The following is a 57,671-nucleotide window of genomic DNA, read 5'->3' as shown; positions in this document are numbered from 1 at the left end:
TCAAATCGAGGTGCAGCCAGGGGGTCTGGGCAGGCACGAAGCGGTTGAGAAAACGGGCGGCATCTATGTGATCCGGCGATGCGCCCGGCGCACACTGTAACAGATCGGCCCACTCGCTATCGAGGTTGTCGTCATAGTCCTCATCCAGCGGGAAGGGCCAGACTCGCTCACCGCTGCGCTGGCCCAGGCTTATCAGCTCGCCGAACCACTGGGGCCGGTTGGTAAAGGCGCCGCTGTAACGGCTGCCCAGTGCCCGCTTGCAGGCCCCCGTCAGGGTAGCGTAATCGATCAGCAGATCCGGATTATCCTGCACCGCCATGCAGAGGGTATCCGCCAGCACCATGCGCCCCTCGGCATCGGTATCCACCACCTCTATGGTGGTGCCGTTGAGCGCCGTTACCACCTCCCCCGGCCGGTAAGCGAGCGGGCCTATGTGGTTCTCGGCGATGGCGAGCCAGCAGTGCACCTCGTAGGGCAGGCGGGCCCGGCTGATCGCATAGAGGGCGCCCAGTGCCACTGCGCTGCCACCCATGTCCAGATGCATGCCATACATGCTGCCGGCGACCTTGAGGTTGTAACCGCCCGAGTCGTGACAGATCCCCTTGCCCACCAGGGCGACCCGGCGCACCGGATTGGGCGGGCAGTAACTGAGCTTGACCATGGCGGCCTGGTTGTCTTCCGAGCCTCTCGCCACCGCGATGAAGGCGCCGGCTCCCCGTTCGGCCAGTTGGGCCTGATCGTACTCGTGCCACTGCCAGCCTTCAACCTGGGCCAGCTGACGTGCCCACTCCCGATAGCTGCGGGCGGTGAGATCGGAGGCCGGCGATACCGCCAGATGCCGCGCCATGCCATTGCCTTCGGCCTCGGCGTAGATCCGCGCCAGATCCAGCACGCAGCGCGGCGATACCACAATCTGCTGATAGCGCCACTCATCCTCGGCGCTATGCTTGTGGCTCGGCAGCGGCACATTGGCCGCCAACAGGCAGGCCAGCGTCAGCTCGGCCAGCTGCGCCCTGTCCCCCTCGTCAAACCCTTCCAGGTGCAGCCCCATCCGCTCGATCTTGAGTCCGGCCAACGGGGCTATCCAGGATCTGGCCTGCTTGTAGAGGGCGTGATCCCGGGCGGGACGGGCTCCGATGAAGATCACCAGTTGCAGGCTGTTGTGCTGCACCAGGCTGTAGGGCGCCTTCTGCCCCAGCGCTATCTGGGTTGCCACGGCGGCAAACTCAGGTCTGGCCAGAATAGAGTCGCGCAGATCTTCGGCGACAAGCAGCAGGTTGGCCGAAAGCCCGTTGCCCATGGCCTGGCTCAGGGTGGCATCATGAATGTCGATCTGGGGGGGGAGATAAGTGAACTGTTGCATCATTGGGCAGAGGCCTCGTCCATGAAGAGATATCACTGATGATACCCAACAAAGCGCGGTGGCGGCCAGATTTGCACTTGAAAATCAATATCAAGCGTGATTATGCGTACATATGATGAGCAACCGGAAACGGCGCGAAACATAACGAGGGGAAAACAAGAGGAAAAACGAAATGGAGAAACAGAAGAAAGTTGGTTGCGGGGGCCGGATTTGAACCGACGACCTTCGGGTTATGAGCCCGACGAGCTACCGAGCTGCTCCACCCCGCGTCCGAATTGTACTGCCTTTATCACCACACACTACCGAGCAGAAGTAGTGTGCTGTCTTTACGTTCACCGCTTGGCATCAGCCTCGCCATGAGCACAAATAGTTGGTTGCGGGGGCCAGATTTGAACTGACGACCTTCGGGTTATGAGCCCGACGAGCTACCGAGCTGCTCCACCCCGCGTCCGAATTGTACTGCCTTTATCACCACACACTACCGAGCAGAAGTAGTGTGCTGTCTTTACGTTCACCGCTTGGCATCAGCCTCGCCATGAGCACAAATAGTTGGTTGCGGGGGCCAGATTTGAACTGACGACCTTCGGGTTATGAGCCCGACGAGCTACCGAGCTGCTCCACCCCGCGTCCGAATTGTACTGCCTTTATCACCACACACTACCGAGCAGAAGTAGCGTGCTGTCTTTACGTTCACCGCTTGGCATCAGCCTCGCCATGAGCACAAATAGTTGGTTGCGGGGGCCAGATTTGAACTGACGACCTTCGGGTTATGAGCCCGACGAGCTACCGAGCTGCTCCACCCCGCGTCCGAATTGTACTGCCTTTATCACCACACACTACCGAGCAGAAGTAGCGTGCTGTCTTTACGTTCACCGCTTGGCATCAGCCTCGCCATGAGCACAAATAGTTGGTTGCGGGGGCCAGATTTGAACTGACGACCTTCGGGTTATGAGCCCGACGAGCTACCGAGCTGCTCCACCCCGCGTCCGAATTGCACTGCCTTTATCACCACACACTACCGAGCAGAAGTAGCGTGCTGTCTTTACGTTCACCGCTTGGCATCAGCCTAGCCATGATCACAAATAGTTGGTTGCGGGGGCCAGATTTGAACTGACGACCTTCGGGTTATGAGCCCGACGAGCTACCGAGCTGCTCCACCCCGCGTCCGTATTTTTTCCGAAGTGGCCGAGCAGTAGCCAGTTCGAATTCTCTTTATCTTCAATGCCTTAATTGGCGTTGTCGACTCGGAAACTCAGATGGTTGCGGGGGCCGGATTTGAACCGACGACCTTCGGGTTATGAGCCCGACGAGCTACCGAGCTGCTCCACCCCGCGTCTGAGGTCGCCAATAATAGGCGCCAGCGCTCAGATTGCAAGTAAATATCCTAAAAAAACTTCATTCGTAGGTTAAAGCGGCACAAATTGAAGGAATTTGCAACAGGGCGCTGTTTTTTCAGACAAGCAGGTTTGGGGCCAGCTTGGCGCACTACACTGAATTGGATTATCACTCCTCGTTTTGGGTAGGTTTATCATGCGCATATCCGCCGGTCATTGCCGTCAATTGGGGGCCACACCCGAGCACGACGGCGTCAACTTTGCCATCTGGGCCCGCCTGGCCAGTCGGGTCGAACTGCTGCTGTTCGCCAGTGCCGACGATACCACCCCTGAGGTGATCCCTTTGTCACCCCGTCTCAACCGCACCGCTTACTACTGGCACATCCATATAGAAGGCCTGCCACTGGGTCAGCGCTACGCCTATCGCATTCAGGGCCCCTGGCGCCCCTACTACGGCACCCGCTTCGATGCGGACAAGGTGCTGCTGGATCCCTATGGTCGCAGCATTGAGCTGGGGCCGACTTACGACCGCTGGGCCGCGGCCCGCCCCGGCAGCAACCTGGCTGTGTGTGCCAAGAACCGGGTGGTGGATACCCGCGACTACGACTGGGAAGGGGACAAGCTGCCCGCCCACTCCCTCTCCCGCTCGGTGATCTACGAGCTGCATCTGGGGGGATTTACCAAGTCGCCGAGCTCAGGGGTGGATCCCGCCCTGCGCGGCACCTATCTTGGCCTCATCGACAAGATCCCCTACCTGCAATCCCTCGGCGTCACCGCCGTCGAGCTGCTGCCGGTGTTCCAGTTCGATCCCCAGGATGCCCCCAAGGGGCTCTCCAACTACTGGGGTTACAGCCCCATGTCGTTTTTTGCCCCCCACGCCCAATATGCCAGCGGTCCCGATCCGCTCACCGAATTTCGCGACATGGTCAAGGCGCTGCACAGAGCCAACATCGAGGTGATCCTGGACGTGGTCTACAACCACACCGCCGAGGGGGGCGATGATGGCCCCACCTTCTCGTTTCGCGGCATAGACAACGAGGCCTACTACATACTCGACAGCAACCAGAAGGACACCAACTACTCGGGCTGCGGCAACACCTTCAACGGCGCCCATCCGGTGGTGCTGCGCATGATCATGGACAGCCTCCACTTCTGGCGCCAGGAGATGCACGTGGACGGCTTTCGATTCGATCTGGCCGCCATACTGTCGCGGGACGAGTCCGGCATGCCCCAGGCCAATGCACCTACCCTGCGCACCATAGACACGGATCCCCGCATCGCCGACATCAAGCTCATCGCCGAGGCCTGGGATGCCGGGGGCCTCTATCAGGTGGGCAGCCTGGCCGGCGCGCGCTGGCGTGAATGGAACGGCCAGTTCAGGGACGATGTGCGCCACTTCTTGCGCGGGGATGACAACGCCGTCGCCACCTTCGTGGAGCGACTGTGCGGCAGCCCGGACATCTACCACTATCACCACGCCGATCCGGAGAAGAGCATCAACTTCGTCACCTGCCACGACGGCTTCACCCTGTGGGACTGGGCCAGCCATGATCACAAGCACAACGAGGCCAACGGTGAAGAGAACCGGGACGGCTGCGATCACAACTTCAGCTGGAACCATGGCCAGGAGGGGCCGACCGAGGATCCCCAGATCAATGCCCTGCGGGTGCGTCAGGCCAAGAACATGATGGTGGCGACCCTGCTGTCGGTGGGATCTCCTATGCTGCTGATGGGGGACGAGGTGCTGCGTACCCAGCACGGCAACAACAACGGCTACTGCCAGGACAACGAGACCTGCTGGATGAACTGGCAACCCAGCGTCATGGGGCAGGAGATGTTCCGCTTCATGAAGGAGCTGATCCAGTATCGCAAGCACCTGTTCCAGCGACCCGAGCAGGAGAGCATGCCGCTGTCGCTGACCGAGATCCTGCGTCACAGCGAGATCTGCTGGCACGGGGTCAATGCCGCCCAGCCGGACTTCAGCCCCCACTCCCACGCCATCGCCATGTCGGCCCTCTCCAGCGAAACCAAACTGGCGCTCTATGTGCTGTTCAACGCCTACTGGGAGCCACTCACCTTCAACCTGCCGAGCCCGCCCAAGGGGGTCGGTGGCTACTGGCGCCGGATCCTGGATACCGCCCTGCCCTCACCCCATGACATCTGCACCTTCGGCATGCCGCTGGAGGGGCTGACCCGGGAATACCTGGCCCAGCCACGCAGCAGTTGCCTCTTTATCTGCGGGGCCGACGACTTCTACTAGGCCCGGGTTGCGGCCAGCAAAAAGCCCCCCTGAACGACTCAGGGGGGCTTTTTTCATTCATGCGAGGAGCGATCAGGCCAGCTGGTGCAGCACGCTGGTCGCCGCTATCTGGGCGATGATGAGGCCGCACAGGGCGGTGGAGACCACCACGGGCGCCGTCTCCCGCTGTTGATAGATGGGGCTGAACCAGAGCAGCAGGGCCGCAATCAGCAAGCTGGCCTGGGTCAGCACGCCGGGGATCAGGGCATCCAGCGCAGCGCCACTGCCCTGCCAGCCCACCAGCACCGCCAGCCAGAGCAGGCTCAGGATGGCAGCCACCAGCCCGGCCACCGGCAGCAACAGGTTGAAGGCCTGCAGGCGGTGACGCGCCCGCAGCAGCATCAGGTGCGCGAAGGCCGCCCCCAGCAAGGTCATCTGCAGCAGGCCGCTCAGCCAGCCCTGGATTTGCAGCAAGCCGACGCCATAGACCAGCAGCGGCATGGCAGGCAGCCAGAGCAGGGTGGACGGGATGGCGCGCTTGCCCTCCAGCCGGGACTGGGCCAGCGACAGCACTATCCCCAGGATCAGGGCGGCCCCCCCGCTCCAGATCAACCAGCTCGCCACCCTGGCCTCCACCGCCAGCATCAGGGAGAGGCCGGTGATCACCCAGATGGAGAAGAGCTGGGCCGTGATCCGCGAGCGCTGGCCCGGGCAGATGTCACCGCGCCACAGCACTATGCCGAGGGCGATGAGCGCCCCCAGCGCCATCAATCCGGTCAGGGGAAAGAGCCAAAAAGGGAGTTGGACGAACATGACGCCTCCAGCAGCAAGGATTCGGGATGCGCCTATGGGGCGCCAAGAAGGGGCCGAGTATACCCAAACCGACTCCCAACCCCAATCCCTGCCTCCGGCGAGGGAGTGGGTGGCCGGCGCCCCGTCAGCCTGCCGGGACAACAGGGGCGATTCCCCTGGCCTGCATTCTCCTGCGCCAGGGGACAGACGGGCGGATCAGCCCTGACCGCGCGCCAGCGCCACCACCTTGGCAAACATCTGGCGGATCACCGGCGGAATGTGCTCGCCGCCGAGGCGCTCCGCCTCCTCCACCACCGCCAGCGCCATGCCCGGCTTGCTGCGGTGATGAATCGCCTTGTTGATGATGCGCCCGGCATTGAGGGTCGAGCGGCCACCGACGCCGGCCTCGCGCCTGAACACCGCCTCGAAGCCATTGTGATAGAGGTAGTGCTCTATGTCCGCCGCCGGCAGCTGGGTCAACCGATCCCGCTCCCGCTCCCCCTTGAGCAACGCCCGGGCCGAGGTGGCGTATTTGATCCCCGCCTCGTCGCCATCGGTGAGCAGATGCCACTCTATGCCAAAGTCGCGCGCCACCTTGATGAGGGGCGACTGGCCGCACTGGGCGAACTCTATGATACGCACCCCTTCCGCCCGCAGGCTGTAACCGCAGATCTGGGCCAGCTCGGAGAGCAGCCAGATCTCTGTCTCCCCCTCCACCAGCAACCAGCAGCGGGCAAACATCGACATGGGGCGGTTGATGCGCACGTGAAAGGCAATCTTGCGCAAGTCATCGCTGCTGTAACGCTCGCCACCGAGCTGATGGCAGACGATGTCCTGCTGGCGACGCACCAGACGGCGCACCTGATTCAGGGGCAGGGAGGAGAGCAAGTCTCCCGAGTTGGTGGTGAGCAATTTCTGGCCAGGCAATTGTTCGAGCAGGCCCCAGGCCAGAGCCAGCATGGTGGGGTGCAGACGACTCTCGGGATCTTCCAGGATCATGATGGGGCGCGCGCCCTGCTCCAGCTCGCGGTTGCCACGGGCGTTGAGCAGGGTGGCTGCCATGCCCGCCATCGCCAGCTGCAGCGCCCGGTTGTCGGCATTGCGCAGCAGTGCCTGCAGATTGCCGGGGTTGCGCAGCGTCATGGGGCGATTGACTATGTCCCGCTGGCTGCGGGGCTTATTCTTGATGGGGGCAAGGGCATTGAAGTAGTGATCCATCAGCTGGCGCACCGCCTGCAATGCCTCTTTGAGCTCGGGCTCGCCGATGCGCTGGGGCTCGTCGATCAGCTTGTTGGCCAGCTGGCTCAGCCGGTTCTGCGACAGATCGCTCCACTTAAGCACCTCCACCCCGCTGCGGGCGGTGCGGGCATCCCGCAGCCGGAATACCGGGTTCATGGTGATCAGCAGGCAGACCAGTTCATGGGCATTGTCGATGGGCAGGCTCTTGCCGATGCCGTCGAGAAAGTCATGGGTGGTGGTCACGGAGCCGTCGGCCTCCAGCTCGGCGCTGGCGCGATAGTGGATGCGGTGGAATTTGTCTTTGTGCTTGACCCAGGAGGCGCCCAGCCGGGCCAGACGATGGGAGTGCAGGCACATCTGGGGTCTGTGCTCACTGAAGGTGAGCACCAGTTGCAGATTGCGGGCGGGTGCGAGTTCGGGGTCTTCCGGCTGGTGAAAATCGTCGGCCTCGAACTGATAGGGTTCGGCATCCTGCCCCAACAGGCACCAGAGGGCGCGCAGCAGACTGGACTTGCCCCAGGCGTTCTCACCGATGAGAACCGTGGTGTTATCCAGCCCGAGCGAGAGGCGATTTATCCCGCGAAAACCTTTGACTTCAATGCGTTCCAGAAACATGCGGCCATATCCAGTCCATCCTGATGGCGCAATAGTGGCAAAGTTGCCGGAAAAATCCTATCGGGTCGTGTCGATTTTCAGCGGGAACTGTGAGGCACTACGGGTTCGGGAGGGGTGGGAATACAGGTGCGATCTTGGGGGGCATTCCAGTGGCTGAACCACAGGTGGCGGGTACGGGTCTGACGTTTGCGATAATTCAATGGGCATTCCTTTCAATGGGTAAGTGGTAGATGGTACACCTGTTTTACCCAGAGTCTCAGCGTTATCTGTGACGATAGGATGACAATTGCGCGCGCCACTGGCCCGGCGTGAGGCCAAATGCCTCGCGAAAACGGTTGCCAAAGTGGGCCTGGGAAGAGAATCCGCACAAGATGGCGATGCTGGCCAGGGGCTCGGGGCCCGCCAGCAGCTGCTTGGCCCGTTTGAGGCGCAGCCCCTGCAGGTAGCGATGGGGCGGACACCCCAGACTCTGGCCGAACATGCGGGCGAAGTGGTATTCGCTCAGACCCGCCTCCTGCGCCAGCTGGGCCAGGGTGACGGGCTCGGCCAGATGGGCCAGCAGGTACTCCTGCACCCGCCGGATCACCCCGGGTGCCAGGCCGCCACGCACCTCGGGCAGACTCGGCGCCTCCCGGGTGTGGTGGCGGTAGGCGTGCAGCATCAGCATCCAGGCGCCGTGGGAGAGCGCCATGCGATCGACGCCGTGCTGCCACTCCAGCTTCATCAGCTGGGCCTGCACCAGTGCCGCCGCCTGCGGGTCATCGATGAAGGTCTTGTCTTCCAGCAGCAGATGGCGCCCCTCCTTGTCGCAGGCCTGTTCGGCGATGCGGGTGAGGTGGGCCGGAGTAAAATAGAGGTGGAAGAAGCGAAACTCTTCGCGCACCAGCCACTCGGATCTGTGGTGATCCGGCATGATGCACACCTTGCCGGTACCGCCATGACCGCCGGGGCCATCGAGGCGCTCGGTCTGCTCGCCCCCCTGCAGATAGACGCTCAGGGTATGGTGGCCCGGCTTGTGGTAGCGGGTCTGATCGTAGCGGTTGCGCCAGCTGGCCACCCCAAGGCCGGGCTCCAGCCAGCAGGAGTCTTCCAGCCGCGCCCCCGTGCTGACCAGTGCATCGAATACCCCTGCCCCTCTCATCTGCTGCACCCTTTATGCCCCGCCCTTCATGCTTGGTGGCCATCTTACCGCGCCGCTGGACCAAACGCTGCGGCCCTGCGGAAAAAACCGCAAGATGGTGCAAGCCAGTCGCTCCGGCCCGCGCCATGCTGATCCTCATGCCCTCTTCACGCCACCGGATCCCTCATGAACCTACTGCTCTACCTTGCCACCGTCCTTATCTGGGGCAGCACCTGGATCGCCATCGCCTGGCAGCTCGGCCCCATTCCCATCGAGGTCTCAGTGCTCTATCGCTTCCTGCTGGCGGCGCTGGCGCTGTTTGCCCTGCTCACCGTCAGCGGCCGTTTCCCGCGTCTGCCCTGGGCGGGCCAGCGCTACGCGGCCCTGCTCGGTGCCCTGCTCTTTTCCACCAACTTCCTCTGCTTCTATCACGCCACCCTCTATATTCCGAGTGGCCTGTCGGCGGTGATCTTCGCCAGTGCCAGCATCTTCAACGGTCTCAATCTCTGGCTGTTCGAGGGCAAACGCCCCAACCTGCGCTGGCTGCAAGGATCCTTGCTGGGGCTGCTTGGCACCCTGTTGCTGTTCTGGCCCGTGCTGGCGGATGCGCAACTGGGTGCAAACGGCTGGAAGGGGTTGCTGCTGGCCTGTGGCGGAACCCTTTGCTTCTCGCTCGGCAATCTGGTCTCTGCCCGTGGCCAGCGCCACGGCTATCACGTGCTGCAACTGGTGCCCTGGGGCATGGTGTACGGGGTCGTGCTGTTGCTGGGCTGGGTCACCCTGCTAGGCCAGTCCCTCACCATACCGACCGACGGTCACTATCTGGCGGCCATGGTCTATCTCGCCCTGTTCGGCTCTGTCATCGCCTTCACCGCCTACCTCACACTGGTGGGCCGGATTGGTGCCAGCAAGGCCTCCTACGCCACTGTGCTGTTTCCCCTGGTGGCCCTCAGCCTCTCCACCCTGTATGAGGGATTCGTCTGGCAGACTGTCTCTGTGGTGGGGGTGGTGATCAGCCTGCTCGGCAACCTGGTGATCTTCGCCCCGCCCGTGCGGGATTGGCGCTGGTGGCCAGCCAAGGCAGCGAACGACACTTGCTCCTGAGGCCGTCAGCCCCTAAGGTAGCGCCATTCGATCTGCGTGATGGCAACACTAGGGGGCAGGATGTTACTGGAAGGGCTGGAGACACTCAGTCTGCTGGCAAGCGAAGGCACCATGGCCAAGGTGGCCAGTCGCCTCTACATCAGCCAGTCGGCGGTGAGCAAGCGCATTGCCCAGCTGGAGCAGCGCCTCGGCAAGAAGTTGATCGAGCCGGATGGCCGCCAGATCCGGCTCACCCCGCAGGCGCAGGAGCTGCTCGACCGGGTGGCCCCGAGCCTCGCCGAGATGAAGGGGGTGCTGGCCGACAGCCAGACCCTCACCGATCTGACTCCCCTGCCCGTCGCCTGCTCCGAAACCCTGTTGGCGGGCTACCTCGCCCGCTTCATGCACGACTACCTCGGCCGCGATCCTCATATTGCCCTCTCTACCCATCACACCCCGGTGATCCTGGCGCGGGTGCGCAGTGGCGACGCCCTGCTCGGCATCTGTGCCGGACGCCTGCCTCCCGGCCATGGCCTGGGAGCCGAGCTGCTGCTGGAGGAGCCTTTCTATCTGGTGGGAAACGATCAGGATGAGGGGGTGCCGGCAGATCAGCGGCCGTTCGAGCAGGGGCACAGGCGCAAGATCCTGACCATGGATCTGGATAACCCCTCCAACCGCTACCTGCGTGAACCCCTGGCGCAATTGGGCATGGTGCCCGCCATGGAGCTGGACTCCTATCTGGCATTGATCGAACTGGCCAAGGCGGGCATAGGGCCGGTGCTGCTGCCGGCCGGTCTGCTGGCACTGGTGGGGGAACAGGGAGAGAAGGCGCGTCCCTTGCCCGGGCTCGCCCGCCCGCTGCACCTGGTCTACCGGCCAAACAGCCTCAAGCGCGCACGGATTGCCCATCTGGTGCAGGCCCTGCAGGCCCATTTCCGCCCGCTGACCGTGTGAGCGCCACAAAGCAACAGGGCCCGATCCAGCGGATCGGGCCCTGTTGGCTGACTCATGCCACGAAGCGGCCGTTACACCAGCCAGGCAAACAGCTCGGGATACTGGCTCCAGGCCAGAATGCTGCAACAGACATCAGCAGGTGACATCACCTAGCCGACCCAGGCAAACAGCTCGGGATACTGGCTCCACACCAGCTTGGCCGACATCAGCAGGGAGACGGTCACCAGCAGCGGCTTGATGAGCTTGACCCCTTTCTTCAACACCAGCTTGGAGCCGACACGGGCGCCGATAAACTGGCCCAGCGCCATGCAGAAACCGACGCTCCACACCACCTTGCCACCGAGGGCGAAGAACAGCAGGGAAGCGATGTTGGAGGTCAAGTTGAGCAACTTGGTGTGGGCCGTGGCCCGCGCCATGCCAAAGCCCGCCAGGGCCACGAAGCCGATGGCAAAGAACGACCCCGTGCCCGGCCCGAAGAAACCGTCATAAAAACCCACACCGCCGCCCACCAGCAAGGCGAACAGCATGGGGGTGAGACGGCGCTGGCTCTCGGCATCGCTCACCCGGGGGGAGAAGTAGAAGTAGCAGGCAAAGGCGACCAGCAGGAAGGGCAGCAGTCGCTCCAGGATGGCGGCGTCTATGGTCTGCACCGCCAGGGTGCCGATGGCGGCGCCGATGAAGGTGCAGATCACCGCGGGCCAGATCATGGCCCACTCCAGCAGCCCCTTGCGGGCATAGAACCAGGTGGCGGAGAAGGAGCCGAAACTGCTCTGCAGCTTGTTGGTGCCGAGCACCAGGGCCGGCGGCATGCCGGTAGCCAGCAGGGCCGGCACCGTCAGGAGGCCGCCGCCGCCGGCGATGGCGTCGATAAAGCCGGCGATGAGCGCCACCCCGAACAGGGCGACAAGCGTGTACAGTTCCAATTCCATCCCTAGACCTCGTGTGATTGTGGTGCCCGCCGCACCCGCGCCGGGAACCTGAATGAGTCAAGCTGGTCGCTATCCTAGCGGGCTCTCGCTCATGAGGCTAACGAAACGATGGCAGCCAATTGATTCCTGATTTTCATCAGTATTGTTGGTCTCTTCTCGTCAGTCCCTTTCCTCCATTAGGCGGCGCTATCGGCCAACGCCTCAGCGAGTATGTCTTCCTTTATCGCCGCCAGCGCCTGTTGCAGTTGCACTTCATCCTCACCGGGCGCCCGGCTTACACGACCGGCCATGTAGCGGCGGCTGAACAGATTGAACCAGAGCTGCAACGCCTGGCCTGCCTGCAGCTCGCCGGCCACCTCCAGCACGCAGGCCGCCACTTCGGCGGTACAGAGGTGCTCGTCGCAGTTGGCGACCCGCATGCCATAGGTGGAGAGCGCATCCGGCTTGACCGCCAGCACGGGGAAGCCATCCAGATAGGGGCTCATGTTGAACATCTTGCGCGCCTCGGGCCAGGTGCCGTCCAGCAGAATGAAGAGCGGCTTCTTGCCGGGGGCGAGCGTGACCCGTTCGGTCACCCGCGCCGGGTTTTTCTCGCAGGCGGGAAACACCACATAGGGCTGCCAGGCGGGATCGGCCAGCAGTGCCAACAACTCGGGGTGGGGCTGGGTGCGCTTCCAGAGGAAGGCCCAGGTGGTATCCGGCAAGACGTCAGCGATCAGTCGACCCGTGTTGGAGGGTTTCATGGGTTCGCTGTCATACATCAGCAGGCAGAAGCCGGCCTCGGCCTTGAGCTCGGGGCGCCATTCGCAGGCGCACCAGTCGCGGCGCAGCTGGCACGCCTCGCAGCGTGGCACTGTGCCACCACGGGCGAGAAAAGGACGGGTGGAGATGCTCTTGCGCCATACGCGCAGGCGATTGACGGCGTGATCTGGGATTGGCTTCATGGGGCGCGGCTCTGGCGGTGCACGTTGCGGGAAAAAAGGGGGCAGATTGTAACGAGCCGTCCGCCGCGCAGCAAGGCCCCCCATCCGGGGCAAGCCGGGGCACCACGCCTCTCTATACTTGGTCGTCAACCCATGCACCCACGCATGGGACACAGGAGGACGACGATGGCAGAACAAGACATTGCCCGCGAGCACGCCCTGGCCGAAGGCACTACCTTCACCTGGCACGAGCTCTATCTCCCCGACGCCGAGGCCGGGATCCGTTTCTACACTGAGGTGCTCGGCTGGGAGAGCCAGACCATGGCGATGGAAGGCGGCAACTACCCCATGCTGGTTGCCAATGGCAGGCCAATCGCCGGCGTGCAGGCCACCCGGGGCAATCCCGAGATGGCCGGCGTACCGCCCCACTGGGCAACCTATATCGCAGTGGATGACGTGGATGCCAGGGTGCTCAGGGTCAATCAGCACGGTGGCACCCTGGTGGTGCCCGCCATGAATATCCCGGGGGTCGGGCGCATGGCCCTGATTGCGGATCCACAAGGGGCGCACATCTGGCTGTTCACCCCTGAATCCATGTGACATCGCCAACCACAACAACGACAGAGGGGCCCGCGGGCCCCTCTGTTGTTTTCGGCAAACCGTCAGGCGGGCTTGCGCAGGATCTGCTCGAGGTAGCGGGCAAAGCTGTGGCCGTGATGCTCCAGCAGTTTCGGGAACATGGAGATGGAGGTCATGCCGGGGAAGGTATTGATCTCGTTCAGCAGGATATCGCCCTCTTCGGTCAGGAAGAAGTCAATGCGCGACAGGTGGGTCAGTTTGAGCTGACGGAACGCCTTGAGGGCATACTCGTGGATCGCATCGGCCTGCGCCTGGGTCAGGCCTTCGGCCTTGAGGCTGGTCGCCGTGTGGCTGGCGCTGCTGTACTTCTCTTCATAGGTGTAGAACTTGTCCTGCGGCACGCAGATCTCGCCAGGATAGGTGGCAATCAGCTCGTCACCGTACTGGTAGACAGCCACTTCCAGCTCGCGGGGCTTGACCGCTTTTTCGATCAACACCTGCTCAGAGTAACCGAAGGCATCCTTGATCCCCTGCACCAGGTCGGCTTCGTTGCTGGCGGAGTAGCAGCCCACGGAGGAGCCCTGGGAGGCGGCCTTGATGAAGACCTTGCCCCACTTGGCCAGGGCGGCTTTTGCCTCGGTCAGGGCGGCGTCGTTCTGTTCGGTCAGGAACAGATAGGGGGTGTTGGGAATGCCGATGGCGGAGAGCCACAGCTTGGTGCTGATCTTGTTGAAGCAGATCTTGCTCGCCTCGGCATCGCAACCGAGATAAGGCAGGCCCGCCAGCTCGAGGAAGGATTGCAGATCGCCGGTCTCACCCGGGTAGCCGTGGATGCAGGGCACCACGTAGTCCACCGGACGGGCCACGCTGTCAAACGAGAGCAGCTTGTCCAGCCCCAGCTTGCACTCGCGGCCGTCGGCAGAGAGCCAGCGATCGGCGAACATCTCGACCCGGGTCACTTCGACGCCGGGCAGGAAACCGAGTTGTTGCTCGAGGAAATTGGCGCTGCGCAGAGAGACTTCGTGTTCTGAGCCACCGCCGCCGCACAGCAGCAAGACATGCATGTTCTTCATTAGATGTGATCCCTTGGGAAAAGCGGCCTCGTCATGACCATCTGATAATCCAACCGTACTGAAAAACCGGACGAAGCCAAGTGCGGGCCAGTGTAGCAAGGGAAATCAAGCCTTGTCAGCCGATGGGAGCCCCATCCGCCGACAACAGCCTGAAAAATTCCTGCCTGTGTCAGAAATTGGACGAAAAGGCGTCAGCGGGGCGGATCCAGCCGTCCCACGCCGTTGCCATTGACCCTAAACCAGCCGGCTATGCTGTAACGCTCCCGATTGGCGGGCAGCACCTCGTGGGGAAACTCCTCCGACAGGAACAATACCAGCCGTCCCCCCTTGGGAGAGACATCCATCAGCAACTGCTCGTCGTTGTCGTAGACCCTGAGCACACCGCCCGCCTCCGGTTGCCAGTCGTTGTTGAGATAGAAGACAGAGGTGAGACGGCGGTTGGAACGACCGGCGAAGGCATCGCGGTGGGTGGCATAGAAGTCCCCGCTGCGATAGCGGGCAAAATGCGCCTCGTAGTCGAACAGCCCCAGCATCAGCAGGCGGTTGGCGACGAGGCGCAGGGATTCCATGCGGGCCAGATAGGCGGCCACAGGCGCGCCAAGATCGGGCTCCAGCCAGTGGATCTGATCACGGCGAATGTCGGGGTTGCCCTGATGCAGCGCGGCGCGTCCGATCCCGGCCGGTTGCCACTCCCCTGGCAGACAGGCTTTCAGCTCATCCACCTCGGCGGCAGTTAAAAAATCATCCACTATCACCCATCCCCGGGTGTAAATGGCATCCATGACGGCTTGATAGTCCAAGAGTGACTCACAATAAGTGGAGAGAGGGCGCTTTTTAGCGACTTCCCGGCCTGGGCACAAACCAGATTGCTTCTCCTGAGAAGTCCCACCATCAATACGCTATTCCGCCACAGAAGGCGCCCTTTATCGTACCGGCCTGGTCACCCTGTGATCCGGCTCCCCAAAAGGTGGGGCATGTCGCACGAGAGCCATGGCGCAAACGGGGCACATGCCCCTTGCCCCCGACGCCCTGGCCCGTTAACGTGCATGATAACCGCCCTGAATGGGCCCCATCCTCCCAGGAGTGCACCATGCCTTTGCCCGACCTCACCCTGCAACACCTAGATGGTTCCGAACTCTCGCTCACCGCCCTGCAAGGCCAGGTCATCCTGGTGGTCAACGTGGCCAGCCGCTGCGGTTTTACCCCCCAATACACGGGGCTGGAGGCGCTCTACCAGCAACTGGGGCCCAAAGGGCTGGTGATCCTCGGCTTTCCCTGCGATCAATTCGGCCATCAGGAGCCGGGGGATGCGGACGAGATAGCCCGCTTCTGCTCGCTGGATTACCCTGTGAGCTTCCCCATCATGGCCAAGTGCGAGGTCAACGGCGAGCACGCCCACCCCTTCTATCGCTGGCTGAAACAGCAAAAACCCGGGCTGCTGGGGCTGGAAAACGTCAAATGGAACTTCACCAAGTTCCTCATCAACCGCGACGGCGAGGTGGTGGATCGTTTCGCCCCCCAGACCAAGCCAGAGAGCCTGATGGACGAGATAAGCGCCCTGCTCTGAGCCTCGCCAGGGAACCAGACTCGCACCGCGGCCCGGGCAAGCGACACGGCTGCTGCGTGCAGGTCGCACATCTGCTATATTACGCCCCCATTATCTTTTCTATGTTGTGGCTGGCTGCCAAGGTGGCCCGCCGCACCTTATGTTGTGACAGAGCAGGCGTCAGCGCATGTCTGTCACGCGTTGAGCCCAAGGCTCACCTCAGGAGTCTCTCTCGAACATGTCATTTAACGAACTGGGTCTGTCACCGCATATTCTGCGGGCCGTCAAGGAATTGGGTTACGAACAGCCAACCCCCATCCAGCAGCAAGCCATTCCGGCCGTGCTGGCAGGTCAGGATGTGCTGGGCGGCGCCCAGACAGGCACAGGCAAAACGGCCGGTTTCACCCTGCCCATGTTGCACCGTCTGCTGGCCAACCATGGCCGTGGTGGCCGTCGTCAGGTACGCGCCCTGGTATTGACCCCGACCCGTGAGCTGGCCGCCCAGGTGGGCGAAAGCATCATCAAGTACGCCCATCACTTGCCGTTTCGCACCCTGATCGCCTACGGCGGCGTCAGCATCAAGCCCAACCTGGACGCCATCAAGCTCGGCGTCGACATCCTGGTCGCGACCCCGGGCCGGCTGCTGGATCTGCTGACCCAGCGCGCCCTCACCCTGACCGAGCTGGAAGTGCTGGTGCTGGATGAGGCGGATCGCATGCTGGACATGGGCTTCATCACCGACATTCGCCGCATCATGAAGGCGCTGCCGGAAGAGCGGCAGACCCTGCTGTTCTCTGCCACCTTCTCCAACGAGATCAAGGAGCTGGCCGACGATCTGCTGAAGAGCCCGACCCTGATCGAGGTAAGCCCGAGCAACAGCACGGCCGAGCAGGTCAATCAGCGCATCATCAAGGTCGACCGCGAGCGCAAGCGCGAGCTGCTCTCCCACATGATCGGCCGCAATAACTGGCAACGGGTGCTGGTGTTCGTGCGCACCAAGCAGATCGCCGACCGCCTCGCCCACCAGATGGAAAAAGACGGCCTCAATACCGTCGCCATCCACGGTGACAAGAGCCAGGGTGCCCGCAACCGGGCGCTGGCGGATTTTCGGGAAGGCAAGGTACGGGTGCTGGTCGCCACCGACATCGCCGCCCGTGGTCTCGATATCGATCAGCTGCCCCATGTGATCAACTTCGAGCTGCCCCAGGTGGCCGAGGATTATATCCACCGCATCGGCCGTACCGGCCGTGCCGGTCGTGGCGGCGAAGCCATCTCCCTGGTGAGCCAGGATGAACAGGATCAGCTCAAGGCCATCGAGGCCCTGATCGGCCTCAGCATACCGAGCGAGATCCTGGCAGGCTACGAGCCGAGCGGCAAACCGACTCGCCAGACCCTGCCGGGCAGCAAGCCGGTACAAAACCCGCCGCGGGATCGCGGCCATGCCAACGCCAAGCACAATGCCAAGGCGCCTGCCAAGGGCAAAGGCAAGCCGGGAGCCGGCAAGCCCAAAGCCGATGGCAGCAAGCAACCGGCGCCGGCGCGCCAGAAGGATCGCGGTGGCGTGGACGCAGGGCTCACCCCGATGCGCCGCCTGCCCCGGGCCCAGCGCGACAGCTATCAGGACAACTCCAACGAGGAGTAAGGCCAGCCATGAGCTGCCCGCACTGAAAAACAAAAAACCGCCTTTCGGCGGTTTTTTTATTGGCGGGATAGATCACACCGTTTCGACACGCGCCAACACCATATGCAGCAGTGGATAGGGTTTGCCCTGGCGATCCAGCGGCGAGCGCCCCGTCACGACGAAGCCCATGCGCTGGTAGAAGCCAAGCGCCTGCCCATTCTGCTCGTTGACGTCCACCCGGGTCGCGCCTTGGCGGCTGATGGCATGGGCCACCAGCTGGCGGCCAACACCGCAGCCTCTCGCCTCGGGGGCGATAAACAGCATCTCGATATTGCCATCGAGCACGCCGCAAAAACCGACGATGCCAGCGGCCTCATCCCTGGCACAGACCAGATCGACGGCGGCGAAATAGTGCTCCAGGATCAGCGGCTTGAGGGCATCTATCTCCGCCTCTGGCAGAAAATGATGAGTGGCACGCACCGAGGCTTCCCAGAGGGCGATCAGGCTTGGATAATCCTGCGTCTTTGCTTGTTCAATCTTCATGCTCTGACTCTTGTTGGCTGGGGTGGATAGTCTCATCAAAGAGGCTCGGCTGTGCCTTTGGCATCCGCTTGCTTGATGACGAATCCCTTCTCGATGCCGGCCTTGAAACCCAGCTTCTCATACAGGCAGTGGGCCGCCTCGCGCCCTTCCCCCGACAACAGCATCACCTTGTAGCAATCCTGCTGCCAGGCGAGGGCCAGCGCCTGCTCGAGCACTTGCTGGCTCAGCCCCTGGCGCCGAAAGCGGGCCGCCGTGATCACATGCTCTATGATGCCAAAGGGCCGGCCACCATTGGTGAGCGTGGGGATCACCCCCAGCTGGCAGGTGGCGGCAAGCTGACCCTCCACCTCGGCGACGATAAGCCGCACATGGGATTGGGCCAGCAAGGCGGCAAGAGCCGCCTCGGCTTCAACCAGCGGCGGATCATGGCGCCTCAGCTCCCGATAAAGGGTCAGCAAACCGGCTATGTCTTGTTCATTGCACGCTCTGATCACCACCATGGCACTCCTCCTGATCTGATTGCCGACACGGCTTCACCCACGGACCCTAAGCGGGCCTTGGCGCAAACATGATGATGGCCATGCCGAGCAGGGCCACCAGCGAACCCACCAGATCCCACAGCGTGGGCCTGATACCGTCCACCAGCCAGAGCCAGAGGATGGCCACGAAGATATAGACGCCACCATAGGCGGCATAGACGCGGCCAGCGGCGGTCGGATGCAGTGAAAGCAGCCAGGCAAACAGCACCAGACTCAAGCCCGCGGGCAGCAGCAACCAGATGCTCCGGCCCTGTGTCAGCCAGAGATAGGGCAGATAACAACCGACGATTTCGGCCACCGCCGTGATCAGAAACAGTCCTATCGTTTTGAGTTCCACCATGATACGCCTCTATCCCCCCGTTAAACGGGCTGAATGTTAAAGCAAATCATCGCGTTATGTAAGCGCAGCAGGAGGGCGCCGAGTGGCGGGAGGACCCGGCTTCCCCCGCGGGTACAGGGGAAGCCTGGGTGGCATCAGCGGGTCTTGACCGCCTGCAGCAGGACAGACAGATCCGGCCTGAACTGGCGGGTGCGAATGGCTTCACGGATGTCACTGTCGCTATAACGGCTGGCCGGATAGACCAGCACGCAGGACGTATCACCGGGCTTGAGGAAGTGGGTCTCGCCAAAATGGGTATAACGGGTGGCCCCTATGCTGATGAGCGCATGGGACGGGTAGCCAGCCTGGGCCAGCAGCCCCTGGATATGCTCCGCCGGGCCCTCGTCCTGCTGATGGTTGAACTTGTCGATGGCCCAGTCCAGCAGTTGTCGATGAAAATAGCTGTAATCGACGGCGGCGCTGTCTACCCCGTAAGCATGCAGCTCGCCGTCACGCTCCAGGTAACAAGCGATGCGATAGTCATCGAGCTCACAGCCGGCTGCAAAATGGGACAGTGGCAGCAGAGTGGCCGCCAGCCCCTTGCTCTCTTCCCCCCAGTTCTTCTTCTCGCTGATCTTCTTGGCATTGGGACGACGGATGGAACAGTCGTTGTAGGCCCCAAAGGCGCGGGGATGGATGGCCACCACCTGGGTGCCTGCGTATTCCAGCTCGCACCAGAGCGCCACTTCCGGCTCGATCTGCACCTTCTCGTCACCGCTGACCGCCGCCTCTGGCAGGAAGATCGCCTTCTCGCTCAGGGGGAAGACACCGAGCTGTCCCGGATGACTCGGCACATAGAAGGGGAACAGCGCCTTGGGGGCGCTGGTGTCACGCACCACCACAGCCACGAAATCCGAGGCCTCTCCCGCCTGCTCCAGATGACCGGCGAAGTTGCCCGCCACCCCGAGTCCGATAAATTTGCTCTCTGCTGTCACTTGCATCTGATCACCTGCATCTTGCCAAAGCGGGGGCAGCCGACCCACCAGACGGGATCCGCTACCGCGAAAGTGGCAAGGATTAAACCACAGGGACCCGCCCCCGCCCAGCCCGGGCGCCCCATCCTGTGCGCCAGCCCGAACTTTTCGGCATCCGCCGGCGCGTCTGTGGGCAGAGGCTCACGGCCAGTTAACGGCCCCCTTGCCTCACGCAAACAAGGTCATGGATCAAGAATAAATGCACCCAGCTGATCAAGCTGAGCGCAGGGAGAGGATCCACTGAGAGCAAATGCAGCGAGAAACAGATCGTTTCCACAGAGTGCACGGCTGCCCCTTGGGCCTGCCGGTCAACTTTGCTAGGCTGCCTGCCATGCAAAACAGCACACTCAAGGATGCCTGCCGATGTCATCACAACACTTTCAGGGCCGCTTCGAGGTCGAGTTCAAGTACCGGCTGAGCGATGTCGATGCCTTCACCATCGCCCTCGCCGCCCTCAACCCCGAGGTGATGCTGGAAGACAACCAGGAACAGGACAGCTACTTCGACACGCCAGAACATAACCTGGCCGCAGAGGGCAAGAGCCTGGTGATCCGCACCATGCAGCCTTCCGGCATCCAGCTCTGGATAGTGAAGGGACCCGAAGCCGATCGCTGCGAGGCCGTCAACATCACGGACACCGACAAGGCGGCCAGCATGTTGCGCACCCTGGGCTACCGGCAGGTACTGGCCATCAGCAAGCGGCGCAGCATCTACTTTGTCGGCCCCTTCCATGTCACCCGGGATCATCTCGAGGGGATCGGCGATTTTGCCGAGCTGGCCATCATGACCGACGATGAAGCCCTGTTGCCCGGTTATCGCCAGCAGTTGCAGGATTTGGCCACACGGCTCGGCCTCTCCTCAGCGCAACTCGAAACCCGCTCCTATCGCACCCTGTGCGAGCAAAACCTCACCCTCAACTCAGAGATAGTGCCTTCATGATCGACAAACTCGCCTGGCTGACCTTCAAGGATCGGCAACTGCTCTGCGCCCGCTCCCACGGCAAGGCCATCTACTACATTCCCGGCGGCAAACGCGAGGCGGGAGAAAGCGATGAAGCGGCCTTGGTTCGGGAAATTGAGGAGGAGCTGAGCGTGCCCCTGCAAGCCGACACCTTGCGCCTTGCCTGCGAATTCAGCGCCCAGGCCGATGGCAAACCCGAAGGCGTGCAGGTCCGCTTGCGCTGTTACACCGGCGAGGCCAACGGTACGCCTGTCGCCTCGGCCGAGATCGCCGAGCTGCGCTGGCTGGACAGCCGCCATCTGGCCGAGATCTCCCCCGTCTCCCGCCTGCTGTTTGCCTGGCTGGCAGAGCAGCGTCTCATCCGCTGAGGCATAGCGCAGCGGTGCAAGCGTGATCCGGCGCAACCAACGGGAGCCTTCGGCTTGAAATCGGCGTCAGAAACGGCGAGTCTAACCCGTCATGCGGCAAAACACGGATTCCTTATCTCTGTTTGCCGCACAGCGGCGCAGCCCGCTGTCGTGACCACGTTTGACAAGGACTCTCGATGGACATAGTTGAGGTTGATACCACCCTGGGCATCAAGCCTGCGCTCATCACCCTGCTGCAAGACAGCGTGGCCAGCGGCGCCTCCGTGGGATTTTTGCCGCCGCTGACGGAAGAGCAGGGGCTGGGATACTGGCAAGGGATAGAGACGGAGTTGGCGGCAGGCAACCGCCGGCTCTGGGTCGCCTTCGAGCAGCATCAGCTGGTCGGCGCCCTGCAACTGGCGCTCTGTACCAAGGCCAACGGCCGCCACCGGGCCGAGGTGGAGAAACTGATGGTACACAGTCACGCCCGTGGCAAGGGGGTCGGCCGCGCTCTGATGGCGGCCATGGAGCAGGGGGCCAGTGACGCCGGGCGTACCCTGCTGGTGCTCGATACCCGGGTCGGCGACGTGGCATCCAGCCTCTATCGCCAGCTGGGCTATCAGGAGGCAGGCCAGATCCCGGGCTTTGCCCGCAGTGCCGACGGCACCCTGGCGGCTACCCTCTTCTTCTACAAGCAGCTCTGAGTTTCCCCTGCAAAGATGACCTTGCGCCCGGCTTCCAGAGCGGGCGCATGCCGGCCATCGGCACCTCGCAGCCCGCATCTCTTGACCCCAGATAAACCATCCAACAGGCTATTTGATTAATTTAATCGAGGGATGAACCCCACTCTCCCTTCACCTGATGGCGGACCAGGCGTATGGTGTGGCAGGAAGACCCGTTTGCATACCAACCGGGTGCCACTCACTGCCTTGAGGAATCCTGCATGCCTATCCTGCCTCGTACCGTCACCTCCCCCAAAAAGTTCATCATCGGCCACGACCTTCTGCCCCAACTCCATGATCATGTGAAAGATTTTGGCGACAACGCCCTGCTCGTCAGCGACGAGTTCATCCTGGAGCGGGTGCGTGAAGAGGCGCTGGCCGGCCTGCTGCAAGCGGGCCTGAAGGGGGCGGTCGAGAAGTTCAACTACGAGTGTACCGACATCGAGATCCGCCGCCTTCTGGATATCGCCGAACAGCAGGGCGCCAACGTGATCGTCGGGATCGGCGGCGGCAAGACCCTGGACGTGGCCAAGGCGGTTGCCTTCTACCTGCGCCGCCCCGTGGTGCTGTTCCCCACCATAGCCTCCACCGATGCCCCCTGTACCGCGCTGGCGGTCATTTACAACCAGGCGGGCGAGTTCGAGCGTTATCTGTTCCTGCCCCAGAACCCGGACGTGGTGATCGCCGACACCGCCATCATAGCCGCAGCCCCCGCCCGCTTCTTCGCCGCCGGCGTGGGGGATGCGCTGGCCACCTATTTCGAGGCCCGCGCCTGCTATCGGGCCGATGGCATCAATCTGGTGGGCAAGCGCCCCTCCCGCACCGGGCTTGGTCTGGCCCGGCTCTGCTATGAGCTGCTGGGGGAGAACATCGACATGGCGATGGACGCGGTGCGCCATCACGTCACCACACCGGCGCTGGAGCAGATCATCGAGGCCACCATCTACCTGAGCGGGGTCGGCGCCGAGGCCGGTGGTCTGGCGGCGGCCCATGCGGTCAACAACGGCATGTCTGTGGTGCCCGACCTGCACAGGGCCCAGCACGGAGAGAAGGTGGTGTTCGGCCTGCTGACCCAGCTGGTGCTGGAGCGCGCCCCCCAGGCCGAGCTCGACGAGGTGATGCGCATCATCCATGTCGCCGGTCTGCCCATGACGCTGCAGGAGATGGGGCTGACCCGCTTTGTCGAGAGCGAGTGGCGCAAGGTGGCAGCGCTTGCCTGCGATCCCCTCGATACCATGGGCAACATGCCCATGGCCGTGAACGAGCAGGATGTCTACGGCGCTATGATCGCGGCCAACGCCATGGCAGAGCGCTATCGGGCCCGCCATCCCCACCATTGATCAAGGATAAAACGCACCCTTGATCAACAACGACAAGGCCAGCCGTACGGCTGGCCTTGTCTATTGCGTCCCGAACTGCTGGAATGCCCCTTTCCCTCTCAGGACAAGGAGTCACCATGATATTGGAAGTCGCTCATCTGCAGGTCATCCCGGGCCAGGCTGCCGCCTTCGAGCAGGCCTTTGGCCAAGCCCAGGCCATCATCAGCGCCATGCCGGGTTACGCCGGGCACCAGTTGCAGCACTCGCTGACCAATCCCCACAGCTATCTGCTGCTGGTCAGCTGGCAGCGGCTCGAAGATCACACCCAGGGCTTTCGCGGCTCGGTCCAGTACCAGCAGTGGAAGGCGCTGCTGCATCACTTCTACGACCCTTTCCCCACGGTGGAACACTATCAGGCGGTGGCACAGTGCCAGGGGACCGGACCAAGACAGGGCGTCGGGATCTCGTAGCAAACAGCCAGGGCCGGCGGGTCACCATCCATCCCCCGCAGCGCCTGGCACTGACATGACCAGCTGGCCCAGGCGTGATCACTGGCTGGAACATTATGATGATCACGTAGCCCTGTTCACACAGAAAGTCCGCATCAGGCCAGCCGTTCGGCGCGCGCGCTGATCACGGGCTCGGCAAATGCCCCCTGCGCCGTGATCAGCTGCAACTCGTAAGCCTGCGCCTGCCAGGTGTGCAGCAGCACAGTGTCCACAGCCGCATTGGTGCGCTCAAACGCCGTCACGGCATCAAAGCCCGCCTGCAGGTTGGCCAGCATCAGGGCACTGATGAGATCCCCCACCCCCACCGGCTGACGGGCAAATTCGTAGAGCGGACGGGCGATCAGGTAATCCCCATCCGGGGTAGCCAAGAGCATCTCGAAGCGACCCGGCTCGCGAGCGGCGCGACCCAGATGCTTGACCAGCACCATCTTCACTCCCCGGGCCAGCAACTGATGCGCCGCGGCGCGGGTCTGGGCCAGATCCGCCAGGTGGGTATCACACAGTGTTTCCAGCTCCAGCAGGTTGGGGGCCATGATGTCGGCCGCCGGCAACGCCTGCTCGGTGAGAAAACGGGTCACCCCGGGGGCAACTATGCACCCCTTCTCCGGGTGGCCCATGACGGGATCACAGAAATAGATGGCGTCAGGATTGGCCGCCTTGACCGCAGCCACCACGGTCAGGATCTCGTCCCCCTGCTCGGCCGAGCCCAGATAGCCGCTCAGCACGGCATCGCACCGGCCCAGTACTTCTATATCCCCCAACCCCTTGCACAGGGCGCTGATGTGACCGGCGGGCATCGCCATCCCCTGCCAGCCTGCCGCGTACTGGGTGTGGTTGGAGAACTGCACCGTGTTGACGGGCCACACCTCCATGCCGAGACGGCGCATGGGAAACACGGCGGCGCTGTTACCGGCACAGCCAAACACCACGTGGGACTGGATAGAGAGAATGCGTTTCATCGACATCACCGCAGAGAAGAGTCAGGGGAAAGGCGCAATATATCGGATGAAGATATTGAACTTCCACTTTTGTGCAGCACAAACCCGTATTTGGTCTTAAAAACTGCCGATCTAAGCTCCATTTGCCAGACCTGCCTCTTTAGCCACCATCGCCCCTACTTTCCTGCCTTGCCAGATGTTGATTGGATGAGGGGTCGCGACTCCTGCTTCATGAGGTGGTTTCAGCTTCTTGTTTGATGGCATATGAGCACAATAAGGCAGCACATGGTGAGGCAAATGCTGAAGGTGAAGAAAATGGGAGCCCGCTGGGCAATCAGTCGATATCAGCGCCCGCCAGCAAGGCATGGCGGGCGCAAAATGGGAAGAGGGCGAGATCCGCTGGAACCATCAGATCCGCCTTCTGCTCAAGGGCGCGCGAAGTGGTAGACCCAACCCTCGTCCAAAGCCATCTCGGCGGGTGGCGGCACCAGTGCCGGCAGCAGAGAGACACCCCCTTTGGCAGCGTATTGCAATGCCATCAGGGCGCAGATGGCGGCATCGTAGCGATCCGTACCCGCCGTCACATCGGCCGGCAGATGGGGGTGCAGCTCGGCCCTGACCGCAGACGCCTTGCCACCCACCTTGGCCAGGGCGGGATAGACCTCCAGCACGGCGCGATCGGCCTCTGGCTGCAGCCTGGGTACCAGTTGCAAGTCCGCCAGCCGGGGCAGCATGGCGAGCGCCAGGGTGGCGTTGTTGCCGAGCCGGTCGAAGGTGGCCGAGAGCGGCTTCTTGCCATATTGCCGGTGCAGCCAGCGCTCGCAGTCGCGATAGGCATAAGGGTTGTCTATCTCCCGCTGGGGCACGACGCACTCGGTTCCCCTCCCCGCCAGCAGATCGCCCAGGGCGCGTGGAAACGCCAGCGGCGCATCGATGCCCAGCGCCAGTTGCGGGCAAGCCAGCACCTGCATCAGGTTCATCTCGTCCTGCAACGCCGGGCGCAGCAGGGCATCCAGATCCGGCGCCACCCGCGAACTCAGCCGGAACAGGGGCGACACCCCAAACCAGTGCAGGCGCTGCTCGCGCGCCTGCCAGCCCACCACGGCCACCGCCTGGGCATTGCCCTGCCAGCCTCTCACATCCCAGCCGATACCGATGGCATCCATGTGTTCCATTGTCATGCCCGTGTCACCTCTGCGCGCTATCAATGGAGCACAGGGTAATGGCTGCGTCCCCTAAAGCAAGGCCGGGAGCGCGCCTTAGAAGGATTTCTTGAAATTGATCAGCGGCAGTATGGGGAAAATGCCGTTCTCGGCGTAGTTGGCAAGGCCTATCTGCAACCCGTCCAGATGCTTGGTGGCGTTGATGAAACCCAGCTGGAAGGTGGTGCGCTCGGCATAGTTGACGAAGCCGACGTTGGCCAGGGCATTGCCCTTGGCGATGTTGACGGCACCCCAGTTCAGGCCCTGCACATTGTTGGTCAGGTTGACGAAGCCAAGGTTGATCCCCTTGTCCTGTCCCTCATGCCAGTTGACGGCGTTGATGGCCACCCCGTTGAACTGGTGGCGCACCCGTCCGGCGCCGAGGAAGACGCCAAGCTGCAGGCCGCTGAACTGATCCACGTCGGAGAGGGCCAGAATGGGCAGATCTATTCCCTTCACCTGACCGGTACGGCCATAGAGAAAGGAGGCTCTGGCGCCTTCGACCTGATGGGAAGCGGGCAGATTGACGCCGGGCAGCGAGACCTGAATGGGTGTGCTGGCATGGGCGACACCACCCAAGGCAAGGGATCCGCAGGCAAGCAGCAGGTGGGCAGGTTTCATCGGGGTTTTCCTTAACAATCAGGGAGGGAGGCCAGCCTATCAGCACTCGCGTGCGGGAACGAGGCCGGGCAGGCGCTGCTGCGTCATCCCCCGTCTGAATTCATTCGCACAAACTGGACAGACCAGAATCAAACTTTAAGCAAAAATTAACATTTATATTATTTACATCAAGCCTCATTTGGTAACACAATGCCTAAACGTGCGTTTGAACAGAGCAAACGACACGTAACGACTTAAGGATGTAGTCGAACGGATGTAACCGAAGAATGGGCCCATCGGCCTTTTGCAATACCCTTCTGCCAACCACGGAGACACGCGATGAATATGGACGTAATCAAGACCTTTACCGAGCAGATGCAAGGCTTTGCTGCCCCCCTCACCCGTTATAACCAGCTGCTGGCCAGCAACATCGAACAGCTGACCCGGTTGCAGCTGGCCTCCGCCAATGCCTATGCCGAACTGGGACTGAACCAGCTGCAGGCCGTGGGCAAGGTGCAGGATGCCCAGAGCCTGGCCGCCCTCGGTACAGTGCAACTGGAAACCGCCAGCCAGCTCTCCCGCCAGATGCTGGATGACATCCAGAAACTCAATGCCCTGGGTCTGCAGTTCAAGGAAGAGCTGGATGTCCTGACCGCGGATGGCATCAAAAAGAGCACGGGCAAGGCCTGATAACCCCTGGCTGCCCACTCGGGCAGCCACATCTCCCCACGACTCGACAGTACGGGCTTGTTCCCGGCACGGGCGTGGGTGAAGGAGAGAACATGAGCCAATCATCTTACGGCCCGCTGTTCGAGGCCCTGGCCCACTATAACGACAAGCTGATGGGCATGGCCAAGGCCCAGACCGAGCGCACCGCACAGGCTTTGTTGCAGACCAATCTGGACGATCTCGGCCAGGTGCTGGAGCAGAGCAGCCAACAACCCTGGCAGTTGATCCAGGCGCAGATGAACTGGTGGCAGGATCAGCTCAAGCTGATGCAGCACACCCTGCTCAAGAGCGCAGGCCAGGAGAGCGCCCCGGTGATCACCCCGGAGCGCGGCGATCGCCGCTTCAAGGCCGAGGCCTGGAGCGAGCAACCCATCTTTGACTATCTCAAGCAATCCTATCTGCTCACCGCCAAGCACCTGCTGGCCTCGGTGGACGCGCTCGAAGGCGTGCCCGAGAAGAGCCGGGATCGGCTGCGGTTCTTCACCCGCCAGTACATCAACGCCATGGCCCCCAGCAACTTCCTGGCCACCAACCCGGAGCTGCTCAAGCTGACCCTGGATTCCGACGGCCAGAATCTGGTGCGCGGCCTCGCGCTCCTTGCCGAGGATCTGGAGCGCAGCGCCGATCAGCTCAACATCCGGCTGACCGACGAGTCCGCCTTCGAACTGGGGCGGGATCTGGCGACGACCCCGGGCCGGGTGGTGCAACGCACCGAGCTCTACGAGCTGATCCAGTACAGCCCGACTACCGAGACGGTGGGCAAGACGCCGGTGCTGATCGTGCCCCCCTTCATCAACAAGTACTACATCATGGACATGCGGCCCCAGAACTCGCTGGTCGCCTGGCTGGTTGCCCAGGGGCAGACGGTGTTCATGATCTCCTGGCGCAACCCGGGAGTGGAGCAGGCCCAGATCGATCTCGACGACTACGTGGTGGATGGGGTCATCGCCGCCCTGGACGGCGTGGAGGCGGCCACCGGCGAGCGGGAGGTGCACGGCATCGGCTACTGCATCGGCGGCACCGCGCTCTCCTTGGCCATGGGGTGGTTGGCGGCCCGCCGTCAGAAGCAGCGGGTGCGCTCCGCCACCCTGTTCACCACCCTGCTGGACTTCTCCCAGGCCGGCGAGCTCGGGATCTTCATCCACGAGCCCATTATCGCCGCGCTGGAGGCCCAAAATGAGGCCAAGGGCATCATGGACGGGCGCCAGCTGGCCGTCTCCTTCAGCCTGCTGCGGGAAAACAGCCTCTACTGGAACTACTACATCGACAGCTACCTCAAGGGGCAGAGCCCGGTGGCCTTCGATCTGCTGCACTGGAACAGCGACAGCACCAACGTGGCGGGCAAGACCCACAACAGCCTGCTGCGCCGTCTTTATCTGGAGAATCAGCTGGTGAAGGGGGAACTCAAGATCCGCCACACCCGCATCGATCTTTCCAAGGTGAAGACCCCTGTGCTGCTGGTCTCGGCCATGGACGATCACATCGCCCTCTGGCAGGGCACCTGGCAGGGCATGAAGCTGTTCGGTGGCGAGCAGCGCTTCATTCTGGCCGAATCGGGTCACATCGCCGGCATCATCAACCCGCCAGCGGCCAACAAGTACGGCTTCTGGCACAGTGATGCGAGCAGTGACACGCCAGCGGCCTGGCTCGAGCAGGCCACCCATCAGAGCGGCTCCTGGTGGCCCGAGATGGCAGCCTTCATCCAGGCGCGAGAGGAAGAGGCCACGCCCGTGCCCGCCCGCATCCCGAGCGAGGGACTGGAGGCAGCCCCCGGCGGCTACGTCAAGGTGCGGCTCAACCCTGTCTTTGCCAAGACCCCGGAGGAGGAGCCCGCATGAGCACACTCCCCTTTGAGATTGGGCAAAAAGCCAGTCTGACCAAGCGGTTCGGCGCGGCCGAGGTCGAGGCTTTCGCCGGCTTGTCGGAGGATTTCAATCCCCTGCACCTGGATCCGGCCTTTGCCGCCACCACGCCGTTCGAGCGACCCATAGTGCACGGCATGTTGCTGGCCAGCCTCTTCTCGGGGCTGCTGGGCCAGCAGTTGCCCGGCAAGGGCGCCGTCTACCTGGGGCAGAGCCTCTCCTTCAAGCAGCCGGTGTTTGTGGGGGATGAGGTGACGGCAGAGGTGGAGATCATCGCCCTGCGCAGCGACAAGCCCATCATCACCCTGGCCACCCGCATAGTGACGGCGGCCGGGGCCCTCACCGTGACTGGCGAGGCTGTGGTGAAGGTTGGCTAAGCGCTGATCACCGACCCTCCTTCAGCCCGGCCCCGCCGGGCTGACTTTTATGGTGTAGCCTCATGTTCCACCGAGATGGCGGCTACGGTTGCTGGCCTTGAGCCCTGCCTGCACATCCAGAAAGAGGTCCAGACGCTCAGTTGCGACCACAATTGCCCGCAGACAGGCTTCCTTGCCCTTTCATTGACGGCCCGAACTGCCTAGAATAACCGCCCTGCTGTTTCAGCCATTCATCCATCTAGAGGATTTCCCATGGAGACGTTTCTGCTCGAAGGCCACCCCTTCGTTGCCTTGTGTGACCTTATCAAGCATCAGGGTTGGGCCGATTGTGGCGGCGCGGCCAAGGCGCTCGTCGCCGACGGTCTGGTGGAAGTGGACGGTCAGGTCGAGACCCGCAAGCGCTGCAAGATAGTGGCCGAGCAAGTGGTCAACTTCAACGGCATGAAGGTGGTGGTGAAAGAAGGCATCAGCCCCGAGATCCTCTGATCCCGACGCTCTAGCACGCAAGCGCTACCCAGCACAGTGGCCGAGCAAGTGGTCAACTTCAATGGCATGAAAGTCGTGGTGAAAGCGGGCGTGAGCCCGGAGATCCTCTGATCCCTGCTTGAATAAGGGCGCCGACGCGCCCTCTCGCATTCAGCTGGCCTTGATCGACAAGGTCAGCACGAAGCGCGCCATCGCCTCATCCCCGTTCAATGACGGGCAGGTGGCCACCACCTGGATGGGGCGATTGATGCGCTGACCGCTCGCCAGCGACTCGTCTATCATGGCGTCGATCTCCTCCCCCGCCGCGCAGTCAAATTGCACGTCCCCCTCGGGCCGCTTCAGAAATTCCCCTTGCACATCCTTGAAGGCGAAGTGCACCTTCTTGCCCCTCGTCCGTCCCTTTTCCATCACCAGCAGGCCGCCCACCAGATCGGCGCCGGTCGCCAATGCGCCAAAATACATGCTGCCCAGGTGGTTGCGGGTACGCCAGCCAAGGGGAATGCGAATGCGCAGCGCCTTGGCGTCCATCCGTTCGATGACGGGGGCACAAAAGCCGATGACGGGAATATAACGCCAGGCAAACAGCCGCAGCGCCAGATTGGCTTTGAAACGTTGCAAGTCCATATGCGAACTGATCCGATGAGTTGATGTAAACAGTATGTTGCCAGCATGGCCGCCATTCGACAAGGACGCTGATCACGCTTCTGCTGCTTGTCGGCCAACACAAAAAAGAGAGGGAACCCCAAGGCTCCCTCTTTCTTTTGTACAACGGCCCTCGCGATCAGGCCCGCTTCTCTTCCAGCCAGGCCCCCTGGCTCTGCATCTCGAACAGCTGGGCGTAGTGCCCTCCCTGCGCCATCAGCTCGCCATGAGTGCCCCGCTCATTCACCTGGCCACGGGAGAGCAGCAGGATCTCATCGGCATCGACTATGGTCGAGAGCCGGTGGGCAATGGCGATGGTGGTGCGACCACGACGGGCAGCCGAGAGCGCCTGGGAGAGCGCCAACTCGGTCTGGGAGTCCACGCTGGCGGTGGCCTCGTCCAGAATGAGGATGCGCGGATCCCCTACCAGAGCGCGGGCAAAGGAGAGCAGCTGGCGCTGACCGGCGGAGAGGTTCTTGCCCCCCTCCTCCATCAGGGTGTTCAGGCCATCCGGCAGGCTCAGCACGAAATCGGCCAGCTGTACCTCGGTCAGCGCCTGCCAGAGGCGCGCCTCGTCGATGCCGTCACGGCCGAGCCGCAGGTTTTCCGCCAAAGTCCCAACGAAGATAAAGGGATCCTGCTGCACCAGGCCTATGCTGCGCCGCACCGCCGAGAGCGACAGGCCCTCCATGGGGTGATCATCGAAACGAATGGTGCCCTGATCTAGCGGGTAGAAGCCCATCAGCAGGCTGATGATGGTGGACTTGCCACTGCCGGTGTGGCCCACCAGCGCCAGCATCTGGCCGGGGTGCACGGCAAAGCTCACCTCGCGCAGCACCTGTTGCTGGCCATCGTAGGAGAAGCTCACCTTGTCAAAGCTGACCCGCCCCTGCAAGGACTGGCTCTCGCCCTCCGTGCTCTCGCGGGGCTCGTCGAGCAGGGCAAATACCCGCTCCCCGGCCACCATGGCCTGTTGCAACTGGTTGAGCTGGTTGGTCATCTCGATCAGCGGCTCTATCATGCGCCCCAGATAGCTGATGAAGGCGTAGAGCACCCCCACCTGGATGGCACCACTCGCACTCAAGCCCTCGCGGGCAAACAGGGCGAGCAGGCCTATCAGCACCATCATGTAGAACAAGTCAATGAGGGGGCGCAGCAGAATGCCGTTGATCTTGAGGCTCTTGAGCCGCGCCGACCAGTGCTGCTGGTTCACCTCGGCAAAGGCGTTGGCGAAGTGGCGCTCCTGCACCATGGCCTGGATCACCGGCATCCCCTGCAGCGACTCGTTGAGACGGCTGTTGATCTCGGACAGCAGGCTGCGGGTCGCCCGCACCACGGGCACGCTCAGTTTCTGGTAGAGCCACATCACAGCCGCCACTGCCGGCAACAGGCAGGCGCACACCAGCATCAGCCGCAGATCCAGCAGCGCCATGGAGATGAGGATGCCGCACAGCAGCACCACCTTTTGCACCAGCAGGCCTATCACCTGCACGTAGAGGTTCATGATCGCCTCGGTGTCATTGGTGATGCGGGAGATGAGCGAGCCCGAGCGATGCTGGTCAAAGTAACGGGCCGGCAACCGGATGGCGGTGGCAAACACCTGCTCGCGCAAGCGCTGCACCACCGCCTGGGCAATGCGGTTGAAGCGCAGGGATTGCAGGTAGAAACCCGCCGCCGAGAGCACCTGCAGGCCGAGATACCCGGCCGCGATGGCGGCGATGGCGGGCCACACCAGCTGGCGCGGCGCCAGGTAGTCATCGATGAAGAGCTTGATGAGCAGGGGGCCCGCCACTTCGGCACCGGTCGCCAGCAGCAGGCAGATCCCGGCCTGGATCAGCCAGCGGGGGTAACGGGCACAATAAGCGAGCAGGCGTTTAATCGTTGGATTCACAGACTTGCCTCCAGTGCAGCGCTTTTGCTCCCTTCTCCCCTTGCGGGAGAAGGGTTGGGGATGAGGGGAACCACTCTTCTAATCATCACGCTCACAGGCTCTCCTCCACGTCTTGTTCCAGCCGCTGATAGCGAACCATGTCTGCGTACCAGCCGTTGTGAGCCATCAGGGCGCCGTGACGGCCCCGCTCGCTGACGCGACCCTGCTCCAGCACCAGGATCTCGTCGGCCTGCTCCACCGCCGTCATGCGGTGGCTGACCAGAATAAGCGTCCGTCTATGGGTCTTGAGGGCCTGCAGTATCTGCTGCTCGGTATGGGCATCCACCGCCGACAGGGCATCGTCCAGCACCAGGATAGGTCCCTCCAGCAGCAGGGCGCGGGCAATGGCGAGCCGCTGCTTCTGGCCGCCGGAGAGGGTCACCCCCTTCTCCCCCACTTCGGTCTCATAGCCCTTGGGGAAGCGGCTGATATCGTCATGCACACAGGCAATGCGCGCCACCTGCTCTATCTCCTCCGAACTGGCGTCTGGCCGGCCGAGGGCTATGTTGGCGGCTATGGTGGTGGAGAACAAAAACGGCTCCTGCGGCACATAGGCAAACTGGCCACGCAGCTCGCCAAGGGCCAGCTGCGCTATGGGCACGGCGCCCATGGTGAGCTCGCCGGCCGTGGGATTGGCGAGGCGCATCAGCAACTTGAGCAAGGAACTTTTGCCCGCCCCCGTGCGGCCCACTACCCCCAGCATGCCGCCGCTGTGCAGGGTGAAATCGATATTGCGCAGCAAGGTACGCTGCTCCAGCTGGTAGCTCACCCCCTTGGCCTGGAGCGGGAAGGCGGAGACAAACACCGCCGGCTCAGCCGGTTCTTCGATGTCGCTGCGCTCGGCCAGCAGGCTCTCGATGCGCGAGTAGGCGGCGCTGCCCCGCTCTATGATGTTGAACAGCCAGGCGATGGCAAACATGGGCCAGATGAGCTGGCCCAGATACATGGTGAAACTGGTGAGCTCCCCCAGGGTCAGCTCGCCACGCACCACCAGCACGCTGCCACCGGCAACGGCGAGAAAGTAGGAACAACCGATACAGAGATAGATGACGGGGTCGAACTTGGCATCGATGCGGGCCACCGCCATGTTGCACGCCCCCGCCTGCCGGGTCAGCTCGGCAAAGCCCTTGTCCTCCAGGGATTCAACCGCATAGGACTTGAGCACCCGCACGCCGGAGAGCGCCTCCTGGGTCTTGTTGTTGAGACGGGAGAAAGCCCCCTGCGCCGCCTTGAACTCCTTGTAGATCTGGGTGCCAAAACGGTTCATGAAGAACGCCATCACCGGCAGGGGCAGCAGGGAGAGCAGCGTCAGCTGCCAGGAGTACTGGCTGCACATGATGGAGAGCACCAGCACCCCGACTATGATGGAGTCCACCAGGGTCAACACCCCTTCCCCGGCCGTCATCTCCACCGCCTGGATGTCGTTGGTGGCGTGGGCCATCAGATCGCCGGTACGGTGACGCTGGTAAAAATCGGGGCTCATGCGGGTGAAGTGGCTGAACAGGCGATTGCGCAGCACATAGGCCAGCCGGTAAGAGGCGCCAAACAGCATGACCCGCCACACGTAGCGCAACAGATAGATGAGCAGACCCAGCACAAACAACCCCGCCAGATAGCCCATCAGGGTGTCGTTGTCGAGAGAGCCTTTGGCAATGCCATCCACCACCCAGCCCACCACCTTGGGCGGGATCACGGTCAACAGGGCCACCATCATCAGCAGCGAGATGGCGACCAGATAACGCCGCCACTGCTCCTTGAAAAACCAGCCCAGCCTTGAGAATACGCTCACGTAGATATCCTTTGTCGCGATCAGCCAGAAGCTGCCGCCCGTCACGGGGAAACGCAATGCAATCGCCCCCAGAAGGGGGCGATACGAGAGGGTCATGATAGCCTGAAGTGGCTGGCTTGAGAATAATTGCTATTTATCCCGTCACAATAAGCGATCATCTCGCTGTGCAAAGGGGCTGTATGGCGTTTCCTGCTGCTCGCCGGTCAGCAAGAAGTGGGACACCTCATCCCGAGTCAGACTGAATACACGCTGCAATTGCTCCAGATCCGGCTCGGTCAGCTCTTCATTCTGGCGCAGGCGCCACTCCAGATCACCCGCCATGATCTGCAGGCGGGAGGCTGAAATATTGGCCGACACCCCCTTCAGGGTATGCAGCAACCGGCAGGCGATGTCGGGCTGCTGGCGGCGCAGGGCGGAGCGGATCTCCCACAAGTCATCCTTGTGCTCGGACATGAACAGCTTGAACAGGATCTGCAGCGCCTCCTTGTCCTGCTCCAGCCGTTTGAGGGCATCCTCCAGATCCAGCACCCCCATCAGATCCGGCGGTTTCACCTCCAGCGGTACCCGGCATTCGCCGCTGGCACTCTTCACCCACTGCAGCAGGTTGTTGTAGAGATCCAGCTTGCTGACCGGCTTGGTGACATAGCCATTCATGCCGACCCCGAGACAACGCTCACGATCACCGGGCATGGCGCTGGCGGTGAGCGCTATGATGGGGACGTCGTGCTTGTCCACCATCTTGCGGATCTGGCGGGTCGCATCCAGGCCGTCGAGCACCGGCATCTGCAAGTCCATCAGGATCACGTCGAATGGCTGCTCGGAGACCCGCTCGACCGCCTCGCGGCCGTTGCCGACCACGGTCACCACGGCATCCACCCGGCGCAGGTATTCGATAATGAGCTGCTGATTGACCCGGTTGTCCTCCGCCAGCAAGACCCTGACGCCTTGCAACAGCTCACGGAAGTGTTGCTGATCCCCCTGGGCTTCGGCCTGGCGGATCTGCTGATCGTGGGAGCTGCCATTGAGCAGCTCGTCCACCTTGGCCAGCAGGGCATTCTCCGTCATGGGTTTGGCCAGGAAGTGGGTCAGCCCCATGCTCTCCATGCGCCCGTGCAGCCCCTCCTTGGCCCAGGCGCTGGTCATCAGTATGGGCAGGCGCCGCCACTGGCTGTGCTGGTACATCTCGAGGGCCAGATCCAGGCCATCCTCCTGCCCCATACGCCAGTCCAGAATGGCCAGCCGTATGCTCTGGCCCTCCTCGCGCAGCACCTGACGAGCCCGGGAGAGGCTGTTGACCGCCACCACCCGGACACCGGCACGACCGAGAATGTCCTTGGCCAGATCCAGCACAAGTTCATTGTCATCCATCACCAGAATGAGCGGTTGATGCTCGAAGAAGACCCGACGACCGGACACCCCATAGACGGCCTTGGTCATGGGGATCTCGAACTGGAACACTGAGCCTGTGCCCGGTTTGCTCTGCACAGTGATCCGCCCCCCCATCAGCTCGACCAGACGCTGGGAGATGTTGAGACCAAGGCCGGACCCCCCGTATTTTCGGGTGTTGCCCGCCTCCAGCTGGGTGAAGGGCTGGAACAGCTGGGCCTGTTTCTCCTCGGCGATGCCGATCCCGGTATCCCGCACGCTGAAACGCACCCGCATGGGGTGCTGGTTGACCAGGGTGATGGCCACCTCCACCTCGCCCCGCTCGGTAAACTTGATGGCGTTGTTGACCAGATTGACCAGCACCTGACCGAGTCGCAGCGGATCGCCGCGCAGGAAGTCGGGCACGGCCGGCGACTTGTTGATGATGACCTCGACCTGCTTGCGCTCGGCCAGATCGGCAAACATGCCGGCGAGCGAATCAATTTGCTCGCTCAGATCAAAGTCGATCTCTTCCAGGGTCAGCTTGCCGGATTCGACCTTGGTCAGATCCAGAATGTCGTTGATAAGCAGCAGCAAGGTGTCTGACGAAGACTTGATCTTGCTGAGGTAATCCCGCTGCTGCTGGTCCAGTTCGGTCTGCAGCGCCAGCGAACTGAAGCCTATGATGGCGTTCATGGGGGTGCGGATCTCGTGGCTCATGTTGGCCAGAAAATCGCTTTTCGCCTGGGCCAGCAAGCCGGTCTGACGCGACAGCTCGCTCAGCTTCTGGTTGCGACGCCACAGGGTGACGGCCACCAGTGCGAAACAGAGCATGGCGCCTCCCAGCACGATCAGATAGAAACGGCTCTTGAGGGAGGAGGCCTGGTCCATCTTGCTCTGCTTCCAGACCGACAAGCCATCGAGCTCATGCATGTCGATGACCTGGTTGCGCAGCACGTGGTAGTCCACCACCTGGTGGCTGACGTCTTCGCTCAACTGGGCGAGACCGGCCACCTCGGGGTGTGACGGATAGGCCGTCTTGAGCCGTTGTTGCAGTTTTTGCAGCTGCTTCTGCTCGCCCTTGTCCCAACTGCGCTTGAGGTAGTGGCTGAGTTGCGCCAGCTCGGTCAGGTCGATGGCCAGGGGGGCATCGGCCGGCAGGGTCGCCAGCAAGGCATTGAGCTGTTTTTGAAACGGCTGCTCTATGTACTCGATGGCCATCTCCATGGAGTAGAGTTTGGCCAAGTCCAGCAGGTAGCTGTCGATGTCGTGCAGCAGGGATTGGGAGTGGGGATTCTCAGCGGCGTCGGGGTCATTGCGCACCTGGCGCACGAAGCTGTCGAGGTTGCTCGACAGCTGGTTGAGACGCTGCTGAACATTGCCATCATTGGCCTTCTCCCGCCCCAGCAGATAGACGGTATCCGTGTTGACCCGGTTGAGGATCAACTCCGCCGCCACGCTGAGTTCGGAGGCCTTCTGCTGCTGACTGAGCAGTTGCCAGCAATAACCGGAGAATGCCAGCAGCGATACGATGATCAGGCTCAGGACAACACGATTGACCCGTGTCACATTATTCATCCCGTCTCGATTCTCATGTCATGGCCGTGTATCCGCCGACAGAATGCCGAAACCGGATCACTGGCTGTGAAAGATAACTGACTGCTATGTTACCGTTACTCGGCCCTGTCAGTGCAATAAAGATGTTGCAGGGCTTATGCATACAGGAATCAATTATGTCATTTATCACTACCTATTGTAGTCATTGCTTCACCAGGAACCGCCTGCCTGACGAAAAATTGGATTCAAACGCGAAGTGTGGTCGCTGCAAGGCACCGCTGTTTGGCATCACGCCCGTCACGGGTCGCGAGCAACAGTTCGATACCCTGATCCAATCCGACCTTCCGGTCGTGGTCGACTTCTGGGCCAGCTGGTGCGGACCATGCATACAATTTTCACCCATTTTTCAACAAGTTGCCAGTGAGCTTGAACCAAATATTCGCTTTGTCAAAGTCGATACCGAGCAGCAGCAAGCCATCGCGGCCCGCTACGCCATCCGCAGCATCCCCACCCTGATGGTGTTCAAGCAGGGCAAAATGGTGGCGCAGCGCAGCGGCTCCCTGCCCAAGAGCCTGTTCAAGGAGTGGCTGGCCTCCTTCATTCCCCCCGTCAAATGATGCCTAGATGTTTAATTTGTGTTTATTTAATGTTTTTATTTGCCTTGACTCTGTGAGTCCCGGCATGCTTTGACGACTTCCCCCTGTTTCAAACAGGGGGATAAATGTAATCTCGGCAACACAACAACAACCATAAATTAACCGAGAGAACATTATGCACACATCTGCTGTACCCTCCGCTCCCTCATCTCGCTGGCTCGACATCAAATCCGGGATCGTCATCCTGGATGTACTGCTGCTCTGCGCCATGCTGGCCTGGCTGCCGTTTGATCCCATGGTCAACAAGGGGCTGGGCATTCTGGTCTTCATCGCCATTCTCTGGCTGACCGAAGCCCTGCACGTGACCATCACGGCCCTGCTGGTGCCCCTGCTGGCAACCGTGCTCGGGGTGTTTGACATGAGCAAGTCCCTCACCGACTTTGCCAACCCCATCCTGTTCCTGTTCTTCGGGGGCTTCGCCCTCGCGGCGGCCCTCTCCAAACAGGGGCTGGACACCCTGATGGCGGGCAAGGTGATGCACCTGGCCAACGGCCATCTGGGCTGGGGCGTCATACTGCTGTTCACCATCACGGCCGCCATGTCCATGTGGATCAGCAACACCGCCACCACCGCCATGATGCTGCCACTGGCCATCGGCATGCTGACGCGGCTCGACAGCCAGAAAGATCGCGCCACTTTCGTCTTCGTGCTGCTGGGGATTGCCTACAGCGCCAGCATTGGCGGCATAGGCACCCTGGTCGGCAGCCCGCCCAACGCCATCGCTGCCGCCCAGATGGGCATTGGCTTCACCGACTGGATGAAATTCGGCATCCCTGTGGTGCTGATCCTGATGCCCTGCGGCATTGCCCTCCTCTATCTGGTCACCCGCCCGCAGCTCAACCACAGGGTCGAGATCCAGGATGTCACCATCAACTGGACTCGTGAACGCAAGGTCACGCTGGCCATCTTCCTGACCACAGTGGTGCTCTGGATTGGCTCGCAGCCCATCTCCAACGCCTTCGGCGGCATACCTCAACTCGATACACTGATTGCCATGGGTGCCATCATCGCCATCGTGGTCAGCCGCGTCGCCAGTTGGGATGACGTCAACCAGAACACCGACTGGGGCGTGCTGATGCTGTTTGGCGGCGGCCTGACCCTGAGTGCCATCCTCAAGGCCACCGGTACCAGCGCCTTCCTGGCCAGCCACCTGTCGGCCGTGCTCTCCCATGCCGACATTTTCATCGTGTTGCTGATGCTGGCGGCCTTCGTGGTATTCCTGACCGAGCTGGTCTCCAATACCGCCACCGCCGCCCTGCTGATCCCGCTGTTTGCCGGGGTGGCCGAGGCGCTGGGCGTCTCCCCCATCGTCATGGCGGTGCTGATCGCCATCGGTGCCTCCTGCGCCTTCATGCTGCCGGTGGCCACCCCACCCAACGCCATCGTCTTCGCCAGCGGCCATATCCGTCAGCGTGAGATGATGCGGGCCGGGATGGCACTGAACGTCGTGTTCACCGTGCTGCTGGCCGGGCTTGCCTACTTTGTCGGCGACATTCTCTGATCCGCTGACTCGCCCCCAGCAAAAAGCCCTCGCAATGCGAGGGCTTTTTCATATCCAGAGGGGGATCAACCTGCGATGTTGCAGCTCTTGAGGTTCCAGATCCGATCCACGTAGTCCTGGATGGAGCGGTCGGAGTTGAACTTGCCCATGGTGGCCGAGTTGATGATGGCCTTCTTGGCCCAGAGCGCCGGATCCCGATACCAGGTATCGATCAGCTTGTGCGCTTCGGAGTAGGAGGCAAAATCGGCCAGGGTCAGGTAGGGATCGCCCCCTTCCAGCAAGGAGCGCTTGATGGAGGAGAGTTCGCCCGGACGACCCGGCGTGAAGTAGTCGGTATCGAACCAGTCCAGCACGGCCTTGAGCTCGGAGTTGGCATAGTAGAAGTCATACGGGTTGTAGCCGCGTCCCTTCAATGCCTTAACCTCGTCCACGTTCAGACCGAAGATGGCGCAGTTTTCGGCACCCGCCTCTTCCGCTATCTCTATGTTGGCCCCATCCAGCGTGCCTATGGTGATGGCGCCGTTCAGTGCCATCTTCATGTTGCCGGTACCGGAGGCTTCATAGCCGGCGGTGGAGATCTGCTCGGAGACATCGGCGGCCGGGATCAACTTCTCGGCCAGGCTGACGCGGTAGTTCGGCATGAACACCACCTTCAGCTTGCCCTGGATGCGGGCATCGTTGTTGACTCGCTCCGCCAGCTTGTTGATGGCGTAGATGATGTCTTTGGCCAGCTTGTAACCGGGCGCCGCCTTGGAGCCGAAGATGAACACGCGCGGGTGCATGTCATAGTCAGGGTTCGCCAGCAGGCGACGGTAGAGCGCCATGATGTGGATGAGGTTCAGCTGTTGGCGCTTGTACTCGTGCAGACGCTTGATCTGGACGTCAAAGATCGCCTCGGCGCTCACATCGATGCCGGTTTCGGCCTTGATGACCTTGACCAGTTTCTCCTTGTTATGACGCTTGATGGTCATGAACTGCTGCTGGAACGCCTTGTCATCGGCAAACTTGGTGACGGCGCGCAGCTTGTCTAGCTGCAGCGGCCACTCCTTGCCCACCACTTCGTTGTACAGCTCGGCCAGCTCGGGGTTGCAGGCCAGCAGCCAGCGACGGGGGGTCACGCCGTTGGTGACGTTGCACATCTTCTCTGGCCACAGCTCGGCATACTCGGGGAAGAGATCCTCTTTCACCAGCTTGGAGTGGATCTCGGCCACGCCGTTCACCTTGGAAGAGCCGACCACGCACAGGTTGCCCATGCGCACCTTGCGCACGTCCCCTTCTTCTATGATGGAGAGCTTGGCCTTGATGGCATCGTTGCCTGGCCACTTGGGTTCGACCAGCTCGCTCAGGAAGCGGGCGTTGATCTCGTAGATCACCTCGAGGTGACGAGGCAGCACCTTCTCGAACAGGCTGACGGACCACTTCTCCAGCGCTTCCGGCAGCAGGGTGTGGTTGGTGTAGGAGAAGACCCGATAGCAGATGGCCCAGGCGGCATCCCAGTTCAAGTCTTCTTCATCTACCAGCACCCGCATCAGCTCGGGGATGGCCACGGTCGGGTGGGTATCGTTGAGCTGAATGGCGATCTGGGCGGCAAAGTTGCTGAAATCCGAGCCATGCACCCGCTTGTAGCGACGCATGATGTCCTTGATGGAGCAGGCACAGAAGAAGTACTGCTGGATCAGGCGCAGCTCTTTACCTGCATCTGTCTCATCGTTCGGATAGAGCACCTTGGAGATGGTCTCGGCCTGGGCTTTCTCGGCCTGGGAGTCGATGTAACCACCGGCGTTGAACACGTCCCAGTCAAAAAACTCGGAGGCGCGGGATTCCCACAGGCGCAGTATGTTGACGGTATGGCCGCCAAAGCCGACAACCGGGATATCCCAAGGCACCCCTTTGATCTTGCGACCGGCGTGCCATACCTTCTTCAGGCCGCCATTGTCACCAAACACGGTTTCCACATAACCGTAGAGCGGTATCTCCTGCACGGATTCCGGACGGCAGATTTCCCAGGGGTTGCCATATTCGCGCCAGGAGTCCGGACGCTCTATCTGACGACCATCCTGGATCTCCTGACGGAACAGGCCGTGCTCGTAATGGATGCCGTAACCGACGGCCGGGTAGTTCAGGGTCGCCAGCGAATCGATGAAGCAGGCAGCCAGGCGGCCAAGGCCACCGTTGCCGAGCGCCATGTCCGGCTCTTGTTCACACAGGTCGGTCAGTTCCAGACCGAGTTCACCCAACGCCTCTTCACACACTTTGTACAAGGAGAGGTTGTGCAGGTTGTTGGAGGTCAAACGCCCCATCAGGAATTCAGCAGAGAGATAGTGAATCGCACGAGTATCTTTCTTGAAATGAGTCTGCTGAGTGCGGGTCAGGCGCTCGTACACCTGTTCGTTGACGGCGGCTGCGGTCGCTTTCCACCACGCTTCTGGCGAGGCTTTCTGTTCGCTTGTACCCAAGGTAGAACGCAGGTGACGCACGATACTCGCCTTGAGCTGATCTTTATCCAGTTGGAGATCCTGGTCTGTCTTCTTCTTGGTAGCCATAAACCATTTCCTTCGTTACAGAATAATAAAATTGTTATCCCATCAGGGACCGGTGCTGTTGTTATCTCAGAATATGTTCCGGCGTGGGCATACTAGCTAAAGCCGATGGTTGAAAAGTTAACGCAAGTCACACTTTAACGCATAAAAATGACAGTTCAAGCTTGAAAACCCTTTCCTGAAACTTATTAAGCAAGAACGCTCATTCCATTTAAAATCAGCAACTTAACAAACTCATGCAAATATAAATCCGTGAATAGGTTTTCAATCATTGCCAAGTACTGAAAATCCATGAAAATAACTGAAAATACAGCGCACATTGAAATCGTTTTCAATGTGCGCTGTTCATGGGACCAGACTGACGATGCCCTGTGATGGCTATATCCCCTTTAACCATGCGCCTTGAACTGATTGCTCATGGGGTCGTAGTGATAGCCTATCTGCAATAAACGGGTCGCGAGCTGATCCTCCGTCATGTCGTAATAGGCCAATAACTCCTCCAGACCATCGCACTCCAGCCGCAGCTTCTCATTGATGATCCCGAGCAGGATATTGGCATCCAGTCGTTGCAAGGTGCTGACGTCCATCCTCATCTCTCCTCTTCACAAACCGACTGTATAACCATGAGCGCCTGCTCCCGCTTTGTCCATAGCCTAAAAAACACGCACACCCAGATGAAAGTAAATATTAATTAAAATCAATAACATGAACATAAACCCTGCCGATTAGATCACATTTTTGACCATAAATGGCTTGTCACTGGTGTGAGTTACAACTACTGTATACGCATACAGCATGGTTATTCATACAGGACAAACATATGAGCCAGCCCATGAGTCATCCCCCTTTCGCCGCCTCTGTCAGCATGAGCAATCCCTGGCCCACCCGGCATCAGGGCAAGGTGGAAGATGAACGCCTCATCGCATCTGCCAGCCAGGAACCGCCGCTGCTCGACGAGTTGGTGAGACTGAGCCACGGCGACACGGGCTGGATCCTGCTGATTGCCCCGCCGGGCCTGCCGGTAGCCAAACAGCTGCAGGCACAGGGGATCAATCCCGATCGAGTGCTGGTGGTACACAGCCCCAAGATCAAGAACTGGCAACGCATGCTGGAGCAGAGTCTGGGCAATGGCCACTGTGCGGCCGTCCTGACCTGGCTGCCTGAGCAGATCTCGCTGGATCGCGCCAAGCTGAGCAAGCTGGGGCAACGCTTCGGGGTGCTGACTCGCTTCTTCGAACCGGCAGGGACTGCCCTCCCCGTTCACAACTGCGCACTGGCCTATGGCGGACAGGATATCTACCTCAACCATTGATGCCGGCGAGAGGATGAAACCGTGCAGAGGCTGGGTCGTATGAAGAGTCGTAGGCACAGACCAAGACACCAACAGAGGTGGCAGGACGGAAAATGTTCAAGTAAACAAGGTTCAGCAGGACAACCCAGCCAGTGAACCGGTCGCCAATCCGGCCTGCCACTCATAGAAAAAGGCGACCCTGAGGTCGCCTTTTTGCGCAGTGCCTATTGTTGAACTCGATCTGCGAGTTGGCCGCTTCACCTTATGGCAGTAAAGCGGCTACCGGCAGTTGGCAACTCAGGAGAGCTTGCCATCGAGCTCGGCAATCTTGGCCGACCAGTAGGCCGGGCCTGTCTCGTGTATGTTGTTGCCCTGAGAGTCCACCGCCACAGTCACCGGCATGTCTTCCACCTCGAACTCATAGATGGCTTCCATGCCCAGATCGGCAAAGGCCACCACACGCGCCTTCTTGATCGCCTTGGCCACCAGATAGGCGGCGCCACCGACGGCCATCAGATAGACGGCCTGGTGCTGCTTGATGCTCTCGACCGTCTTGGGGCCACGCTCGGATTTGCCTATCATGCCGATGAGGCCGGTTTCACCCAGCATCATGTCGGTGAACTTGTCCATCCGGGTGGAGGTGGTGGGACCGGCCGGGCCGACCACTTCGTCACGCACCGCATCGACCGGGCCGACGTAATAGATGAAGCGGTTGGTGAAATCGACCCCTTCCGGCAGGCCTTCCCCCTTCTTGAGCATGTCGGCGATGCGCTTGTGGGCGGCGTCGCGACCGGTGAGGATCTTGCCGGAGAGCAGTACAGTATCGCCGCTCTTCCAGCTGGCAAGCTCTGCCTTGGTGATGCCGTCGACATTGACGCGGCGCACGTTGGCCCCCGCTTCGCGGGTGATCTCCGGCCAATCAGCCAGTGTTGGCGGGGTCAGCTCTGCCGGGCCCGAGCCATCCAGTTCGAAGTGGACATGGCGGGTGGCGGCGCAGTTGGGGATCATCACCACCGGCTTGGAGGCGGCATGGGTCGGGGCGCTCTTGACCTTCACGTCCAGCACGGTAGTGAGGCCGCCCAGGCCCTGAGCGCCAATCCCGAGCTTGTTGACCTTGTCATAGAGCTCGACCCGCAGCTTCTCTTCGGTGGTCTCGGGACCGCGAGCAATCAGCTCCTGAATGTCGATATGCTCCATCAAGGCTTCCTTGGCCAGCACGGCCGCCTTCTCGGCGGTGCCGCCGATGCCGATCCCCAGCATGCCAGGCGGGCACCAGCCGGCGCCCATGGTCGGCACGGTTTTCAGCACCCACTCGACCACATCATCGGAGGGGTTGAGCATCACCATCTTGGATTTGTTCTCGGAACCGCCGCCCTTGGCCGCTATGCTCACTTCTACCTTGTTGCCGGGGATCATGTCGATGTGCACGACAGCAGGGGCGTTATCCTTGGTGTTCTTGCGGCTGCCGGCCGGGTCGGCCAGTACCGAGGCGCGCAGCGGGTTGTCCGGATTGGTGTAAGCACGGCGGGTGCCCTCGTCCACCATCTCCTGCACCGTCATGTCGCTGTCCCACTGAACCTGCATGCCGATCTTGACGAAACAGGTGACGATACCCGTATCCTGACACAGGGGGCGATGGCCTTCGGCGGACATGCGGGAGTTGATCAGGATCTGGGCCAGGGCATCCTTGGCGGCCGGGTTGATCTCGCGGTCATAGGCAGCCTTGGCGGCATGGACGAAATCGAGGGGGTGATAGTAGGAGATGTACTGCAGGGCGTCGGCGACGGAATCGATAAAATCCTGTTTTTTAATGATGCTCATATCATCCTCACTGGTCCTTGTCTTCGCCGTGACGGCAGAGCAAGGGCTTCCATATGAGCCGTGCTTCGGTGTTGTGATGCCAGGCGAGGTGCCTGCCGATCCGATAGACAACGGCGTGTTTTTTCTAAAAATTCCGGCGCCTATGATACGCTTGCCCCCCCGTACCGGCTAGGGAGCAGGGTGCAAACTGTTGCCTGTGTAACAAAAAATGAAACCAACTCTTCATATCCACCATTTTGATCACCAGACGGCGCTGCATGCGCTGTTTGGCCGCCTGCATCATCAGCCCTGGGCCATGTTGCTGGAGTCGGCCGGCCCTCAAGGGGCGGACAACCGGTTTGACATCATCACAGCCGACCCGCTGGCGACCCTGCAGACCGAGGGGCCCTTGACCTGGATAGCCCAGGGTGAACAGCGCCAGTCATTTGATGCCGATCCCCTGACCCTGCTGGCACAACGGCAGCGCGAACTGCTGGGTGAGCTGGCGCCACACAGCGACGCGCTGCCTTTTATTGGCGGCGCCCTCGGGCTGTTTGGCTATGATCTGGGCCGCCGCTTCGAACGACTGCCGGTGCAGGCTGAGCGGGATGTGTCCGTGCCAGACATGGCGGTGGGCATTTACGACTGGGCGCTGCTGCGAGAGGTGGCGAGCGGCGCCTGGCAGCTGGTGCACTGGGGTGACGAGGCCGGCCTCCATCGCCGGCTGCAGTGGCTGGCCGCGCAACACGAGCTGTCAGCGCCGCCATTTGCCCTGCAAGGGGAGTGGCGCAGCAACATGAGCCGCGCCGAATATGGCGAGAAATTTGCGCGGGTACAGGCTTACCTGAGTGCCGGGGACTGTTACCAGATCAACCTGACCCAGCGCTTCAGCGCAGCTTATCGCGGTGATGAATGGCAGGCTTATCAGGCGTTGTCCCGCGCCAACCGGGCCCCCTTCTCGGCCTTTATCCGGCTGCCCCGGAGCGCCATCCTGAGCCTCTCCCCCGAGCGGTTCCTGCTGCTCGATGATCGCCATATCGAAACCAAGCCCATCAAGGGCACCCGCCCACGGCTTGCCGATCCGGGGCAAGATCAGGCCAGCGCCCTCGAACTGGCTGGCGCCGACAAGGACAGATCGGAAAATCTGATGATCGTGGATCTGCTGCGCAACGATATCGGCAGGGTGAGCCGGCCAGGTTCAGTCCATGTGCCCAGCCTGTTCGCGGTGGAGTCATTCCCGGCGGTGCACCATCTGGTCTCCACCATCCACGGCGAACTGGACAGCCGCTGGCAGGCGGTGGATCTGCTGCGCGCCTGTTTCCCGGGCGGTTCCATCACCGGAGCCCCCAAGATCAGGGCGATGGAGATCATAGAGGAGCTGGAGCCCCAGCGACGCAACGCCTACTGCGGCAGCATCGGCTACCTGAGCCAGCATGGCCGGATGGACACCAGCATCTGCATCCGCACCCTGATAGCGGCGGATGGCCAGCTGCACTGCTGGGCCGGTGGCGGCGTCATCGCCGACTCCGAGGTAGACAGCGAGTATCAGGAGACCTATGACAAGGTGGCCCGCATACTGCCGCTGCTGGATGCGCTGCGCTGAGCGCCTGACGAATGGACAGATGGATCGCCACGCGAGAGACTCAAGGGCAGATCCAAGAGAAGAGTTGAGAGACATAGCCCAGATGGACCGCACCGAACTGCTGACCCGCTTCTTGCTGCAACGCCCCGCCCCTGCCCATCGGCTGACGGTGGCAGGACTCAAGCCCGCCGCCGTCTTGCTGCCGCTGGTCGAGCGGGCCGATGGCCTGCAACTGCTGCTGACCCGTCGCAGCCCGCACCTGCGCCATCATGCGGGCCAGATAAGCTTCCCCGGGGGCAGGCAGGATCCCGACGACCGGGATCTGATCCACACCGCGCTGCGGGAAACCCAGGAAGAGCTCGGCATCGCGCCCGCCCAGATCGAGATCATAGGCACCCTCAGCCCCCTCAATACCGTCTCCCAATACGAGGTACTGCCGGTGCTGGGACTGGTGGCCGCCGATTATCAGCTCACCCTGAGCCGGGATGAGGTGGCGCAGGCCTTCGAAGTACCGCTCAATCACCTGCTGGATCCGCACCACCATATCGCCCTGACCATTCCCAGAGCCGATCACCGCCACACCATCTACTGGATACCCTGGCAAGACCACTTTATCTGGGGGGCGACCGCCAGCATGATCCGCCAACTTTCTCGCCAGATTTCGATATAACATTTCGTCAACAGATTACTGTGCAACATTTGCTCATTAACACTAAAATAACGAAGCTCTTTATAAAAAATAATTGATTAATTCTTCCTTCGATCACATTTCCGCAAAAGAGTGCGGGTCTGGCCCTCATTAAGATGAATTTCATCAACATTTTTGATTAAAAAAACCGTATCCTTGCGCCGACTAATTAAAACCACACATTCGGGGTGAGATACATGACTAATACTGTCACCGGCGCACAGGACGTTGCGACCTCACAGGAGCAAGGAACCCGCTCCATCCAATCTCGTGGTTGGACCAAACAAGACACCAGTTGGGTGATCAGCCTGTTCGGCACCGCCGTCGGCGCGGGCATACTGTTCCTGCCCATCAACGCCGGCATGGGTGGCTTCTGGCCACTGGTGGTGATGGCGCTGCTGGTCGGCCCCATGACCTACCTGGCTCACCGCGGCCTGGCCCGGTTCGTCCTCTCCTCCAGCAAGCCCAATGCCGACATCACGGAAGTGGTGGAAGAACACTTCGGGGTGGGTGCCGGTAAATTAATCACCCTGCTCTACTTCTTTGCCATCTACCCCATAGTGCTGATCTACGGTGTCGGTATCACCAACACGGTCGAAAGCTTCATGGTCAATCAGTTGCAGATGACGGCGCCACCGCGCTGGATCCTCTCCATAGTGCTGATCATGGGCATGATGTCGGTGATGCTGGCCGGCGAGAAGCTGATGCTGAAGGTCACCGAGTTTCTGGTCTACCCGCTCATCGCCATCCTGGTGGGGATCTCCTTCTACCTGATCCCGGACTGGACCGGCGCCGCCCTCTCCCAGGTCCCCTCTGCCAAGGATTTCGCCACCACCCTGTGGCTGACCATCCCGGTACTGGTGTTCTCCTTCAACCACAGCCCGGCCATCTCCAGCTTCTCCCTGGCCCAGCGCCGTGATCATGGCGAGCATGCGGTCGAGAAATCCGACGCCATTCTCAAGCGCACCGCCACCATACTACTGGGCTTCGTGATGTTCTTCGTCTTCTCCTGCGTCATGAGCCTGACCCCGGCCCAGCTGGCAGAAGCCAAGTCCCAGAACATAGCCGTGCTCTCCTACCTGGCGAACCAGCATGCCAGCCCCATCATCTCCTACTTCGGCCCGCTGGTTGCGTTCGTGGCCATCGTCTCCTCCTTCTTTGGTCACTACCTGGGTGCCCGTGAAGGCCTGAAAGGGATGATAGTGCAGAACCTGCGCAAGTCCGGCAAGGAGCCGAACCACAAGAAGGTCGAGATCTTTATCATCGCCTTCTTCATCCTGACCCTGTGGGGCACCGCCGTGGCAAACCCCTCCATCCTCGGCATGATTGAATCTCTGGGCGGCCCCATCATAGCCACCATCCTCTTCATCATGCCGATGTACGCCATCAAGCGCGTGCCAGCCATGGCGAAATATCAGGGCCACATCAGCAACGCCTTCGTCGCTCTGATGGGCACGATCGCCATCTCAGCCATCCTCTACCAGATGGTTGGCTAATCGCCAGAAGCTGACGACAAGGCCGATGCCTGCCGTAAATGCCCGCCCATCATGGCGGGCATTTTTTATGGCGTCCCCCAGCCCAAGTCGGTGACCTGACCAGGGCTGCCAGTTTGAACACCCTATCCCAGGCTGGCGTGTTATTCGCAACTTCAGGGTCGGTCTCGGCAAGGCAGGCGGATGGCATGACCTCCATCATCCCCCGGATTTTCCCCAGATAAACCTCGCGCCGCCCGTATGGCTCACGTCCATGGGTCTCTTGCCATGTCGCGGCCGCACGCTTGCAAACCGTTGATGTGGCTGACCACACTGGCCTGACCTTGCGGCCTTGCAGATAGACAAGCCGCCGCCATGGCTGGGCTTGCTTGCACACGGATCTCCTGTATTCGGCCGTGGCAAACCGGCATAAAAAACGCCCTCCGAAGAGGGCGTTTTCCATGGAGCCATGAAGCGGGCTATCAGGCTTCGGTATTGGGCACCGGCGAGGCATCCAGCAGGGTTTCATCCTCGGCCATGCAGGCCGCGGCGGTAAACAGCACGTCGGTGGAGCTGTTGAGGGCCGTTTCGGCGGAGTCCTGCAACACCCCTATGATGAAGCCCACGGCCACCACCTGCATGGCGATGTCGTTGCCGATGCCAAACAGGCTGCACGCCAGCGGGATCAGCAGCAATGAGCCGCCGGCCACGCCGGAGGCGCCGCAGGCGCTGATGGTGGCAACCACGGAGAGCAGCACGGCAGTGGCCAGATCCACTTCCATCCCCAAGGTGTGTACCGCCGCCATGGAGAGCACGGTAATGGTGATGGCGGCGCCCGCCATGTTGATGGTGGCACCCAGCGGGATGGAGACCGCATAGGTATCTTCCGGCAGACGCAGTTTTTCACACAGCGTCATGTTGACCGGAATGTTGGCGGCGGAGCTGCGGGTGAAGAAGGCGGTCACGCCGCTCTCTTTCAGGCAGGTCAGCACCAGCGGATAAGGGTTACGTCGGATCTTCCAGAACACGATGAGCGGGTTGACCACGAAGGCGATGAACAGCATGCAGCCGATCAGCACCACCAGCAGCTGGGCATAGCCAAACAGCGCATCGAAGCCGGTTTCGGCCAGGGTCGACGCGACCAGCCCCAGGATACCGAGCGGCGCGCAGCGGATCACCGCCTTGACGATGGTGGAGACGCCGTGGGAGAGATCGGTGATCATCGCCTTGGTGCTGTCATTGGCGTGGCGCATGGCGATGCCAAGACCGATGGCCCAGGCCAGGATACCGATATAGTTCGCATCCATCAGCGCCTTCACCGGGTTGGTCACCACGTTGAACAGCAGGGTCTGCAGCACCTCAGTGATGCCGCCCGGCGGGGTGATCTCGGCGCTGCTTGCCACCAGATGCAGGTTGGAGGGGAACAGGAAGCTGGCCACGACGGCGACCGCAGCAGCCAGGAAAGTGCCCAGCAGATAGAGCAGCAGGATCGGCTTCATGTTGCTCTTCTGGCCCTGCTTGTGGCCGATGATCGCCGCCATGACCAGTACAAAGACCAGCAGTGGAGCAACCGCCTTCAAGGCACCGACGAACAGGCTGCCAAGCAGACCCGCCGTTTTGGCCCATTCCGGCATGAACATGGCGAGCAGGATACCGAGTACCAGACCGACCAGGATCTGGCTAACCAGACTGGTGCTGTTGACCAGTCGCATGAGGGGGTGTTGTTGTGTCATCAAATAGTCCCTGAGCACCTAAGTGCGTGAATCATTAGTCCTGTTGGCAACCGCTACGCCAGGCGACACCCATGTCACAGGCTGGCGTCATCTGCCCCGGCAAGCCTTCTGTTGAGCCTGTCCGGAAACACACGGGATTGCGGACAAGGAATATCCCATCTGCAATCGCTTTTTTCCACATAATCACTGAAAAATATCCGGTTAACCTCACAAAAAATCTACAACAATGCGATAACACAATATCAACAGCGCCCAATTGGATGCTGTTTTCCCCCGGATAGCCGTCCAGACACTCACTGACGGTGGTATCATGCCGGTTTTGTACTGGAGTCCTGCCATGATCTCGTCCCTGTTGACCCGCCACTTCGGCTTCGACCAGTTAAGGCCCGGTCAGGAGGCGGTGATCAGCCGGTTGCTGGCAGGCCAGAGCGCCGCAGCCATCTTCCCCACCGGCTCCGGCAAGTCTCTCTGTTACCAGCTGCCCGCCCTTGCCCTGCCCCACCTGACCCTGGTGATCTCCCCGCTGATCGCATTGATGCACGATCAGCTCGCCTTCTTGCGCAGCAAGGGGATAGCCGCCGCGACCCTGGATTCGAGCCAGACGCCGGAGGAGAGCCGCCACGTGATGCAGCAGGTCAGTGACGGTCAGCTCAAGATCCTGATGATCTCGGTGGAGCGGCTCAAGAACGAGCGCTTTCGCCGCTTCATCCAGCAGGTGCCGCTGTCGATGCTGGTGGTGGATGAGGCGCACTGCATCTCGGAGTGGGGTCACAACTTTCGACCCGACTACCTCAAGCTGCCGACTTACCGCCGCGAGCTGAAGATCCCCCAGGTGTTGCTGCTGACCGCGACCGCAACGCCGGCTGTCATGGCCGACATGCAGGCCAAGTTCGATATCGAAGATGAGGGGCTGATCGTCACCGGCTTCTATCGTGCCAACCTGGATCTGGCCGTCGTGCCGCTGCCCGCCGAGGCGCGCGATGGCTGGCTGCAAGCGGAAGTGCGACGGGAGCCCGGCGCCCCCACCATCGTCTATGTCACCTTGCAACACACGGCGCAACAGTGCGCCGAGCTGCTGCAACGGACGGGGATCAGGGCGCGTGCCTATCATGCCGGGCTCGACTCGGCCCTGCGCAGCCAGATCCAGCATGACTTCATGGCAGGCAAGGTGGATTGCATCGTGGCTACCATCGCCTTTGGCATGGGGATCGACAAGGCCGATATTCGCCGGGTCATTCACTACGATCTGCCCAAATCCATCGAGAACTACAGCCAGGAGATTGGCCGTGCCGGGCGGGATGGGCTCCCTTCCCGCTGCATAGTGCTGGCCAATCGCGCCCAGCTCCCCGTGCTGGAGAATTTCGTGTACGGGGATACGCCCGATCGCACCGCCATAGTGGCGCTGCTCGAGATCCTGCAGCAAAGCGGCAGCGAGTGGGAGTTTGGTCTGCTGCGCCTCTCCAACGACACCAACATCCGTCAGTTGCCGCTCAAAACGCTGCTGGTCTATCTGGAGATGGCGGGCATCATAGCGCCTGCCTACAGCTATTTCGCCGAGTATCGCTTCAAGTTCGTGCTGGACAAGGCCGAGATCCTGGCCCGTTTCAATCCGGATCGCCGCCAGTTCCTGGAGCAGCTATTTGCCTGCGCCCCGCAGGCGCGCAGCTGGTGCACCATGGACTTCGATGCACTCTGGCAAGGCTATCAGGGGGAGCGGCAGCGAGCGGCGGCGGCACTGGATTATCTGCAACAGCAGGGCTGGATAGAGCTGGAAAGCAAGCAGATGACGGATGTCTATCGGATCCTGCGCCAGGGGGTGGACATAGATGTTCTGGCTGATGAGCTGTATGCCCTGTTCGAGAAGAAGGAGTGGAGTGAACTGGCCCGGTTGCAGGCCTTGCTGGCTTTCTTTACATCGACTCGCTGCCTGAGCCATGAACTGGCCCGCTACTTTGCCGATGAGCAGGCGCCAAGCCAGTGCGGGCACTGCTCAGTCTGCCGTGGCGAGGTCGCCGTCCTGCCACCACTACCTAGCCTCACCCTGCCCAACGAAAGCGGGTTGCGCGCCTGGTGCGATCCCCTGATCGCCTTGTGCCACAGCCGCCATCCTCGCATCCTGACCCGTTTTCTGTGCGGTATCGCCACGCCAATGACCACCCGGGTCAAGGCAAAAAGCCTGGCCGGCTTTGGCCAGCTGGCCATGCATCCGTTTGCCGACGTGCTGGCGGCCGTGTCACGGATTTACCCTGCCCATAACGACTGATCATCTCTGTGCACGTTCACACTGCGCTGAAAAAAATAAGACCCTCGCTTTTGCGAGGGTCAAGCCAACGGAAACGTGCTTAAACAGAGCTTTGTATCCAGCAGCCAACCACTCTCTTGCTAAAGCGCTGACTGCCTGACACAGGGCCAATCTAGAGCAGCCGCAATGTAGCGTCAATGTAAAAATTAGAGCCAAAGCACCAAACAGACGACATTACGCTGACGTAAACGTAATGCACTTCCCTCTTGCCATTCCCCCTCCCCTTGCCCCGTCTAGGCTGCAGCCAGATGACCCGATAAATTCGATCTTCTTTCCATTTTCTGGCAAACATTTATTTTTTATGTCTTTGACATTTACCTCACTATCGTGGCAAAAATAATTTAACAGTCAGTAACATAGGTGTGTCACTGATTGCGCCTTCCCGCATCAGGATCGGGAAGTACCCTTGCAAATTTAAACCAATAGATGGTGATGGATTACTGGGGGCTGTTGACTAGGCTTAATGAGGTAAACAGAACAAAAGTAGTGATCCACTCTTTTCAGGGTAAGCGACTATAACGAGGGCAAAGTTATGGGCATCTTCGAGCATTATCAACAGCGATACGAGAAAGCCAGGGAAGAGGAGTACAGCATCCAGGAGTTTCTGGATATGTGTAAGCAGGACAAAGCCTGCTATGCCTCCGCTGCCGAGCGCTTGCTGGTCGCCATCGGCGAGCCGGAAATGATCGACACCTCGGTCAATCCCAGACTCAGTCGCCTTTTTTCCAACCGCGTCGTCGCACGCTATCCCGCCTTCAAAGATTTCTACGGCATGGAAGAGGCCATCGAACAGATCGTTTCCTACCTCAAGCACTCGGCTCAAGGGCTGGAAGAGAAGAAGCAGATCCTCTATCTGCTGGGGCCGGTTGGCGGCGGCAAATCCTCTCTGGCTGAAAAACTCAAGTCTCTGATGCAGAAAGTGCCGGTCTATCGCATCAAGGGCTCACCGGTCAACGATCACCCCTTCTGTCTGTTCGACATCGAAGAGGATGGTGAGCTGCTGGAAAAAGAGTACGGCATCCCGCGCCGCTACCTGCGCCCCATCATGTCACCCTGGGTGGCCAAGCGACTGCACGAGTTCGGTGGCGACATCTCCAAGTTCAAGGTAGAGAAGGTCAACCCCTCCATCCTCGATCAGATTGCCATCGCCAAGACAGAACCGGGCGATGACAACAACCAGGATATCTCCTCTCTGGTCGGCAAGGTCGACATCCGCATGCTGGAGCATTTTGCCCAGGATGATGCCGATGCCTACTCCTACTCGGGGGCGCTGTGCAAGGCGAACCAGGGGATCATGGAGTTCGTGGAGATGTTCAAGGCACCCATCAAGGTGCTGCACCCGCTGCTGACCGCGACCCAGGAGGGGAACTACAACGGCACAGAGGGACTTTCCGCCCTTCCCTTCGACGGCATTCTGCTGGCTCACTCCAACGAATCCGAGTGGCAGCAGTTCCGCAACAACAAGAACAACGAGGCCTTCCTCGACCGTGTCTACATCGTCAAGGTGCCCTACTGCCTGCGTGTCTCGGAAGAGGTAAAGATCTACGAAAAACTGCTGATCAACAGTGAGTTGACCGACGCCAAGTGCGCGCCCGGCACTCTGGAGCTGCTGGGTCAGTTCTCCGTCCTCTCCCGACTGAAAGAGCCGGAAAACTCCAGCCTCTACTCCAAGATGCGGGTCTACGATGGCGAGAGCCTGAAAGACACGGATCCCAAGGCGAAGAGCTATCAGGAGTATCGCGACTATGCCGGTGTGGACGAGGGCATGAATGGCCTGTCGACCCGCTTCGCGTTCAAGATCCTCTCCCGCGTCTTCAACTTTGACCACGCGGAAGTAGCGGCCAACCCGGTGCATCTCTTCTACGTGCTGGAGCAGCAGATTGAACGTGAGCAGTTCCCGCAGGAGCTGCATGATCGCTATCTCGAGTTCATCAAGGGCTATCTGACCCCGCGCTATGTGGAGTTCATCGGCAAGGAGATCCAGACCGCTTACCTCGAATCCTATTCGGAGTACGGCCAGAACATCTTCGATCGCTACGTCACCTACGCCGACTTCTGGATCCAAGATCAGGAGTACCGTGACCCGGAAACCGGTCAGCTGTTTGACAGGGCATCGCTCAACAGTGAGCTGGAGAAGATTGAGAAACCCGCCGGGATCAGCAATCCGAAGGATTTTCGCAACGAAATCGTCAACTTCGTGCTGCGGGCCCGAGCCAACAATGCAGGCCGTAACCCCAACTGGACCAGTTACGAGAAGCTGCGCACCGTGATCGAGAAGAAGATGTTCTCTAACACGGAAGAGCTGCTGCCGGTTATCTCCTTCAACAGCAAAACCTCGGCCGAGGAGCAGAAGAAGCACGATAACTTTGTCGAACGGATGATGGAGAAAGGCTACACCCGCAAACAGGTGCGACTGCTCTCCGAATGGTATCTCAGGGTACGCAAGTCATCCTGACCCTGCCGTGGTTCAAGGGGGAGTTATGGCGCATTTTATCGACCGCAGGCTCAACGGCAAAAACAAAAGCGCTGTCAATCGGCAGCGCTTCATCCGCCGCTACAAGAAGCAGATCAAACAAGCGGTCTCGGATGCTGTCTCCAAGCGCAGCATTCAGGACGTAGACAAGGGCGAGAGCATCAGCATCCCGACCAAGGATATCGGCGAACCCCATTTCCATCAGGGGCAAGGCGGTAAACGGGAGATGGTGCATCCCGGCAACGATCAATTCGTCTCTGGTGACAAGATTGACCGCCCCAAGGGAGGGGGCGCAGGCCAGGGATCGGGCGAAGGCCAGGCATCCAATCAGGGGGAAGGTGCTGACGATTTCGTGTTCCAGATCTCCAAGGATGAGTATCTGGACCTGCTGTTTGAAGATCTGGAGCTGCCACGCCTGCAGAAAACCCAGCTCAACCAGCTGATGGAAGTGAAAACCTACCGGGCGGGCTACACCTCCAACGGGGTGCCCGCCAATATCAACGTGGTGCGTTCGCTGCAAAACTCATTGGCCCGGCGCATGGCGCTGCAGTCGGGCAAGAAACGCCAGCTTCATGAGCTGGAAGAGCGGCTGACCCTGCTGGCAGCCGATCCCAACGAGCATTTCGCCGAAATTGCCCTGCTTGAGAAGGAGATCAGAGAGCTGAAACGGCGGATCGCAGCCGTGCCCTTCATCGACACCTTCGATCTCAAATTCAACAACTTCGTCAAACGGCCCGTGCCTTCCAGCCAGGCGGTGATGTTCTGCCTGATGGACGTGTCGGGCTCCATGGATCAGGCCACCAAGGAGATGGCCAAGCGCTTCTACATCCTGCTCTATCTGTTCCTGAGCCGGACCTACAAGAACGTGGAAGTGGTCTACATTCGCCACCACACCCAGGCCAAGGAAGTGGACGAACACGAGTTTTTCTACTCCCAGGAAACGGGTGGCACCATAGTCTCCAGCGCGCTCAAGATGATGAACGACATCATCAACGAGCGTTACCCCGCCCATCAATGGAACATCTATGCGGCGCAAGCCTCGGATGGTGACAACTGGGCCGATGATTCACCGCAATGCCGGGAGATCCTGACACGGGACATCATGCCGCGGGTGCGGTACTACTCCTACATCGAGATCACCACCCGCGCCCACCAGACCCTGTGGCACGAGTATGAGTCTGTGGCTAGCCAGTTCCCCCACTTCGCGATGGAGCACATTCGCAAGGTCGAGGATATTTATCCGGTATTCCGGGAGCTGTTCAAGAAGCAAGCGGCGTGAGGGAGGCCATATGGTAGAAACCGCAAGAAAAGTACCGCCACTGGACGATGGCCCGGACTGGAACTTCGATCTGCTGGAAACTTATCATCAGGAGATCGCCCGGGTCGCCAGGTTTTATCGACTGGATACCTACCCCAACCAGATCGAAGTGATCACGGCAGAACAGATGATGGATGCCTACTCCAGTGTCGGCATGCCCATCGGCTACCAGCACTGGTCATTTGGCAAACGCTTCATCCACACCGAGCGCAACTACAAGCGCGGCCAGATGGGGCTGGCCTATGAAATCGTCATCAACTCGGATCCCTGCATCGCCTACCTGATGGAGGAAAACACAATGCCGATGCAGGCGCTGGTGATGGCGCACGCCTGCTATGGCCACAACTCCTTCTTCAAGAACAACTATCTGTTCAAGACCTGGACCGACGCCTCCTCCATCATCGACTACCTGCTGTTCGCCAAGAACTACATCACCGAATGCGAAGAGAAACACGGCATAGATGCGGTGGAGAAGCTGCTCGACTCCTGCCATGCGCTGATGAACTTTGGTGTAGATCGTTACAAGCGGCCGCAGAAAATCTCGCTGGCGGAGGAGAAGCGTCGCCAAAAGGCCCGGGAAGACTACCTGCAGACCCAGGTCAACGAACTGTGGCGCACCCTGCCCAAGCAGCACAAGGCCTTGGGGGTTGAAGACAGACGCTATCCGGCCGAGCCGCAGGAGAACATCCTCTACTTCATAGAGAAGAATGCCCCCCTGCTTGAGCCCTGGCAGCGCGAGATAGTGCGCATAGTGCGCAAGATCAGCCAGTACTTCTACCCGCAAAAGCAGACTCAGGTGATGAACGAAGGCTGGGCCACCTTCTGGCACTACACCATCCTCAACCACCTGTATGACGAGGGCAAGATCAGCGATCGCTTCATGATAGAGGTGCTGCACAGCCACACCAACGTGGTGTACCAGCCCCCTTACAACAGCCGCTACTACTCGGGGATCAACCCCTACGCACTCGGTTTCGCCATGTTCACCGATCTGCGCCGCATCTGCGAGAACCCGACCGAGGAGGACAGATACTGGTTCCCCGATTACGCCGGCACCAACTGGGTGGATACCCTGCATTTCGCCATGCAGAACTTCAAGGACGAGAGCTTCATCAGTCAGTTCCTGAGTCCCAAGG

Annotated in this window: 48 protein-coding genes and 7 tRNA genes (2 of these 55 cut by a window edge); 25 read left to right on the top strand and 30 right to left on the bottom strand. The window is 60.9% G+C overall.

The annotated features are described in order from the left end of the window. From IU367_RS10130 to IU367_RS10095, 8 genes are all read right to left on the bottom strand, one after another. Positions 1–1,366: the 5' portion of a M17 family metallopeptidase gene (locus IU367_RS10130; RefSeq protein WP_274454213.1), read on the bottom strand. The gene continues 131 nt to the left of window position 1, outside the view; 1,366 of the gene's 1,497 nt are visible here — the first part of the coding sequence; its start codon is at positions 1,364–1,366; the stop codon falls past the left edge of the window. Between the two features lie 189 nt (positions 1,367–1,555). Next, a tRNA-Met gene (locus tag IU367_RS10125) sits at positions 1,556–1,632 on the bottom strand. Positions 1,633–1,734: 102 nt separating this feature from the next. After that, positions 1,735–1,811: transfer RNA gene (locus IU367_RS10120), tRNA-Met, on the bottom strand. Between the two features lie 102 nt (positions 1,812–1,913). Then, positions 1,914–1,990, bottom strand: a tRNA-Met gene (locus IU367_RS10115). 102 nt (positions 1,991–2,092) lie between these two features. After that, positions 2,093–2,169: transfer RNA gene (locus IU367_RS10110), tRNA-Met, on the bottom strand. A 102-nt stretch (positions 2,170–2,271) separates the two neighbouring features. Then, positions 2,272–2,348: transfer RNA gene (locus IU367_RS10105), tRNA-Met, on the bottom strand. Between the two features lie 102 nt (positions 2,349–2,450). Next, positions 2,451–2,527 (bottom strand) — tRNA-Met (locus IU367_RS10100). 93 nt (positions 2,528–2,620) lie between these two features. After that, positions 2,621–2,697, bottom strand: a tRNA-Met gene (locus IU367_RS10095). 196 nt (positions 2,698–2,893) lie between these two features. Between IU367_RS10095 and glgX the strand changes: the two genes are divergently transcribed. After that, positions 2,894–4,957, top strand: a complete 2,064-nt coding sequence (glgX, locus tag IU367_RS10090) for a glycogen debranching protein GlgX (protein ID WP_043557776.1) — start codon at positions 2,894–2,896, stop codon at positions 4,955–4,957. A 72-nt stretch (positions 4,958–5,029) separates the two neighbouring features. On the opposite strand, the gene IU367_RS10085 is transcribed toward glgX, so the two are convergent. From IU367_RS10085 to IU367_RS10075, 3 genes are all read right to left on the bottom strand, one after another. Continuing rightward, complete coding sequence (locus tag IU367_RS10085) at positions 5,030–5,749, bottom strand: hypothetical protein (protein WP_098983978.1); 720 nt, start codon at positions 5,747–5,749, stop codon at positions 5,030–5,032. Positions 5,750–5,944: 195 nt separating this feature from the next. After that, a complete protein-coding gene (locus IU367_RS10080; protein WP_043141992.1) occupies positions 5,945–7,582 on the bottom strand; it encodes an ATP-dependent endonuclease in 1,638 nt (545 codons plus the stop codon). Positions 7,583–7,844: 262 nt separating this feature from the next. Further along, on the bottom strand, positions 7,845–8,723 hold the full coding sequence (locus tag IU367_RS10075) for a helix-turn-helix domain-containing protein (RefSeq protein WP_378040519.1): 879 nt from the start codon (positions 8,721–8,723) through the stop codon (positions 7,845–7,847). A gap of 165 nt (positions 8,724–8,888) precedes the next feature. Between IU367_RS10075 and IU367_RS10070 the strand changes: the two genes are divergently transcribed. Both IU367_RS10070 and IU367_RS10065 read left to right on the top strand, forming a co-directional pair. Beyond that, complete coding sequence (locus tag IU367_RS10070; RefSeq protein WP_241279148.1) at positions 8,889–9,806, top strand: DMT family transporter; 918 nt, start codon at positions 8,889–8,891, stop codon at positions 9,804–9,806. Positions 9,807–9,866: 60 nt separating this feature from the next. Continuing rightward, positions 9,867–10,739: a LysR family transcriptional regulator gene (locus IU367_RS10065; protein WP_098983976.1), complete on the top strand. Its 873-nt coding sequence runs from the start codon at positions 9,867–9,869 to the stop codon at positions 10,737–10,739. A gap of 149 nt (positions 10,740–10,888) precedes the next feature. On the opposite strand, the gene IU367_RS10060 is transcribed toward IU367_RS10065, so the two are convergent. Both IU367_RS10060 and IU367_RS10055 read right to left on the bottom strand, forming a co-directional pair. After that, the gene (locus tag IU367_RS10060) at positions 10,889–11,668 is read right to left on the bottom strand and encodes a TSUP family transporter (protein WP_103470688.1); all 780 of its coding nucleotides are present in this window, start codon (positions 11,666–11,668) and stop codon (positions 10,889–10,891) included. Between the two features lie 176 nt (positions 11,669–11,844). Next, entirely contained in the window at positions 11,845–12,612 is a 768-nt protein-coding gene (locus IU367_RS10055) for a tRNA-uridine aminocarboxypropyltransferase (RefSeq protein ID WP_274454211.1), read from the bottom strand. A gap of 165 nt (positions 12,613–12,777) precedes the next feature. On the opposite strand from IU367_RS10055, the gene IU367_RS10050 reads away from it, so the two are divergent. Then, a complete protein-coding gene (locus IU367_RS10050; RefSeq protein ID WP_241279144.1) occupies positions 12,778–13,191 on the top strand; it encodes a VOC family protein in 414 nt (137 codons plus the stop codon). Between the two features lie 62 nt (positions 13,192–13,253). On the opposite strand, the gene IU367_RS10045 is transcribed toward IU367_RS10050, so the two are convergent. After that, on the bottom strand, positions 13,254–14,243 hold the full coding sequence (locus IU367_RS10045) for a D-alanine--D-alanine ligase (protein ID WP_274454210.1): 990 nt from the start codon (positions 14,241–14,243) through the stop codon (positions 13,254–13,256). A gap of 191 nt (positions 14,244–14,434) precedes the next feature. Continuing rightward, positions 14,435–15,043 (bottom strand): 2OG-Fe(II) oxygenase, encoded by a 609-nt coding sequence (locus IU367_RS10040; RefSeq protein ID WP_274454209.1) that lies wholly within the window; start codon positions 15,041–15,043, stop codon positions 14,435–14,437. Between the two features lie 290 nt (positions 15,044–15,333). On the opposite strand from IU367_RS10040, the gene IU367_RS10035 reads away from it, so the two are divergent. Beyond that, positions 15,334–15,810: a glutathione peroxidase gene (locus IU367_RS10035; RefSeq protein ID WP_274454208.1), complete on the top strand. Its 477-nt coding sequence runs from the start codon at positions 15,334–15,336 to the stop codon at positions 15,808–15,810. A gap of 217 nt (positions 15,811–16,027) precedes the next feature. Continuing rightward, entirely contained in the window at positions 16,028–17,431 is a 1,404-nt protein-coding gene (locus tag IU367_RS10030) for a DEAD/DEAH box helicase (RefSeq protein WP_274454207.1), read from the top strand. Between the two features lie 72 nt (positions 17,432–17,503). Here the strand turns inward: IU367_RS10030 and IU367_RS10025 are convergent, their stop codons facing one another. The 4 genes from IU367_RS10025 to IU367_RS10010 all read right to left on the bottom strand — a co-directional run bounded on the left by IU367_RS10025 (position 17,504) and on the right by IU367_RS10010 (position 19,812). Continuing rightward, positions 17,504–17,953, bottom strand: a complete 450-nt coding sequence (locus IU367_RS10025; RefSeq protein ID WP_274454206.1) for an acetyltransferase — start codon at positions 17,951–17,953, stop codon at positions 17,504–17,506. Between the two features lie 35 nt (positions 17,954–17,988). Continuing rightward, positions 17,989–18,453 (bottom strand): GNAT family N-acetyltransferase, encoded by a 465-nt coding sequence (locus tag IU367_RS10020; protein ID WP_274454205.1) that lies wholly within the window; start codon positions 18,451–18,453, stop codon positions 17,989–17,991. Positions 18,454–18,499: 46 nt separating this feature from the next. Continuing rightward, positions 18,500–18,832, bottom strand: a complete 333-nt coding sequence (locus IU367_RS10015) for a YnfA family protein (RefSeq protein WP_065401711.1) — start codon at positions 18,830–18,832, stop codon at positions 18,500–18,502. Between the two features lie 134 nt (positions 18,833–18,966). After that, positions 18,967–19,812 carry a DUF5718 family protein gene (locus IU367_RS10010; protein ID WP_274454204.1) on the bottom strand — a complete coding sequence of 282 codons (846 nt, stop codon included), beginning with the start codon at positions 19,810–19,812 and terminating at the stop codon, positions 18,967–18,969. Between the two features lie 396 nt (positions 19,813–20,208). Here IU367_RS10010 and cyaB point away from each other — a divergent pair, with 396 nt between their 5' ends. The 5 genes from cyaB to IU367_RS09985 all read left to right on the top strand — a co-directional run bounded on the left by cyaB (position 20,209) and on the right by IU367_RS09985 (position 23,663). Then, on the top strand, positions 20,209–20,784 hold the full coding sequence (gene cyaB / locus IU367_RS10005; RefSeq protein WP_274454203.1) for a class IV adenylate cyclase: 576 nt from the start codon (positions 20,209–20,211) through the stop codon (positions 20,782–20,784). Further along, positions 20,781–21,173, top strand: coding sequence for an NUDIX hydrolase (locus IU367_RS10000; protein WP_274454202.1), 393 nt, complete (start codon positions 20,781–20,783; stop codon positions 21,171–21,173). The genes cyaB and IU367_RS10000 overlap by 4 nt, the downstream gene beginning before the upstream one ends. Positions 21,174–21,349: 176 nt before the next feature. After that, positions 21,350–21,856: a GNAT family N-acetyltransferase gene (locus IU367_RS09995; protein WP_043139144.1), complete on the top strand. Its 507-nt coding sequence runs from the start codon at positions 21,350–21,352 to the stop codon at positions 21,854–21,856. A gap of 239 nt (positions 21,857–22,095) precedes the next feature. Continuing rightward, positions 22,096–23,214 carry a glycerol dehydrogenase gene (locus IU367_RS09990; protein WP_274454201.1) on the top strand — a complete coding sequence of 373 codons (1,119 nt, stop codon included), beginning with the start codon at positions 22,096–22,098 and terminating at the stop codon, positions 23,212–23,214. Positions 23,215–23,330: 116 nt separating this feature from the next. Then, the gene (locus tag IU367_RS09985) at positions 23,331–23,663 is read left to right on the top strand and encodes an antibiotic biosynthesis monooxygenase family protein (RefSeq protein ID WP_274454200.1); all 333 of its coding nucleotides are present in this window, start codon (positions 23,331–23,333) and stop codon (positions 23,661–23,663) included. A gap of 134 nt (positions 23,664–23,797) precedes the next feature. On the opposite strand, the gene pdxY is transcribed toward IU367_RS09985, so the two are convergent. From pdxY to IU367_RS09970, 3 genes are all read right to left on the bottom strand, one after another. After that, positions 23,798–24,661: a pyridoxal kinase PdxY gene (gene pdxY / locus IU367_RS09980; RefSeq protein WP_274454199.1), complete on the bottom strand. Its 864-nt coding sequence runs from the start codon at positions 24,659–24,661 to the stop codon at positions 23,798–23,800. A gap of 404 nt (positions 24,662–25,065) precedes the next feature. Continuing rightward, entirely contained in the window at positions 25,066–25,821 is a 756-nt protein-coding gene (locus IU367_RS09975; protein ID WP_274454198.1) for a DUF429 domain-containing protein, read from the bottom strand. A 78-nt stretch (positions 25,822–25,899) separates the two neighbouring features. Continuing rightward, a complete protein-coding gene (locus IU367_RS09970; RefSeq protein ID WP_043557757.1) occupies positions 25,900–26,463 on the bottom strand; it encodes a VC2662 family protein in 564 nt (187 codons plus the stop codon). Positions 26,464–26,781: 318 nt separating this feature from the next. On the opposite strand from IU367_RS09970, the gene IU367_RS09965 reads away from it, so the two are divergent. The 4 genes from IU367_RS09965 (at position 26,782) to ybcJ (ending at position 29,896) form a co-directional block, all read left to right on the top strand. After that, entirely contained in the window at positions 26,782–27,132 is a 351-nt protein-coding gene (locus IU367_RS09965; RefSeq protein WP_274454197.1) for a phasin family protein, read from the top strand. Positions 27,133–27,224: 92 nt separating this feature from the next. Then, positions 27,225–29,009, top strand: a complete 1,785-nt coding sequence (locus IU367_RS09960; RefSeq protein WP_274454196.1) for a class I poly(R)-hydroxyalkanoic acid synthase — start codon at positions 27,225–27,227, stop codon at positions 29,007–29,009. Beyond that, positions 29,006–29,410 (top strand): MaoC family dehydratase, encoded by a 405-nt coding sequence (locus IU367_RS09955; protein ID WP_274454195.1) that lies wholly within the window; start codon positions 29,006–29,008, stop codon positions 29,408–29,410. The genes IU367_RS09960 and IU367_RS09955 overlap by 4 nt, the downstream gene beginning before the upstream one ends. Positions 29,411–29,662: 252 nt before the next feature. Next, on the top strand, positions 29,663–29,896 hold the full coding sequence (gene ybcJ, locus IU367_RS09950; protein WP_043557754.1) for a ribosome-associated protein YbcJ: 234 nt from the start codon (positions 29,663–29,665) through the stop codon (positions 29,894–29,896). Positions 29,897–30,046: 150 nt separating this feature from the next. On the opposite strand, the gene IU367_RS09940 is transcribed toward ybcJ, so the two are convergent. The 4 genes from IU367_RS09940 to IU367_RS09925 form a co-directional block, all read right to left on the bottom strand. Next, positions 30,047–30,520: a DUF4442 domain-containing protein gene (locus tag IU367_RS09940; protein WP_043557753.1), complete on the bottom strand. Its 474-nt coding sequence runs from the start codon at positions 30,518–30,520 to the stop codon at positions 30,047–30,049. A gap of 157 nt (positions 30,521–30,677) precedes the next feature. Next, positions 30,678–32,429, bottom strand: coding sequence for an ABC transporter transmembrane domain-containing protein (locus IU367_RS09935; RefSeq protein WP_274454194.1), 1,752 nt, complete (start codon positions 32,427–32,429; stop codon positions 30,678–30,680). Positions 32,430–32,520: 91 nt separating this feature from the next. Continuing rightward, on the bottom strand, positions 32,521–34,257 hold the full coding sequence (locus IU367_RS09930) for an ABC transporter transmembrane domain-containing protein (RefSeq protein ID WP_274454193.1): 1,737 nt from the start codon (positions 34,255–34,257) through the stop codon (positions 32,521–32,523). Between the two features lie 141 nt (positions 34,258–34,398). After that, on the bottom strand, positions 34,399–37,200 hold the full coding sequence (locus IU367_RS09925; RefSeq protein WP_043139119.1) for a response regulator: 2,802 nt from the start codon (positions 37,198–37,200) through the stop codon (positions 34,399–34,401). A gap of 155 nt (positions 37,201–37,355) precedes the next feature. Here IU367_RS09925 and trxC point away from each other — a divergent pair, with 155 nt between their 5' ends. Further along, positions 37,356–37,796, top strand: coding sequence for a thioredoxin TrxC (trxC, locus tag IU367_RS09920; RefSeq protein WP_274454192.1), 441 nt, complete (start codon positions 37,356–37,358; stop codon positions 37,794–37,796). A gap of 154 nt (positions 37,797–37,950) precedes the next feature. Beyond that, entirely contained in the window at positions 37,951–39,336 is a 1,386-nt protein-coding gene (locus IU367_RS09915) for an SLC13 family permease (protein ID WP_043139114.1), read from the top strand. 65 nt (positions 39,337–39,401) lie between these two features. Here IU367_RS09915 and IU367_RS09910 read toward each other — a convergent pair whose 3' ends face one another. Together IU367_RS09910 and IU367_RS09905 are read right to left on the bottom strand one after the other, a co-directional pair. Then, positions 39,402–41,879, bottom strand: coding sequence for a glycogen/starch/alpha-glucan phosphorylase (locus IU367_RS09910; RefSeq protein ID WP_043139112.1), 2,478 nt, complete (start codon positions 41,877–41,879; stop codon positions 39,402–39,404). Between the two features lie 386 nt (positions 41,880–42,265). Further along, a complete protein-coding gene (locus IU367_RS09905; RefSeq protein WP_005300391.1) occupies positions 42,266–42,463 on the bottom strand; it encodes a DUF4250 domain-containing protein in 198 nt (65 codons plus the stop codon). Between the two features lie 233 nt (positions 42,464–42,696). On the opposite strand from IU367_RS09905, the gene IU367_RS09900 reads away from it, so the two are divergent. Next, the gene (locus IU367_RS09900) at positions 42,697–43,188 is read left to right on the top strand and encodes a cell division inhibitor SulA (protein ID WP_098983951.1); all 492 of its coding nucleotides are present in this window, start codon (positions 42,697–42,699) and stop codon (positions 43,186–43,188) included. 276 nt (positions 43,189–43,464) lie between these two features. Here the strand turns inward: IU367_RS09900 and IU367_RS09895 are convergent, their stop codons facing one another. Then, a complete protein-coding gene (locus IU367_RS09895; protein WP_098983950.1) occupies positions 43,465–44,988 on the bottom strand; it encodes a fumarate hydratase in 1,524 nt (507 codons plus the stop codon). Between the two features lie 295 nt (positions 44,989–45,283). On the opposite strand from IU367_RS09895, the gene pabB reads away from it, so the two are divergent. The 3 genes from pabB to IU367_RS09880 all read left to right on the top strand — a co-directional run bounded on the left by pabB (position 45,284) and on the right by IU367_RS09880 (position 48,733). Then, positions 45,284–46,570 carry an aminodeoxychorismate synthase component I gene (gene pabB / locus IU367_RS09890; protein WP_253852899.1) on the top strand — a complete coding sequence of 429 codons (1,287 nt, stop codon included), beginning with the start codon at positions 45,284–45,286 and terminating at the stop codon, positions 46,568–46,570. An 82-nt stretch (positions 46,571–46,652) separates the two neighbouring features. After that, entirely contained in the window at positions 46,653–47,219 is a 567-nt protein-coding gene (locus IU367_RS09885; protein WP_043557792.1) for a CoA pyrophosphatase, read from the top strand. A 215-nt stretch (positions 47,220–47,434) separates the two neighbouring features. Further along, complete coding sequence (locus IU367_RS09880; RefSeq protein ID WP_043557747.1) at positions 47,435–48,733, top strand: serine/threonine transporter; 1,299 nt, start codon at positions 47,435–47,437, stop codon at positions 48,731–48,733. 458 nt (positions 48,734–49,191) lie between these two features. On the opposite strand, the gene sstT is transcribed toward IU367_RS09880, so the two are convergent. Continuing rightward, entirely contained in the window at positions 49,192–50,442 is a 1,251-nt protein-coding gene (sstT, locus tag IU367_RS09875; protein WP_098983948.1) for a serine/threonine transporter SstT, read from the bottom strand. 337 nt (positions 50,443–50,779) lie between these two features. On the opposite strand from sstT, the gene IU367_RS09870 reads away from it, so the two are divergent. The 4 genes from IU367_RS09870 to IU367_RS09855 form a co-directional block, all read left to right on the top strand. Further along, a complete protein-coding gene (locus tag IU367_RS09870; protein WP_274454190.1) occupies positions 50,780–52,705 on the top strand; it encodes a RecQ family ATP-dependent DNA helicase in 1,926 nt (641 codons plus the stop codon). Positions 52,706–53,276: 571 nt separating this feature from the next. Then, on the top strand, positions 53,277–55,199 hold the full coding sequence (locus IU367_RS09865; RefSeq protein ID WP_042868375.1) for a PrkA family serine protein kinase: 1,923 nt from the start codon (positions 53,277–53,279) through the stop codon (positions 55,197–55,199). Between the two features lie 25 nt (positions 55,200–55,224). Next, on the top strand, positions 55,225–56,496 hold the full coding sequence (locus IU367_RS09860; protein ID WP_043139099.1) for a YeaH/YhbH family protein: 1,272 nt from the start codon (positions 55,225–55,227) through the stop codon (positions 56,494–56,496). A 10-nt stretch (positions 56,497–56,506) separates the two neighbouring features. Further along, positions 56,507–57,671, top strand: the 5' portion of a protein-coding gene (locus IU367_RS09855) for a SpoVR family protein (RefSeq protein WP_043139096.1). It continues 353 nt past the right edge of the window; 1,165 of the gene's 1,518 nt are visible here — the first part of the coding sequence; the start codon lies at positions 56,507–56,509; its stop codon lies off the right edge, out of view.

This window comes from Aeromonas bestiarum, assembly GCF_028751155.1.
Taxonomy (GTDB): domain Bacteria; phylum Pseudomonadota; class Gammaproteobacteria; order Enterobacterales; family Aeromonadaceae; genus Aeromonas; species Aeromonas bestiarum.
This window is presented reverse-complemented; position numbering and strand designations above follow the sequence as displayed.

What these genes read in the sequence shown, in the direction of transcription:
- IU367_RS10065 (WP_098983976.1), top strand. Translation starts at nt 9,867, where the DNA reads ATGTTACTGGAAGGGCTGGAGACACTCAGTCTGCTGGCAAGCGAAGGC.
- ybcJ (WP_043557754.1), top strand. Translation starts at nt 29,663, where the DNA reads ATGGAGACGTTTCTGCTCGAAGGCCACCCCTTCGTTGCCTTGTGTGAC.
- IU367_RS09990 (WP_274454201.1), top strand. Translation starts at nt 22,096, where the DNA reads ATGCCTATCCTGCCTCGTACCGTCACCTCCCCCAAAAAGTTCATCATC.
- IU367_RS10030 (WP_274454207.1), top strand. Translation starts at nt 16,028, where the DNA reads ATGTCATTTAACGAACTGGGTCTGTCACCGCATATTCTGCGGGCCGTC.
- IU367_RS10035 (WP_274454208.1), top strand. Translation starts at nt 15,334, where the DNA reads ATGCCTTTGCCCGACCTCACCCTGCAACACCTAGATGGTTCCGAACTC.
- IU367_RS09925 (WP_043139119.1), bottom strand. Translation starts at nt 37,200, where the DNA reads ATGAATAATGTGACACGGGTCAATCGTGTTGTCCTGAGCCTGATCATC.
- pdxY (WP_274454199.1), bottom strand. Translation starts at nt 24,661, where the DNA reads ATGAAACGCATTCTCTCTATCCAGTCCCACGTGGTGTTTGGCTGTGCC.
- IU367_RS10020 (WP_274454205.1), bottom strand. Translation starts at nt 18,453, where the DNA reads ATGGTGGTGATCAGAGCGTGCAATGAACAAGACATAGCCGGTTTGCTG.
- IU367_RS10050 (WP_241279144.1), top strand. Translation starts at nt 12,778, where the DNA reads ATGGCAGAACAAGACATTGCCCGCGAGCACGCCCTGGCCGAAGGCACT.
- IU367_RS09955 (WP_274454195.1), top strand. Translation starts at nt 29,006, where the DNA reads ATGAGCACACTCCCCTTTGAGATTGGGCAAAAAGCCAGTCTGACCAAG.
- sstT (WP_098983948.1), bottom strand. Translation starts at nt 50,442, where the DNA reads ATGACACAACAACACCCCCTCATGCGACTGGTCAACAGCACCAGTCTG.
- IU367_RS09975 (WP_274454198.1), bottom strand. Translation starts at nt 25,821, where the DNA reads ATGACAATGGAACACATGGATGCCATCGGTATCGGCTGGGATGTGAGA.
- IU367_RS09960 (WP_274454196.1), top strand. Translation starts at nt 27,225, where the DNA reads ATGAGCCAATCATCTTACGGCCCGCTGTTCGAGGCCCTGGCCCACTAT.
- IU367_RS10025 (WP_274454206.1), bottom strand. Translation starts at nt 17,953, where the DNA reads ATGAAGATTGAACAAGCAAAGACGCAGGATTATCCAAGCCTGATCGCC.
- IU367_RS10075 (WP_378040519.1), bottom strand. Translation starts at nt 8,723, where the DNA reads ATGAGAGGGGCAGGGGTATTCGATGCACTGGTCAGCACGGGGGCGCGG.
- IU367_RS10010 (WP_274454204.1), bottom strand. Translation starts at nt 19,812, where the DNA reads ATGCAAGTGACAGCAGAGAGCAAATTTATCGGACTCGGGGTGGCGGGC.
- IU367_RS10085 (WP_098983978.1), bottom strand. Translation starts at nt 5,749, where the DNA reads ATGTTCGTCCAACTCCCTTTTTGGCTCTTTCCCCTGACCGGATTGATG.
- trxC (WP_274454192.1), top strand. Translation starts at nt 37,356, where the DNA reads ATGTCATTTATCACTACCTATTGTAGTCATTGCTTCACCAGGAACCGC.
- IU367_RS10070 (WP_241279148.1), top strand. Translation starts at nt 8,889, where the DNA reads ATGAACCTACTGCTCTACCTTGCCACCGTCCTTATCTGGGGCAGCACC.
- glgX (WP_043557776.1), top strand. Translation starts at nt 2,894, where the DNA reads ATGCGCATATCCGCCGGTCATTGCCGTCAATTGGGGGCCACACCCGAG.
- IU367_RS09860 (WP_043139099.1), top strand. Translation starts at nt 55,225, where the DNA reads ATGGCGCATTTTATCGACCGCAGGCTCAACGGCAAAAACAAAAGCGCT.
- IU367_RS09865 (WP_042868375.1), top strand. Translation starts at nt 53,277, where the DNA reads ATGGGCATCTTCGAGCATTATCAACAGCGATACGAGAAAGCCAGGGAA.
- IU367_RS09910 (WP_043139112.1), bottom strand. Translation starts at nt 41,879, where the DNA reads ATGGCTACCAAGAAGAAGACAGACCAGGATCTCCAACTGGATAAAGAT.
- IU367_RS09995 (WP_043139144.1), top strand. Translation starts at nt 21,350, where the DNA reads ATGGACATAGTTGAGGTTGATACCACCCTGGGCATCAAGCCTGCGCTC.
- IU367_RS09900 (WP_098983951.1), top strand. Translation starts at nt 42,697, where the DNA reads ATGAGCCAGCCCATGAGTCATCCCCCTTTCGCCGCCTCTGTCAGCATG.
- IU367_RS09970 (WP_043557757.1), bottom strand. Translation starts at nt 26,463, where the DNA reads ATGAAACCTGCCCACCTGCTGCTTGCCTGCGGATCCCTTGCCTTGGGT.
- IU367_RS09870 (WP_274454190.1), top strand. Translation starts at nt 50,780, where the DNA reads ATGATCTCGTCCCTGTTGACCCGCCACTTCGGCTTCGACCAGTTAAGG.
- IU367_RS09885 (WP_043557792.1), top strand. Translation starts at nt 46,653, where the DNA reads ATGGACCGCACCGAACTGCTGACCCGCTTCTTGCTGCAACGCCCCGCC.
- IU367_RS09880 (WP_043557747.1), top strand. Translation starts at nt 47,435, where the DNA reads ATGACTAATACTGTCACCGGCGCACAGGACGTTGCGACCTCACAGGAG.
- IU367_RS09965 (WP_274454197.1), top strand. Translation starts at nt 26,782, where the DNA reads ATGAATATGGACGTAATCAAGACCTTTACCGAGCAGATGCAAGGCTTT.
- IU367_RS10060 (WP_103470688.1), bottom strand. Translation starts at nt 11,668, where the DNA reads ATGGAATTGGAACTGTACACGCTTGTCGCCCTGTTCGGGGTGGCGCTC.
- IU367_RS10015 (WP_065401711.1), bottom strand. Translation starts at nt 18,832, where the DNA reads ATGGTGGAACTCAAAACGATAGGACTGTTTCTGATCACGGCGGTGGCC.
- pabB (WP_253852899.1), top strand. Translation starts at nt 45,284, where the DNA reads ATGTTGCTGGAGTCGGCCGGCCCTCAAGGGGCGGACAACCGGTTTGAC.
- IU367_RS10045 (WP_274454210.1), bottom strand. Translation starts at nt 14,243, where the DNA reads ATGAAGAACATGCATGTCTTGCTGCTGTGCGGCGGCGGTGGCTCAGAA.
- IU367_RS09940 (WP_043557753.1), bottom strand. Translation starts at nt 30,520, where the DNA reads ATGGACTTGCAACGTTTCAAAGCCAATCTGGCGCTGCGGCTGTTTGCC.
- cyaB (WP_274454203.1), top strand. Translation starts at nt 20,209, where the DNA reads ATGTCATCACAACACTTTCAGGGCCGCTTCGAGGTCGAGTTCAAGTAC.
- IU367_RS09895 (WP_098983950.1), bottom strand. Translation starts at nt 44,988, where the DNA reads ATGAGCATCATTAAAAAACAGGATTTTATCGATTCCGTCGCCGACGCC.
- IU367_RS09905 (WP_005300391.1), bottom strand. Translation starts at nt 42,463, where the DNA reads ATGGACGTCAGCACCTTGCAACGACTGGATGCCAATATCCTGCTCGGG.
- IU367_RS09915 (WP_043139114.1), top strand. Translation starts at nt 37,951, where the DNA reads ATGCACACATCTGCTGTACCCTCCGCTCCCTCATCTCGCTGGCTCGAC.
- IU367_RS10055 (WP_274454211.1), bottom strand. Translation starts at nt 12,612, where the DNA reads ATGAAGCCAATCCCAGATCACGCCGTCAATCGCCTGCGCGTATGGCGC.
- IU367_RS10080 (WP_043141992.1), bottom strand. Translation starts at nt 7,582, where the DNA reads ATGTTTCTGGAACGCATTGAAGTCAAAGGTTTTCGCGGGATAAATCGC.
- IU367_RS09985 (WP_274454200.1), top strand. Translation starts at nt 23,331, where the DNA reads ATGATATTGGAAGTCGCTCATCTGCAGGTCATCCCGGGCCAGGCTGCC.
- IU367_RS10000 (WP_274454202.1), top strand. Translation starts at nt 20,781, where the DNA reads ATGATCGACAAACTCGCCTGGCTGACCTTCAAGGATCGGCAACTGCTC.